The following is a 57,671-nucleotide window of genomic DNA, read 5'->3' as shown; positions in this document are numbered from 1 at the left end:
TTGGTCTGACCATGCGGATAAAATAACGATTGATACCAGCCGTTCTCCAATCTGGCGAACGAGAAGTTACGGAAATACGCCGCCTCTTCCGCCTCGGCCGGAGCTCCCGGATCACGCTTCAGAAGCACCTCACCGATTGCTGCAGCCGGTGTGGCTATGTTTTCTTGTTCGAAACGAGCATCATGCCAGACATCATTCAGCCAATACTGCGGCTTGCGCTCACTTGGGTGAAGCCTCGCCGGAATACCGATGCTGCGGCAAATTGCCACGAACAGAATGTCACGCGATATCCGATCACCTTTCGATAGACGATAACTGCCGGAAGGCATTGCGGATCCCTGATAGTACGTCATATCCTCGACAACTTCGAATTTCTCAAGCAGATCACTTACGAGCTTAGTCGGGTCCAGCCGATAGTCTGCGATTTCCTCGGCGAGTAGTGTTTCTTGAAAAAACTGCTTATAAGGACCGATCATCTCGAACAAAACACGCGGACGCAGCACATAACGCGAGAACAACTCTTCGTCAAATGAGTCTGCATAAGGCAGCGAGCTTACCAAATGATCGATCAGTGCGGGGCGGAACGTATCGGTCAAATCTTTATCGTTTAAGCTCTCAAGCAAACGCAGCGGCCATTCTCCATACGTTTCCGATTGCTCCTGCAAGAAAGCAGCGATTTCATGACTGTTCCCACGCGCCTTGCGAAGAACATCCCATACCCGTTCTACGGGCAGACCAAGCTCAACAGCAATCTCGCCCGACTGCACCTCACTAACGAACGTATCCTCGAAGCTTTTACGAATCGCTGCGCCTTGCTGCAAACGATTACGATGCTGTTGTAACACCTCTTCCGATACAGTTGATGACTCATCAGCCGGCAGCTCCGGCGGAGGAACCATATCGAACTCGACAATCCCGTCTTGCTGCTCATCTTCATCAATTGTAATCGTATAATATTCCTGCTCGGACACCGATAGTTTACTTTCGCCCCACCTGGCTCCATCCACGGCACGAACGAGAAGATCTCCATAACCAGTCGTAAGTGAAACTTCACCTTGGGCATCCGTCGTTAGTTTGGCGATCGGTGTAAATTCAGCGAAATTATAGACTTGGAACGATACGACAGCACCTCGTACCGGCTGACCTTCACTATCCTGTATACTTACAACAATACGGCGGCTTGGTGCATACCCATCCAGTAAATTGATTTCCGTGTACCATTCATGAGCGAGCGTTATCGATTCCGGCCCCGGATATTTCGAAGGTACGCGTGTATTAATGAGCATCGCCCTTCTAGCCGGTGCGCTGAACCATCCCTCATTAAGCCTCGGTTCAGGCTCACAGGCGCCGATAAAATGCCAGCTGCCATCCGCCCAAGCTTCAACCCAAGCATGGTTTGAATCCGAATGTGCCCAGCGCGGGGTATAGCACTGCCTCGCCGGAATACAAAGGCTGCGCAGCGCCGCAACAGCTAACGTAGACTCTTCCCCGCATCGCCCCAACGTGGTACGAATCAGTGTCAATGGCGAGACCGTGCGCGGATCATTGCCGACATACGTGGCCTTCTCATAGCACCAATGATTCGTTTCCAAGATCGCATCTTCCATGGATAGATGCTTCACGCGACTATACAGCTCATCTAGCAGAATGCCTCGACTATCCTCTATATTCTCATTGTTCACGCGATACGGAAGAACAAAATGAAGGAACAGATGGTCAGGCACTCGATGGCCCCAAGGCATCTGCCCCCGAATCTCCAATGTCTTGCGGACATGGCTCAGGAACAGGCTGCCCTCGTAATCAGCCAGGTCGTTCAGCGGCATATAGGCATACAGAAACTTCAGCGCTAAACGCTCTTCTTCGCTCAGTTCTTCCTCAAATACGCTAAACAGCTCACTCTTCCTTGCATTTGCCAGCTGCTGCTTCTCCTTGAACTTGCGCTCTATTGTGATTAGTGTTTCTTCATCCAACGAAAAACCTGCTGTTGTTAAGGACATGCCGACTCACTCCTTCCATAGCTTCCCATCTTCTCGAATATAGAAAGTCGAGCTGCCATCCATAGAAGGCGCCGCCATTTGAAAGAGCCGTGAAGTCACTTCGATTTGAGGCTGAATCATCCATGTGTCCTCACCCATAAGCATGGCCAGATCCTCGCTAAACACGCCGAATTCCGCAAAATGATTGCGCTGACGATAATACAGCTTGCGCAGCTGCCACTTTATCGTTTCGTCCTGCGGCAGTGTAAAATGTTCGTCGCTTCCTTCACCTGCAAATACAACATATCCCCATAATTCCGGGTAATGCATATTGACGATTCCCATCGGCGACCATACCCAATTGTCTTCGGGGTATGACTTGCCGGTTGCAGGATTAATCACTTTCTCATATCGTCCATCTTTCACCTCAGCCTGCCATTCCACACGAGAGAAATTGACACGCCAGAATTGTCCGGGTGTTGGACGACGCCCCTCGGAAGCGCATTCCAACAGGCTCTTCCATGGCATGGCGACTTCAATGCTCCAGCTGCGATTAGCGGCAAGTGGATTGCCCAGCTCCCCGTCAATGTGCACCGCGGTCTTCAGTCCGGCGATGTCCCATGCGTTGACTGCCGGTCCACCGTCACGGTATGGCTTCACTAACAGCAAATCCCACACTGTGTTCAGGGCATTGATTTCAAATTCATAGTATTGGTGCGAATCACCGTCGGGATCAATGAAAATCTCAAAATCGTTATCGTAGAAAATAACGGAGTCTCTCTCCGTCAGCGTAGCCCAAATTTGGTCTTCCACCAGTTCCGCTCCGAAATAGAAGTACTCATCGTCCCATAACATTTTGACTTTCGTCCGTTTGCTAGGCTTCGGTCTCAGGTCGCCTTCGATATCAACAAATTCAGCCGTCCACGGCGCATCAGCCCAAAATGGTTTATCCAGTCTGCCATCCAGTACGAGCGGCTCAGTCGCTCTTCGGCACATGTAATGCTCAGGTGCATACTTCTTCATGTGTGGTTCCGGTACTCCGCTGAAATGCATTGATCCTGCCTCCATTTATATTTATGTTATATCTTCTTCGAATATAGCTTCCATTTTCATACTTATTATACCGTTATTACACCGAATGTGTAAATATTAGATATATCATATGGCATATCCTTTTAACAAGAGTATAACTTAAACGCAAAAAAGCCTCCTTGCGAGTATGAAGCTCACAAGAAGGCGAATACCAAACCAACCCGGACTTAATCGGCCAGGTCCGGTCCAGGGCCGATGGACTGTCTTGATACCCACTTAATCGGAATAACAGACCGTTCCCGTTGTATAACATGGTTCTCCAATTGATCGATAATCATCATCGCTGCACGTTTTCCGATTTCCTCGTAATTCTGTTCGATGGTTGTGATCGGAATATCGCCTTGCTGCGACATCTCATTGTTATCGAATCCTACAATCGACAGCTCCTCCGGGATCTTGATTCCCAGATCAATAGCCGCCTTCATACAGTCGTAAGCGACCATATCATGTTCGGTTTGAATCGCCGTCACGCGCAGCTTCATCAATTTCCCCAGCAATTCCTTGTAGAATTCCCGCCGAGTCGCCGGAACGCCTTCTGCTTCACGCGGCAAGTCGCTCAAGATCAGCTCAATATCCACCGGTAGTCCGTTGTCGCTTAGTGCCTTACTATAACCGAAGAAGCGGTCACGTACCGTACTGCGATACTGAATTCCGATCGTGGAAATAAACGCAATACGTGAATGACCCAGTTCAATCAGCTTGGATGCCGCCTGATAACCACCTTCATAATTATCCGATACAGCGCTTCCCATTGTCAGCAAGCTGTAATATTGGTCGAGCGTTACAATCGGATATTCGCTGAGATGTAGCGCGTGGACTACATCCAAATTCTTTTGCGTGCTGACTGGGTACAGAATAATACCTGACGTCCCTCTCTTAGGCAGCGAATGCAGCAGCTCTCGCTCTCGTTCACTGCTCCAATCACTGTTATGGATACTTAGGTAATACCCTTTGGATTCTACATATTTGGCCGCACCCTGCATATGCTCAAGCGTATTGTGAGCGGTAACAAAAGGAAGGATCATGGAAACGATTCGGCTGGACGGAGAAGCCTCCCTCACTTCCGATTCAAGGCGAGCTTCATCTTGTTTCTTGACGAAACTGCCGCTGCCTCTTCTACGATAGATCAGGCCTTCTCTTTCGAGTTCTATCAAAGCACGTTTGGATGTAATGCGGCTAACGCCGAATTGCTCCGCTAGCTCAAGCTCCGTTGGAAGCTGCTGACCGGTAACATATTCCCCTTGAGAGATGCGTTCGCGCAAAACTCCGAGTATTTGACTGTATAACGGCTTATTATCGCTCAGCACAGAATTCACACCTCAGCCTAATTAGTTCTATTTTTTTCAGTATATCTATTATTGTCTTACTAATCCAACAGATTTTATACGAATTATGGACTAGCCCGTAATCCCCGTCCGCTCTACGCTTTCTACAAAGTACCGCTGTACAAACAGATACATGGCAATAAGAGGCGCGATCGTCAATAGTACTCCGGTATTAAGAAGCATGGACGTATAGACAGGGTCCGGTTCCTTGATGCCAACCCCCATATCCATGAGGCTCGTGGACAGCACTTTCACTTGTTTCAGGAACAAACTGACGTAATAGCTGTCATTCCATTGCCAGACGAATGAGAATAGAAGCACGGTTACGATGGCTGGAATGGCGTTAGGCAGCATGATGCGGGAGAACGTGCGAAGCACCCCTGCGCCGTCAACCAATGCAGCTTCCTCGACTTCCTTCGGAATCCCTCTAAAGAACTGCCGGAAAATATAAATATAGAGCCCGTTCTTGAGTCCCATTGCCGTACCGGCCGAAATAATAAACGGCCAGAAGGTATCGATTAGATTCAGTCCTTTCTTGCCTGTAAACAAGTGAATGAGACCAAATAGATCGAAGTACCGATACGTCAAGTAGAGCGGAATCATGATCGTTTGCGGCGGCACCACAATGGTGAAGATGACAAGCGCGAATAAGATCTCGCTGCCTTTAAACTTCAGTCGTGCAAACGCATAAGCAGCCAGCGTACAGGAAGCCATCTGGATGATGGTTGTGCTGGACGTGATGTAGAGCGTATTGAGGAATGAAGTCAAGTAATGCGCAGATTCCATGGCGATTTTGAAATTATCCAGCGTAAAATGCCTTGGAATCCAGAGCACCGTCGGATCGTAAATGTCGGCCTTGCTGCGAAATGCAATGGAAATTCGCAAGAATAACGGAAACAAGATGACGAAACAAAAGCCGAGTATGAGGACAGCTCGTATCAATCTCCATACGAATCCTTTCGTCTTCTCCACCGGATTGTAACGTCTTACGAACAAATCGGCGTAAGCTGTAGGCGATTTCATAGACTCACCTCCCCATTTAGTCATAGTAGAACACTTTGCGTGAGATTAGACCGACTGAGACGGCCAGAATCAAGCCGACGCATAGGAAGAACACCCACGACATCGCGGCGCTAAGACCGAAATCGAATACTTTGAAGGCCGTTTCCGATATTAACAAATTGATCTGGTTGCTGCTAAAGGTATCCGTTATGGAGTAGACCATGTTCGTTAGAATAAGCGGCGTAACCATCGGGAACGTAATTTTCCAGAAGCTCTCGTACCCTGTCGCGCCTTCAATCTTGGAGGCCTCGTACAAGGACGGAGAAATCGACTGCAAGCCTGCTAAGAAAATAAGAATTTGCACACCGGATGAGCTGATAATCTCATAAATCCGATCTACCGCCCCGGTAATATAATTCACGATGACCGGCGATAAGCCGGATTCGATCATCATTTTACTTAGCTCGAAGCTTTGCAGGGCATTCGATCCCCCTTCTGCTCCATTGCCTGCAGGAATCGCACCCCCGCCGACAAAACTGCTGATATCCAGATTCGCGATTGCGCTGGAAGCCAGAATAACCGGCAGGAAGAAGATCGCCCTGGCGAATGGACGGCCGACAAACTTCTGATTGAGCAGCACCGCTGCAAACAAACTAAAAATAAGAATGAGCGGAACGTTCACGACCATGTTCCCGAGCGATTCCGCCAAAGTTCGAGGGAAATCCGGATTGGACGTAAACAGGCTCGTATAATTATCAAAGCCTTCATACGTGACCTCAAAGCCGCCATCGACCATATCAAGAGAGCTTAAGCTGTAACGAAACGACTGAATCAGCGGCAAAATGAACAGCAGGATCATACCGAACATAAGCGGCGATGCAAACAGAACACCGAACCATGCATTTTTCTGTTTTAAAGTCATTGGTTTCTTAAACATCGTCATTCACCGCCTAACCGGTAGCTTTCGGCGCCGATCTCCATGCCGTTCACCTGTACTGCCGTTTGATTGTAATTCACTATAATGGACATGCCGTTCTCGAACGTAGTCTCCACGACTCGATTGGCAAGTGTCCGATGACCGGTAATAATCTGATTGCGCACCTGTTTCAATATCGGGTTAGCCTCGTTGTATAATTGGGCTGCTTCATCGAACCAATCCGCATAATGGAGCGCGTACAGATCGTTATATGCGGTATCTTTGACAACGGATGCTTCGTTATAGTACCAGGCGTAATAGATGTTCGAGCCGGTTTCCAGCGCTTTGAGCATCGAAACGCGCGGATTCTGAACCTCATCCATATTGAACGGCGCACCAGCCAGATCTACATAACCATGAAGAGCAATTTGATAGAACATGACATCCTCATCGGTAATGTTTAATCGATTGCTGGATGTAGGTGCATTTACGACGACATTGGCATATGGAAGCGTATAAGCATTGCCTCCGCTTACCATGAGCTGGCCGCTTTGCTGCTTCAGCTTGTCCGTTTCCTGCAGGATCGTATTCCGTGCAGCCTGACGGTCGACCGATGCATCCGGATCAAAATCAGAATTCACTTCATTTCCCATATCCCGCAAAGATAAGCCGCTTATACCAAGCTTCGCATAATCGTCCATAAAGGCATCCACCGTATTCGGAAGCTTGTTCGGGGACAACTTGTAATGCGAGAATGAAGCGCTATCCTTCACGTACATGACCGGATTGTAATTATAGACGGCTGCACTGCGGCGATCAAGCAAATCCGCGCTGTCGGTGGCTCCCTTATATTTCTCTAAGAATGCCACATCCGGATACAAATCGATCCCATTCTGTTTGGTGTAATCGACCAGACGTTGAAGCCCTTTCTTGCCTCCGAGAGCACCTTCGAGCTCGATATCTTTCGGAGAACTGTGACGGATGCCATCATTAAACCAGCCTATATAGCGCAGTGCAATATCATCGATTCCCTGCGTCTTCAGCAGCTTGAGCATGGAGCCAGCCTCGTCATACGCAGTTAACGATTCCGTTGCCGTATAAGGGATGCCAAGGAAAGATTTCTTCTTGCGGAACGCTCCTTCAACCTCAAGGATGAAAGGCGCATTGGCCTTCTCTTCGAGCTTCTTCAGCTTATACTTGTCGGTCAAGTAATTCCGATAGACACCCGCCATCCCTACGTAATCGGCAGCGCTGCCGGATAGGAAGCTGTATCGGATACGAAGATCACCTTGATAAGGCTGCTGTTGGAACATGGGAACAGAGCTGGTTTTGGTCCCTGAGCTGAGCGTATAATAGTCCATTGCGACAAATTGAAACTCGGAATTGACACTATTATAGCTATCATGTCTGCCGCTAATATCGGCGAGCACGCTGGATAACGCATCCCCATCCTCGATTATACCCAGCAAAGCATGATCATTCTGCTTTAAGCCAAACACAGGCAAGCGCACCGGCGAGCTGGTCACCACCCGTTCTTTCACATCAAATGTGCCATCCTCACCATAAACCGGCATGTTGAAAGGTTCTGCGCTTAACTTCTTATTGTTCAGTTGAATCAACGCACCTGAACCATCCGGAACGAAAATATAGCCTTGCTTCTTATGATCTGCCGCCCCGAAATGCTTAAGCACCTGAACGGAGGCAAGCGGAAAGTCCGGACTGTAGCGGACATCCTTCGCAGCGATGGCGACAACGAATTGATTCGCGTCCAAGGAGAATGTAACCGGAATCGTGAATGCAGCCTGTTCATCGGAAGCTTCCACTTCAGCGCCATTCTCTTGATTATCCTGAGCAGCATCTTTCTTCGTATATCCCGCCTGGGTCAGATAACCAGCAAGCTCCTGCTTCACGTTATCTTGCAAATTACGAACCTCGTAGACCTGCTTCTCCTGATTGAGACGGAACTTATACGTGACCTGCTTTCGTGCATCGTCATCCGGCAGCTTGTCCAAGATGAGCTTCTGGAACCGTTCTTTACTGATCACCGTCGGAATGTTATCGGTGCCGCCGGAAGCTTGGCCGAACCGGTAGACGATTGTTACGCCGTTCTTCGCAGCTGTAATCTCGAACTGTTTCTTAAGGACGCTGTCATCATAGCTGTTGAATTGATAGACTTGGCCCTTCTCGTTATAATACTTAAGCAGCAGCTGCGACGAAAGTTCCGATTGATAGAGTGGTGATGCAAGCGAATCCTTCTGATGACCGACTGGATTCGAGAACCATACATAGCCATCGCGCTTGTCCTTCACCGCAATCTCTGCTGTTTCTTTATTGATGAACAAAGCAAGTGTTTCCGTCTCCGATACCTGCTCCATCTGCTTAAGTGCAGCCAGCTCTTCCGGTGTATTAATCGTATGCACCACCGTATCTGAAGCTAGCTCCATAGAGGCAATCGAAACCTCGCCTTTAAGAGACTTGCCCCCACCGGAAGTTGCCGATGCCAATGCCGATGACGCGTCTCCCGCCAATCCGTTAGCCACTTTGTCCCCGTCGTCGTAATTGATAATGGCAGTGCCAGCTGCCAAGCATCCGCAGAGGGCAGCAATGACGACATGCTTTCTATTGATCACAACCGTTCCCCTCCAAATAAACAAGATTCCTCGGCAATCATCGTACTCTAAACGAAAGCTCGTGATAGAGTGACATAATGAAACTGATCATCTGCTGCAGCATGCTGAAGAACAGAACGCCTAGGAACAACATGATCCCGATGACAACGAGCGTGAGCAGCATCGTTAGTACCGTTTTACCAGCCGAGTATTGATGAATCGTCATCGTCCCAACGAACAGCAATGCGATGAACCAAACAATCGCAACGGTATCCAGCAAATAATAAAAGGAACTCTCATCAGACGTGATGAACCTGCTGTACAGCGTTTGCGGCAAATAAATAATGACAAGCGGCATCAAGGAGTACCCGGTAGCCATTATTATTTCTTTGAATTTCCCTTCGCCATCCATGAGCGTTGTGAGCGACCAGTTGGCTACACACCAGAGCAGGAACGGCAGTATGATGTATTTCAGTTCATTGATGCTGTTCAGCTCGGCGGGATTGTTGAAATTGACAACGAATCCGCTGTATTGCCGCTTCACGATGGTGAGCAACACGAGTAGAAACAAGATGATGGCTGCAATCTTGACTCTTCCCTGTTTCTCAAACTTCATCTCCCAGAAGCCGTTAAACGGATGCAGCATGGTGTAGAATGGGTTCTTGAGCGGGCCGACTTCTTTATAATAGCCGCTCGCAGCCCTTCTTCTCATAAGCTTGATCATGGCATAAATGATTCCGATTGCAGCTGCTATACTGACAACAATGGTGCCGAAACGATCCATGACGATCTCTTTTCGGTAGCGCTTGAAGGCTTCCGAATAGTTCTCCCGATTGTTGCCAAGCTCGAAATACGTCATCGCTTCTTTGTTATCGCCTTGCTTCAGCAGTGATTTACCGATACCGATGTACGCGACCTCGAAATTGCTGTTTAGCTTCAGCACTTGCTTCCACGCGGTAGTAGATTGTTCCACTTTGCCGTTATAGAGCGAAGTAACCGCATCCCGAATCAAACTTCCATAACGCGTCGGCTCAAAAACAGTTAATCGATTGTTATCCTTATCCAGTACGATGACGCGATCGCCCTGCAAGCCAATGGCCGAAGGGGTACGGAATTTCCCTTGCTCCGCGCCTAATCCGCCGAACATGTAGAGTAAATTCCCGTCTTTGTCATACGAGAAAATACGTCCGCGCTTCGAATCCAGCGCACTGTACATGCCGCCGGCATCCTGCGTGACATCGACGAAGATCGAGCTGCCCGGGAAGCTTCCCACTTCCATCGTGCCGATATCCCCTTTAGGCGGAAAATAACCTTTGCTCCGTAAAATATCGACACCGGACGGATTCAGCTTCTTAATCGGGCTGTTCGAGTTTTCTTCCACTGTTGTCGTATACATAAACCCGTCATCGTCAATGGCGATGTTGTTGAACTCCAGCGGTATAAACTGCTCCATCTGATCACGTTGTTTCTTAGTCGAGATACGCTTCCAGAACAGATCCATTGGACTGAATTTCACTCGATTCGTACCAATAAATCCACTGAATACACCATCCGAATCAAATTCCATGATCCCTTCATAAGAACCGCGGCTGATTAAGTACAGCCTTTCAGCTTTATCTACGACAAGTTTAATCGGAGTAAATTGAAACCCCTCACGAATCAACGACGACTTCGGCTCGTTAATCTCACGCACAAACTCGCCATCGGCTGAAAGCTCAATGATTCTCCGATTCTGCGTATCTGCCACGAAGAGATGCCCTTTCGCGTCCGCGAAAACCCCTTCGGGCTGATTGAATGTATCTTTCTTGCCTGCATGATCAAATTCGGTAATGACGCGCTCTACGCCCAGCTTCTTGCCCAGCACCAGAATACGGCTGTTGCCCGTATCTGCAATATAAATAGTGCCCGAACTCGAAATATACATATCCTGCGGCGAAACCATCGGTCCGATATTCAGATCCGGACCGTAAATGACTTCAGCAGCGCGGTATGGATCCGGCGCCGGCACCGCTTCTCCCCAGTAGGAGTAGTTATACCCATCCGATGAGGCAGCGGACGCAGGAGCGCATATACCGAGCATGAGCATAACCAGCATTAACGTTACGATCGTTCTTTTGGCTGTCAAAATCCGGCTCCCCCCTGCTTACTCTTTCAGCCCCGATGTAGACATCGTTTGAATGACTTTGCTTTGCGTGATGATGAATACCGCAATCGGAACAGACATCATGAGCAGCGTTACAGCTGCAACCGGACCTGTTCTTGCTATTCCCCCGCTCGCAATTTGTCCGAAGACGGCATCCACCGTACGAAGCTGTTCGCTGTAAATATATTTGTGGCTCGTTACGGATCCGTTCGTCCACAAGCTTTGTAGCGAGAAGATAATGAGCGTCATCCAAGCCGGTTTCACGATCGGCATGACGATTTGCCAGAATATCCGGTATTCCGTCGCGCCGTCGATCTTCGCAGCCTCAATTAAAGCATCCGGAATCTGTTCCATAAACTGCTTCATTAAGTAAAGACCCAGTGTGGAACCAAAGGCCGGGAGCAAGATCGCCCAATACGTATTGATCATCCCAAGCCATGAGATCGTCATATAGTTCGGCACCTGGGTCACGTAAGGCGTGAACATAAGCGACATCACGACAAGGCTGAACAGCGCATTGCGGAAAGGGAATTTCACTTTCGCAAGCGGATACGCAGCTGCCGAAGCGATAATGACGTGCCCCGTTGTTCCCGTTATCGCGATAAAGAAAGTATTAAATACATACCGCGAGAACGGAACCCAAGAGTCGGCGAAGATGCCGACTAAATCCGTGAAGTTCTTCATCTCCGGATGCCGAACGATAAACCTTGGCGGGAATGCGAAGATTTCGTCCAGCGGCATAAAGGCTCTGTTTATCGTATACACGAGCGGAACCGCCATAAATGCCGCGACACCGGCCAGCAGAATAAAGAGCAGAATATCGACTGACCAGGAGCGATTAAGCCGTTTTCTCAATAGGAACTTCAATGCCATCGAACTTACTCACCTACTTTTTTGAGAAGCTTCTGCGTAATTAAATTCGTTAACATCATAATCGCAAACAATATCGTCGCGATTGCCGATGCGTAGCCCATCTGGAAACGGATTGTTCCATAATCGACCAAATGCGTAACGATCGTATGAGCGGCGTAATCCACACTCGGGAATCCGATCATATAAATCGAAATTTCAGCTACCGCAAATGCCGATGTAATCTGAATGACGGCACCGAACATCAATTGCGGGCGCATAGCCGGAAGCGTAATAAACCACAGCTCCTGCCACCGATTACGGATTCCGTCGATCGCTCCCGCTTCATACAAGGTCCGATCCACGTTCTGCAAACCGGCGATAAAAGCAAGGAACGATGTGCCCAAGCTGAGCCACAATTGAACGGCCATCAGAATCGGAAGCATATACCGCGGATCCTGCAGCCATTGAATCGGCTCCAGAATGAAGCCCCACTTCATCAGAAACGAGTTCATGAAACCGTAAGAATCACTGGAGAACAGCGTTTGCCAAATCAAATAGGTATTGCCTGCAATGGATGGGGCGTACAGAATGAGCGTCAGCACTGCACGCAGCTTAGGCGGTAATTCATTAATCAGCCATGCGAATATGAAGCAGGCAACATAGCTGATCGGACCCGTAATAAAGGCGAATAAGAACGTGTTCTTGACTGCAATGAGAAACACATCATCCGCTACGAATAGCTGCGCATAATTGTCCCAGCCTACAAAACGCGGAAATTCAAGCATATTGAAATACGTAAAGCTGAGAATGACTGACATAAATACCGGTATGACGGTAAACACAGTGAAAATCAGAAAATAGGGGGCCATCAAGACAAGGGCATGTTTGTTCTTGAGTAATTCCGTCTTGATATGGCTTAGTTTCTTAAACGTCATCGTACTAATTGGGAATCCCCTCACTTCTCATAGGGAAGATTGAATTCTTTTCTTCTGGCGTTGATCTCTTCGTTCATGTATCGAACGTAGAAGTCCATCGTTTCACGCGGATCTTCGCCTTGCACTACGACGCGACGGAAGGCATTATCAATGTTCCGGCCGGTCAAATAACCCCCAGGCACTTCAGGAATTCCCCGAGTCCATTCCATTTGTTCGAGCAGCGTGTTTAAATCCTGGACAGGCCATGAAAGCATCTTCAGCGCTTCAATATTAGCGGTCGGATAACGAGCAGATGTCCCTAAACGAACCTCCATCTCGCGGCCAAACGCCAATTGGGTCTCTTTGCCGGTCCACCATTTCATAAAGGACCATGCTGACTCTTTGTCCTTCGTATGCTCGAACATGACAGCCGCTGTGCCTCCCGTACCGACATCGCGACGGATCGTTCCATCGAGCTTCTTCACTCCGGGAACGGGAGCAAATCCCCACAGTCCTTTAATTTCCGGCGCATATACAGAAAGCTTGTTATACATCGTATAGTCCACGATGCCGATTGGCATTTCTCCGGTACGGAATCGGTTCGCAAAATCAGTCTGGATCGGCAGCTTGTAATTCACGTACAGATCCGTCCATTTCTTGAACTGCTCGATAGCCGTTTCTTCGTCCAATCCCGTGGCCTTGTCATTGTTCTTATAGAACTGTCCATCATTCTGATAGAGCAGCATCGCAAACGTAGGACTTGGCGGGAGCGTAATGATATCCGTCGTGACGACATCATTGCCTTGCGCGTTTAGCCCTCTCTGCGGTAAACCGAATTGCAGGTTATGCTTCTGCAGCTCCGGAATAAGAGCATACACATCGTCCCATGTTTGCGGCACCTTCAGATGCAATTCATCTTCAATGATGTCTTTCCGGTAGAACAAGACAGGGAACGTCTGCTGCTCAGGCAGCCCATAATACTTCTCGTTATACGCGTACGGCACCATGACACTGCTCTTAAACCGTTCGGTTACCTCTTGGAAGTCAGAGAATACGGACAAATCCTGGAGTGCATTACGTGTTGCAAAATTGACCGGGACTTCGTTCCCGACCTGCAGCGCAACATCAGGACCTTTACCCGCAACCGTGGATGGAAGCAAAATATCCGCGGAAACCAGCTTCAGGTTCACTTTAATTCCCGTGTCATGCGTAAAGTTGTCATCAACCAGTCGTTTCAGGATTTGCGCTTGGTCGCGTCCGGATGTCACCCAAACGGTGATGACTTTATCACCTGCGTCATTACTGCTGAAATCATCATAGTTCTCGTAGAACGAAGCAGCGAACGATGCAAGGCTTGATTTGAACTTCGCAAAGGTTGTCGCTTCCGGACTCGGGAGCTTCACGCCGGGTTCCGAAACGATTAAATAATCGATCGCAACCGGCTGTTCATTAATCATCAGCATCCAGGTACCCAATGCCCCGACATTGCTTTTGAAAGCATCAATTCGGCTAGGTACTGTATCCGGTCGATCTGCCATGTCTTTCAACTGATAGGCCAATGTATTCAATAGGGCTGAACGGTCGTTGCCTCCATCGTCAGGACCTTGAATCATGCGGGCAATCGCATAGAGACGATCGCTTTCCTCGCGGAATACTTTAGACATCTCAGGAATACGCTTGTCCAGCGCATAATCGCGGAACTGATCCGGCACAACACCTGTAAAGCTGATCACCTTTCGATACATTGCATTTAAGTTCAACACACTATTCTCTACGGTCCGCAGTACAGGCGCTAATTCGCCTAGTGTTACTTCAAGCCGGATGGTGTGTTTGCCCGCAGTCATATAGAATCGGTAAGGTTTATCGCTCTGCTTGCCCAGCACCTTCATCTGCCAATTACGGTCGTATGCGAAACCGATTCTTTGGGCTTCCTTAAACGGAAGTACACCGTCAATCGTAAGCGTACGCAGTGCCGACATCGCAGTTAAATAGTTCTGCCGGTTCTTAAAGGCGATTTGATATAACCCATCCTTCTGAACTTCGACTTCCCATTCTATCCACTGTCCCGGCATGCGCCAGGTCCAGCCACCCATCGCATTGTTACGCAGCTTCGATGCGTGGAAAGGCTCGACTGCCGGGCTTGAGCGGTCATTGTAAGGGAGGAGCATTGGCGTTGATTTCAGCGAAGAGGCTTCCCCTTGAATTTTCATAAATGAGCCTTCGACGGGTTTGTAGCCATTCTGCTTGTACAGTATCTCTAGTTCATCGTAGGCAATGGTCTTACTCGGCTTGGTTAATTTCAGATAATCGATGACCAGCGGTTCTTTACTGGAGGTCAGCGTCAGCTCATGTTTCCCTTTGCTCAAATAAAACTGATACGGCTGCTCATAATACCCGCTTGCATCTTCAAACAGCGATTCTTGCCACGTCGGCACCTCGATCTGCTTCGGCGCCAAATCATTGCCATTATCATCGCGGTCAAATACGGCCTTCTCATCTTTCCAGATTCGACTGAAGACAAGACTTCTCGCTTCATTAAATGGCGTTTCCCCGTCAATCCTCAGACCTCTCTCGATGTCCGAATCTTTGCCCTTCACGGTGAAATATTTCATATCGATCTGGTACAAACCACTTTGCTGGATATCTACGGACCATGAAATCGATCCTGTTTCTTCCGTTAGAACCATCTTCCCTTGTTCACCTTCGTAGTTCTCGACAATAGAAGCGTTCATCTCCGAAAACTTGCTAAAGCTCTCAGCTTCAATCAGGATGTCTGACGCTGGATCAGGCGTGTCTTTGTACTTGGACAAATACTCATCGTAGCTGCCCTTCTTGAAGGAAGATGACAGCTTCATTAAGCTTGCGCTGTCAAGCGGGCGATCTTCGGCGGAAGCCGTTCGATCGGAGCTGCCCCCTATCGTTGTTGATGCTAAATAGATGACAGCAGATAAGATAACGAGTATCGAAATCATTTTGATATAGGATCGCCTCATAGTTCCCCTCACAAAAACGGACCCCCAAATCGCCTTACTGTTAAAAGCAAAGCCGATTTGAGGGTGTCCCGTTCAAATTACATGAAATATGCTAATTGGAGCTGGTTACTTCGAATCTGCTTGCAGCTTCTGGATACCGGCATCAAACTGATTTTTGATTTTCTCTACAGCCGTAGCAGGTGCTACTTTGCCTTCTGTAATATCCTTCAGCACGCCGTCAACCAGCTTGTCTGCATCCGGAATGGCGATGTAGCTGCCGCTGTAATCGATCTTATCGTACATTTGCGTGCGAGTATCAAGTCCATCCGGCGTATATTGGTTTTTCCAGCTTTCTACCGCAAGCTCTTTGTTTTTACCGTGCAAGCTGATTTCGTCCATGATTTTCATAGCGATTTCAGGGTTCTTGGAGTATTTGGAAACCATGTACATGTTGCCGTAAGGTGTGAAGGACGTGTAATCAGAAGCGTTAGGCGCTTTCGGGAAGAAGACATAACCAAGCTCTGTATCCTTCATGTTGTCCTTCAAGCCGCCGAGTTCCCAGCTAAAGCCGCCATACATCACGCTTTTACCAGCGATAAACGCTTTGTCATTGCCGTCCTTCGGAGCTGGCTGCAGGATCGACTTATCCACGTTGTACATATCCGCTACTAGTTGAAGGCCTTGGATCGAGTTTGCGCTGTCCATCGAGAACTTCATGTTGCCGCTCTCGTCTTTATCGAAGGAGCCTTTATTGCCATAGACGAATTGCTCCGTACTTACCTTCATGTCCCCGATGTAACCGAACACGTCTGTTTTGCCATCGCCGTCTTGGTCCTTCGTAGCAGCTTTAGCTAGCTCGCGGAATTTATCCCATGTCCAAGCGCCGCTCTTCTGCAATTCGTATGGATCTTCAACGCCGAGCTGTTGAACCAGCTTCTTATTATAGAAAATACCGTATGGAGAAGGAGGAGAATCAATGAATCCGTATTGTTTGCCTTGGTAGCTGCCGCCGTTCTTCATCCAAGCAATGTACTTGGAGTCGCTCATATCCAGCATGTCGTCGATCGGCAGGATGAAGTTCTTGTTTACGAGTCCCGGGAATGACCAGAACAGCTCAAGTACGACTACATCTGCGAACGGATCGCCTGCAAGCGAAGTCGTTGTCAGGTTCTCTACATATTTGCCGTAATCGCCGAACTTCACGAATTCGATCTTGCCGTTATATTTCTTCTCAGCTGCTTCGATTAACGCGATTTGCTCGTCGTCTGCCGGAACACGGTCTTTCTCTTCCTTCAGACGCGGGTCAGCGCCGTCCCACCATAGACCAATCTTGATTGTTGCGCCTTTAAGATCGCCTGCACTCTCTACAGGAGCAGTTTCAGCTGTGTTCGTGGCATTGGTTTCGTTCGTCGTTGCCGCCGTGTCTGTATTTGCTGCCCCTTCAGAAGCAGTGTTATTCGTTGTGTTATTCGTATTGTTGTTAGCGCCACATCCTGCTACCGAAAAAGCTACCATCAATGCTGCTGCCGAGACCATCAAACTACGTTTGTTTCCATTACGCATTTTGTTTTGTCCTCCCCTTGGTTAGAAAAATGAATTTGCATCTAAACCCTTGCCAAGCTGCTGCTAAAGTATGGATTGCCTCCTCCCCGGATGCTCTACTTGAAGGTATACCTTGATTATATTAAATAGGTATAACCTGACATTTGGTTGCGTTTTCATTTTATGTCTAATTTACAGAAATGTAAATAGTGAATATATCTTTTTATCAAATTTTTAATAGATTTTACATTTTAGAACTAAAAAGTGGCATAAATATACAGGTTTCGCCGATAAAGATATACTCCATTTACAAAAGGTTCAATTGGATATGGTATATAAGTCGTATGTGCAAATTGATTATCTGATGGATTTCGAACTAGTAAAAGAGGAAAAAGCATATCTTCCATTCTGTTTGCGGCAACAAAAAAAGGGCTCAGTAAGCTCAACTGAGCTTACCGAAACCCTTGTTCGTTAAAAGTTGGTGCGGTCGAGAGGACTCGAACCTCCACGGCTGTTACACCACTAGAACCTGAATCTAGCGCGTCTGCCAATTCCGCCACGACCGCATCTGGCAGTTGTCGCTTCATATATCCGAAGCGGCGTTTATAAAAATACCATATTAGCTAATACGAAGTCAATATAATCTTAACAATAGAATCAATGTTCGAGCAGCGCAAGCACTCGAAGCCATGTCCCGGTGCTTCGTTCATCCTTCTGAGCTGCATTACGCACCGTAATCCTCATCGATTCCGCCTCCGAACGCAGCACCAATTGCACAGGTACTGGCCGCCAAAACATCGGGCACCACTCATCAAACGGATTCACGAGCTGGAACGGACCGCCATTGACCGCAAATTCCAGCATGCCGGAATCCGGCCCGCATATGAGCAGCAAACCTGCTCCACGTCCGTTCACGTCGAAGCTGAACGCCGCCTCCGGAGCATCTGATGCCAGATGATCGGCAGCATATCGCCAGTTGACCATGTTATCCGGTCTCCCTTGCGGCTGGAACAGTTTCTTATCGTAGACGGCGGACAAGTCCCGCATCCCAGCGTGCTCATATGAGCCGACAAGCAAAGGCGCCGGAAGTCCGGAAGAAATCTCAGTCAAAGTCTCAGTCAAAGCCTCAGCCATATCCGTCTCAATAGCATCCTCCAGAAATGCCAGCAATAAATCCGCATAGAAAGCATACCCGTTATCATTCGGATGCGTACGATCCGGTGCAAGCTCCTCCCATATCCCTCCGCCTGCCCACAGCCAATCACGTACCCTCGCGAAGAACGACACGGATGGCAGACCGTAATGAGCGGCAACCTCTTCATGTGCCGCAATAACGTACGGATCCTGCTCTCTCAGATTGTTCTCGTCTGCCGAATAGAGAAACACAATATCGGTCTGCGGCGACAATCGGCGACATTGAAGCACAATGCCCTCCATGCCCCGGATCGTCTCCGCTTTTCCTTCGAGAGTTTGTTCCCTGTGCTGGCTGTCATTCACTGCGAACTCGATGAACAGCAGGTCAATGTCATGCTCCAGCATGACATGGGATTGCAATCGATGTGCGCCAAGAGTGGAATTCGTTCCCCCAACCCCGGCATTGACGAAAGTCCAATCCGTAGAAGGATAGGCAGTTTGCAAATATTGCTCCGTTAGCGCTCGCCAGCTGGAACGATCGGGATCGGTAGCTCCATAGCCTTCCGTTATCGAACCGCCGAGAAAAGCAACCGTAACGGGTTCTTGCAACGCCAGTTTCTTCCTGAAACGCGGCAAGCCCCCGCGAGCTGTGCAGTATTGATTTCCGTTTACCTGAATCACATCATTCATTCCTTTTGCATAATTAGCATAACAAAACCGGGCGCTTATGCATGGATAATGCGCCCGGTTGTCTTGCTATGCTTATTTCTTGAACGTGGAGGAATCATACGCCTTTTGCAAAATTTCCAGGTAGCGATTGAGCTTCAAATCTTCAAGCCCTTTCACGTAGCTGTCCCAATCCTTGTCAAGGCTCTTGTGACCCGTGATGAATTGCAGCGCGTTCTCATCAATGTACGTTTTGATGTTCGTTTGCAGCATCGTAGCTTCGTCTACTTCAGTCGGATCAAGCCAGATTGCCCACAGCGGGAACAATTCCTTCGGCTCATGACCTTGGTATTGAAGTGTCGCTTGATACAGACGACGCTCGTAGTTCGCGGAATCGTAGATGTCTGTGCCTTGTACGTAGCTGTCACGGTATTCTTTAGGCATGTAGAAGTGAGCCATACCGCTCCAACCTGCGTTACGAGGAGCTTCGCCTTCCGCTTTCGGAATCGGAGCAACCATCGGTTGTACACCTTCGCCAAGTGCAACCTCGCCGTCTTTCGGATCTCTCCAGTCAATGTCTTTCATACCGGATGCGCCGTTTGTTTGTCCTTCAGGGGAGAACATGTAATCAACAAGCTGAATCAGAGCGACTTGAGCTTCTTTGCTTGCTTTGCTGGTGATTGCGAATTTAGCACCAGGGGAAACACCGCCGCCGTCATGTGTAGACAGCGAAACGCCGTTCGGTCCTGTAAGCGGCGGAACCGGGTTGTAGTCTTTGGAGTTTTTGTTGCCGTGATCGATGTTTACGAAAATAGCCGGGTGCATGCCTGCGCCTGCGCCGAGAATTTGCGCATCGCCGTTTTCGCCGATCTTCTTGAATGCTTCCGCATTTTGCGTGAATGCACCCGGATCGATCAAACCTTCATCGAACAACGACTTAATGTAAGTCAACCCTTGTTTCCATTCGTTTGTTACTGCAGCAGAGCCGACTTTACCGTCTTGCATCAACAAGTGGTTGCGATCGTCGTCATAAACGAATGCATCCATCAAGTAAGGAACGACGCGAACACCGAAATCCTCTGTCGAGCCGCTAAGCGGTACTTCGTCTTTTTTGCCGTTGCCGTTAGGATCTTGATTTTTAAACGCTTCCAAAACCTTCTTGAAATCTTCCGTTGTTTTCGGCATTTCAAGCTTCAGCTTCTCCAGCCAGCTCGTATTCAGCCACATTTTGTTCGGGTACGAACAGTGGAAACATTGGGAATAAGCAGGAAGACCATAGATGTTGCCGTCCGGTGCGACGCTGAATGCTTTGAAATCCGCGTTGGTGTCCAGAGCTGCTTTAATGTTCGGGGCATATTGATCGATCAGATCGTTCAGCGGAATCAATACGCCTTGTTTACCGTATTTGATCAGATCCGCTTGTGAGAATTGATCGATATACGCAGTCAGCATGTAAGCATCCGGGAAGTCCCCGCTCGCAAGGGAAATTTGACGTTTCTCTTTAGCGCCATCACCTGGTATGGCTTCGAAGGTGAAGTTGATCTTGAATTTATCTTCTACGAATTTCGTGAACTTGTTCGTTTCCAGGTTAATGTCCTGCTCCTGTACAGCGAACAGCTTGATGTCGACCGGTTCTGCAGGTGTAGTCGTGTTTGTTTCAGCAGGCTCGTTCGTATTCGTCGATGCGGCATTTGTCGGTTCGGTGTTTGAAGCCGTATTACTGTTTCCGTTGTCTTTGGAGCAAGCCGACATAACCATCGTGGTCATCATGACCACTGCAAGCAAGCTTACCATTCTCTTTTTAAACACGTGTAATCGCTCCCTTTTTAATTGTTCTGCTTGGATTATTTCACCTTCACCACTATCATCAGGATCAAGCACAGCCTTGTAACAGTTGCGCTTTACACCGGCATCCCCCCTTTCAATACCTTCATCTGATTTAGCCCTTAACCGACCCGACCAGCATCCCCTGCACAAAATAACGCTGCACGAACGGATAAATAATGAGCACCGGAAGCGTGGCTACTACAATCAGTGAATATTTCAGAAGCTCAGCCAACTGCTGCCGCTCCACCTGCTTCATAGCGTCCATGTTGGAGCTGCCGCTGTTGTTCTGAATGATGATACTCCGCAGAATCAGCTGCAGCGGGTACTTACTTGAAGTTTTGAGATAAATAAGGGCATCAAAGTACGCATTCCATTGACCGACCGCGTACATGATGACGAGAACGGCAATAATGGGCTTGGACAGGGACAGCACCACACTGCGAATGAAGCGGATGTCCGTGCAGCCGTCGATTTCGCTTGCTTCCACCAGCTCAGCCGGTATGGACTGCTGGAAGAACGACCTCGCAATGATGACTTGCCACACCCAGACCGCGTTGGGAATGATGAGTGCCCATCTCGTGTCGATCAAGCCCATGCTCTTCACGACCAGATAAGTCGGAATCAGTCCTCCGCTGAACAGCATCGTGAATGTTATGAGCATCATGATGACGTTGCGGCCGAAGAACGTTGACCGCGAAAGCGGATAGGCCAGCATGACCGTCAGTGTGACACTGATAAATGTGCCTGCCGCGGTGTACAGCAAGGAGTTACCGTAGCCTGTCAGCACTTGCGGATTCTTGAACAGCGCTTCGTAGCCCTTAAGCGATATGTCGACTGGCCATAACCAGACACGTCCCGCCGACACAGCAGCCGGGCTGCTGAAGGAACTGCTGAAGATGTAGATTAAAGGATAGAGCACCGCCACCAGCACGAGGGCCAGGATGATGTAAACGACGGTTAGAAACACCTTATCGCCGGATGATTCTTTGATTTTATTGGTTACCTTAGCCACGAAAACACCTCTTCATTACCAGATGCTGGATTTCAAAAACCGTCTTGCCATTGCGTTTACTGCAAACAACAGGACTAGATTGATGACAGAATTAAATAGACCTACTGCCGTTGCAAAGCTGTAATTCGCATTCAGCAAACCGATTTGATACACGTATGTCGCGATGATCTCTGAGCTGGCGATATTCAGTTTATTTTGCAACAAATACACTTTCTCGAAGCCGATTGCCATGACGTTGCCGACATTCAGGATCAAGATAATCGAGATGGTGGGCAGAATGCCCGGCAGATCAACGTTCCAGATTTTCTGGAAGCGTGATGCGCCGTCCACTTTGGCAGCTTCGTATAACGTTGGATCTACCCCTGCGAGCGCCGCCAAGTAAATGACGGCGGAATAACCGGCTGTCTGCCAAATATCCGACCACACATAAATGGATGTGAACATGTTCGGGTTACCAAGGAAGTTAACCGATTCCAGCCCAAAGTGATTCATGAATACGTTTACAAATCCGAGCCTAGGTGCTAAGAAAAGCATAATAATCGAGACCATGACGACTGTGGAAATAAAGTACGGTGCAAAGGTGACGAGCTGCACGAATCGCTTAAACTTCTGAGCGCGTATTTCATTTAGCATCAGCGCCAGCACAATCGGAACCGGAAATCCGGCAAGCAGCAGATAGAAGCTGAGCGTAAGCGTATTCTTCACGATCGTACCGAACACCGGGTTCTCAAAGAACATTCTAAAATTGTGAAAACCCACCCAAGGGCTTCCCCAGATGCCCTTCGTTACGTAGTAGTCTTTGAAGGCTAATACAGCGTTCAGCATCGGATAGTATTTGAAAATAATAAAGAATAAAAGCGGCGGTGTGACGACGAGATACAATTGCCAATGTCTTGCGAAACTCCTTCTTGCGCCGAGACGTTTGCCAGCGGCCTCCAAAACAATCCCCTCCTATGAATCGAACCTTGATGTGTGACAGCGCTTTCTACAGGATCGATCATAGGTGATTTTCGGCATCTCTAGGAAGGTACAATTTCGTCTTTTACCGTACAGATCTCCCGAATTCAGGGGGACATTTCCCCATAAAACGGCCATCTGAGCTGCCGCACCTTGCAAATAGGCGCAAAAAAAACCGACCGCATCAGTCGCGGCCGGATAAAGTACTTATTTCGTATTTTCTTGTGCAATCCATCTATTGTACGCCTGCTGCAAAATCGTAACGTACCGGCTTGCGCCAAGTGCTTGTAGTCCGTTCACGTAGGCATCCCAGTCCTTCTCGAGGTCTAATTGGCCTGTTATGAACGCCATTGCGCTTTCATCAATCTCGTGTTTCATATTGGATTGCAGAAGACTCTCTTCATCTGCATTCGAGGAGTCGATCCAAATCGACCACATCGGAAAAACTTCCTTAGGTTCATGTCCTGTATACAATTCCGTTGCTTGATAAAGCCTTCTCTCGTAGCCGTTTGGCGAATAAATGTCCATATCCTGCACCCAGCTGTTTCTGTAGGACTTCGGCATATAGAAATGGCCCATCCCGCTCCATCTCGTATTATGGTGAGCATCAGACTCCTTCACTACTATGCTAGCGAACTGTGCCGGAATATTAGGGTCAAGCGCTTGTTCGCCATCGAACGGCCGTCGCCAATCAAGGCCTTCCTTGCCTATTTCCGCATCAGCCTGTCCTTCAGGCGTATACAGATAATCAGCGATTCGAATGAGCGCGATGCGTTCTTCGGGGCTCGCTTTATCTGTAATTGCAAATTTAGCTCCCGGCGTGCTGCCGGACTGATAATAGACGGCGTAAGAAGCATAGGGCCCTTGAAGCGGCGGAACGGGCACATAATCGCTGCCGCGTTTGTTGCCAAGCCCCGTGTCAACGAATATAGCCGGATGCATGGCCGTCCCCGCTCCCAATATCTGCGCCCCGGCATTCTCGCCGAGCTGCTTATAGGCATCCGCATTTTGTGTAAAAGCACCTAAATCAATTAAGCCTTCATCATATAAGGATTTGACGTATTTCAGACCCTCCCTCCACTCAGGCTTATCCGCTGCCAGACTGACTTTCCCATCGGCAACTTCTACATAGGTGCGATCATCGTCATAAATAAACCCGTTCATGAAGTAGGGAAGCACGCGCACACCGAAATCCTCTGTTGATCCGCTGAGCGGAATTTCGTCGGCCAATCCATTCCCGTTCGGGTCGCCGTTCTTGAACGCCCTAAGCACCACGCGGAATTCTTCGGTCGTCTTCGGCATCTTCAGATTCAACTTCTTCAGCCATTTATCGTTTAGCCATAGCTTGTAGGGATAGGAGCAATGAAAACAGTCGCTGAATGCGGCCAACCCATAAATATTTCCGTCCGGCGCCGTATTGAGCGCGCGAAGGCCAGGCTCATGGTCGAAGGCTGCTTTAATATTCGGTGCATAGTGATCGATCAAATCATTCAACGGATAGAAAAGCCCCTGTTTGCCGTATCGGAGTACATCAGCCTGCGTGAATTGATCGATATAGCTCGTCAATATATAAGCATCAGGATAATTCCCGCTCGCCAGCGATATTTGTCTCTTCTCCTTGGCGCCTTCATAGCGAATCGTTCTCCAGTCGAAGGAGACGTTAAACCTTTGTTCCAGTGACCGCGAGAAATCATTCGTTTTCAAATTCTGATCCGAATCCTGCTGCGCAAAGATACTGATTCGGAGCGGTTTATCTGCGGACTTGCCCTGCTGCTTCACATAATCACAGGCAGGAAGTGCTAAGAGGAGTGCGCATAGTGAAATAGCGGCACAAGCTGACTGAGCAAACGTCTTCAAAGCAAATCCTCCTTTCATCCCTCGGCTGTCTGCCGGTACGAGCTTGGTGACACACCTGTAACGCGTTTGAAAGCTCTGCGGAATGAATGAGAGCTGTTATAGCCAACACGGGAAGAAATTTCATCAACCGTATACCGATTCTCACGCAGTAAGGTCACGGCATGCTCCATCCGAACCTGCTCCAAATAATCGGATAGATTGGAGCCTGTTACTTCCTTAAACAGCTGCGAAATGTATTTCTCCGGCCGTTCCACTTGCTCCGCTATGCGGTATAATGTCAGCTCGGCATCCGAGAAATGTTCGCCAATGTAAGCTTTAATACTTTCAACCGTTCTTGTATGACTATCATTCTTGCGGCTGACGACTACTGCGCACATCGCATCGGCAATATCCTCGATTTCCGTCTGGAAGGTACGTTTATCGTGTGCTTGAATGGCAATAATCCGATCCTTCAGCTGCTCGAATATGCCGGATTCCATGAATGTCTTCTGATCGAGCAGCTTTAGAAGCGTCCCCTTTACTTCTCCGACCAGCTGCTGCCACATCTCAACCGACAGCTCGCGCTGCTCGGTATTGAGTGAGAGCACGGAGCGGACGATACGCCGTGCTTCTTCGGTTTCCCCTGCCCGGATCGTCCCGATCAAACGAAGCTCGAGTTCAAGCGGATAATAGTAAGTTGCACTCTCCATGCTCGTTTCGTCATACCACACGACACCTTTGCGATCGGCGTGCAGCGCATGCTCCAAGGTCTGTTTAGCCTGTTCATAGGAAACGCTGACTTCCGTTTCCGAGCCGAATTGATCACCGAGTGCAGCTGCAAATGTAATGCGGTATTCAGCAAAGGCCTGCCGAGACAGCTGTTCCAGCAGAGAGGCGATCTCGCTGCGTCCTAATGCATTACCGGTCTCGGCTTCCTTGGAAGCGAACACGATAACGATTCTGTCTGAGCCCCAATCCGTTGTCAGCATAAAGCCGGCAATATCAAGAAGCGCTTGCTTTAAGATGAGTCTCGCAGCATGCAGCTCATTCAGTACCTCAACACTGTCCATCCCGCTGTAGCCTTGTACGTGAAGGATGCACACATATCCGGAATGACCATAAATCCCGGTATTCGCTTGTGAAGCAGCGGCGAAAATCTCCTCCCGCGTCTGCAGCTCCCCGGAAATTAACCGTTTCAAGAAGGCATCTCGAATGAGGGGAAGCTGCCGATGCAGCTCAGACTCCAGCTGATTGCTGCTGCGGATCATTTCTGCGATATTCCCGTGCAGAAAATCGTATTCATTCCGCTCGGCCGTCTCAACCTTCCCGAACTGTTCCTTCACAACCGACACCAGTTTATGAATCGGCACGCTGTTGCGGTAAGCCAGCAATAATCCGACCAGCAATCCTACGGCTAATGCAATGCCGGTAATCGTCCATGTCATGAACTTGATCTGATTCGCGTTCTCTAATAAGACATGTCTCGGGATGCCCGAACGATAAACCCAGCCGTTCGTCTCCGAGTGAATCGTAATGACGAGATCATCCTCATAGAATTGACTCGTTTGATTCGGATCGAATTTAGCGTCCTTGGACAACGCGTTCATGTCTGGCAAACCGGTGCCCGTCGAAGCAATCGTTTGGCCGTTGGCATCGCTGATTTGCGTCCATCCGCCGTATTTGTCTGTAATACCCGTTAATAGATTCGCGATCGTTTTCTCGTCGATAATGACGACGGCAACGGCAGGCGAGGAGCCGCTGAAGCTATCGAGCGGGAAAGACTGCATGTACGTAACAACAGCAGTCGGCGTACCTTTATTATTAAATTTGCGAAGGGGCATGATTTCGCTGCGATGCGTTTTCCCGAGCACAGTTTGCTTCCATTCTGCAAGCGTTTGATCTGTATAACGGAAATTATCATAATAATGCTCCGGACGGAAATAGGCAGAACCCGGCGTCAGGATGACATTGTAGTTGCCCAAGTAGATATAAAACTGCTGGAGAAAATCATTGGTTTGCCCGAACGTCAGCACACTGCGCAGCATTTTCCATATCCCGTATACATTCGTTTGGTCCCCTGCGCTCTTCTCGTTCATCAAGATACTTAAGTCCGGATTGATGGCGAGCTGTCTCGTGAAGCCTTCAACCTCGGCCATCCGCCGCTCCAACAACTCTTTGCTCTTCTGGAGCTGTATCACATTATTCTGGATAGACAGTTTCTCCGTAACTGAGATGGAGGTGCGATAAGAAATGAATCCAGCGATGCTGGGAATAATTAATATGACGATATAAGAAATTAGGAAGCTTCGAAACACGCTTGAAAACTTCTTCATCCAACCTCCCCCTCCCCTTTTTATGTTAGCGCTACCACGCCTTTTCATTCTATTATCGTATAAATTACAGCTCACCGCACGACATTTATATTAAAGTAAAGCAAACAAAAAGATAGTTCCACACTCTCATCTTCCTCGATTTCCCATATATTCTTGTCGCTTCCTAGTAACTTACAATTTGAACCAATACCTTGCTAGAATTTCCTATCAAAAATAACCACTTCCTTCAACGGTTATTTCTACCGGAAGAAAGTGGTCTTACGAAATCAAAAAAGGGTCTGGTCAGCCTAATCATTGCTAGGCATCCCAAACCCTTACGATTTAAATAATTGGTGCGGTCGAGAGGACTCGAACCTCCACGGCTGTTACACCACTAGAACCTGAATCTAGCGCGTCTGCCAATTCCGCCACGACCGCATCTGGCAGATGTTCCTGCGGTACAAACCGCAATCACGTTTGTAATTATGGCATCCGGATCAGCCGAAGTCAAGATGAAGGATTAATGTTGAAAATTTCTAACTATAGTTTATTCGAACAGGTCTCCGAAAACATCAAGCATTGTTTTCTTCTTGCGTGGCTTGCCGTATTTATCATAACCATGTTTATCATACCCATGCGAGTCATAACCGTTCTGACTGTAGCCTTTGCCGGTGTTATAATTGTGATCCTGCCCTTGACTGCGATGCCGATCACGATCTTGATCGTAATGGGACTCATTCGGCGGATAAGCAGGGTTGACTTGAACGTTGCGCTCCAGGCGGTCGTAGTCATCGCGAACTTCTTTGACACCGCGTACAAGCTTGTCCAGCTCCCCGCGATCCAGCCAAACCCCTTTACAGTCCGGGCAAACGTCGATTAGAACGCCGTCCTTCTCTATCTCGCGCATACGAACATCTGAACATACAGGACATTTCATTCGAATAACCTCCAGTAACGTTTGCTACACCAATACGGATGATCCTGCATTTCGTTTCAACTTTTTCTCATTTACAGCTCTGTTCGAGGCGCCGTCACCGGTTCATAGACATAGCTTCTGCTTAGTTTGACCACTCTGCGGCTGCGCTTGCGAATGACGACGGAATCGGCATCCCATGCGACGACAATACCGAGTACATCATTAGCTTCTATCCCATCTCTTACTACGCGCAACGGTGTTCCGTCTACACGAAATTGATCCAGCTGTGCTTCTGTTATCATTCTCATTCTCTCCATTTCTATAAAAAAACCTCAATACGGCAAGGAATGCCAGCATTGAGGTCTCTCCATTCACTTGTTTCGTTTCTACGCTCAGCTAACATGTTCCTTCGAATCATTCGTTTCGTACCATTCATCAAGAACCCGAGACGACATTACGCGGCTAGTGATATACTCCGCTTGTTTCTCTGTGAACTGTTCTTTCCAATCCATCTCAAGCTCGGTAGAGAGCTTCACAATCGTAAGGAGTTCGGACCATGCAACATACCGTTTATACCAGAAAAACTGCGGATGCTCAATCATATAAGGATACAAGTCATCAAAATCCGTATGCTTGCAATCAAGAGCACGTTCGAAATGGTTCTTCGCTTCCGACAACTTGGTTACTAAATAATCAGCAGATAATTGTCCCATATGTTGTGCCTCCAATCCGTCACTTACGATCATTATAAGCCAATTCATTCAACTCGAAAAGATGATGATCATGGAATTTATCTGGAACCTATTCGAAACGAATTTTTCCGCCATCCAGCGAAGCGATACGCACCAGCGATTCAACACGAATGCCTTGTTCACGAATCGTACGTGCTCCCGCTTGGAATGATTTCTCCACTACGATGCCAAGTCCTGCCAAGGTTGCACCGGAACGCTCGATAATTTTGATGAGACCACGGGCTGCATCGCCGTTAGCGATGATATCGTCGATGAATAGTACGGTATCGTCCGGCGTCAGAAATTGACGGGAAACCATAATGTCCGTTACAATGCCTTTCGTGAATGACGGGACACGTTCGCAGTAGGCATCCGGATCAGCGATGAGCGTTTTCTTCCGACGAGCAAATACGAGCGGCACCCCAAGTGCCAGGGCTGTCGTAAAAGCAACCGGTATGCCGGATGATTCCACCGTGATGACTTTCGTAATCGGCGTTTCCGCATATAAGCGCGCAAATTCTTTACCCATCTCTTGGGTAAGGATCGGGTCGACCTGATGATTTAACAGGGCATCCAGCTTGAGTACATCTTGATTTAGAATAGAGGCTTCACGCAGTATGCGTTCTTTTAGCAGTTCCATTCGCTTTCCCTCCACCAGAAAAAATCTTTTCCGTTAAAGGTATCATATGGAACACCAACAGCGCAACTAATCGGCAAAAAATATAACGAAACAGCAGCTTATCATTGCAACTTTTTTCCATTATCGACGTCTAACTGTTTAACAACGATACGGATCGGATACCAGACGTACATCTAGGAGGTGTGACACGCATGACACGAACGATAACGAGTTTAACAACCAAACAAATCGCCTATGCCGCCGCTGCCTGCACGATGCTTCTTCTGCTCTCAAGCTGCTCGCTTGGCGTCGCAGGGCTTGAAACTACAAATACAGGCCGGTTAACGGCTGAACAATCCGGGTCACTCATTGACGACCATTCCGACAGCCCTCAGAAGGCCTATGTTTCAAAAGGCGACGGTCAAGAGACTCTATTCGAAGAGACCCCTTCTCAAGACACAACAATCGCGGATGCGCAGACAGAATCCTCCACAGGTAAAGCCGGAACGAAGCAGGCTGCCGTGAAGGAAGAGCCGAAGTGGGATCCCAAAGCCCCTAAGCTCCACGGCATCTCGATTGGTGATGCAAAGACAGTTCTGGATCTACGACTGGGCAAACAAACGGACAGCTATACGATTAAGGATGAGAAAGAGACGATTACCGTTATTGAATATCCCGGGTTCTCCGTCGGATATGGTTCGGATAAGAAAGTTCGGTTCGTAGAAGTTTTCGAGAAGAATGTCTCGAGCAGCTTGAGCGGTCTTCGTGTAGGTGACAGCGAGAGCGCTGTGACTACAGCTTTAGGAAAACCGACGACGCATACCGCAAGCGTGCTCGCTTATCAGGCTACAGGGGCATTGCTGAAACTGGACCTTGATCCTCAAACGAAAAAGGTACTTTCAATGAAGCTTTTCTTACTACCAGATAAGCCATAAGGTTAGAAGTGCACTCAACAATATCGGTACGGTCAGTAGCAGTCCGTATTTGGCGTATTCCCGCCAAGACATATCGATGCCGCCTTTGCGCAGCAGCTGCAGCCACAGAAGCGTTGCGAGAGAACCAATCGGTGTCAGCTTGGCGCCGACGGAAGTACCGAGTAAGCTGGCGTAGGGCAAATAATGCGGCCCTGCCATCTGTTCGATGGCAAGTGACGATACGAGCACAGCCGGCAAATTATTAACTGCCGCGCTGAGCAAGGAGAACAGCGCACCAGAGCCGAGGATGCCGATCAATGGTCCTTGTTCCGTCAACGATTCGATTGCGTGAGGGAACCAGCTCACTGCACCATGAAGATACATACTGTAGACGATAAGATTCATCGACAAGGCGAATACGACGATTAGCCAGGGCGCTCCGCGGAGCGTCTTTTTCACGTCTCCTTGTCCGACAGCCATACTTGCAAGCCACTGTACTGCAGCTCCCGTCAAGGCAATCGCCGCAACCGGAACTCCGATTTTGTCCGCTACCAGATAGCCGCCCATGATGGCCGCAATGATGACCCAAGATAAGTAGAACAGCCCTTTATGGCCGATCGCTGAAGTTGGATCAGGAAAGGATTCAGGCGCGTGCGGCCTCTCTTCTTCTGCTCGAATGCTGCGTCCGAAGTAGCCTGCCGTAACCGCAATCGTCACCACGATCGCGACGATTCCCGGAAGAATCATCGTTCTGGCATATTCCCCAAAGGACAGATCAAAGAAATCCGCGGTCAGTATATTCGTTAAATTGCTCATCATAAGCGGCGCGCTTGCTGTGTCTGCCATTAAACCTACACCAAGCAGGAAGGCGATACTGCTCCTGCGAGACAGTTGAAGCAATGCCGTTACTTCCAGCACAATCGGAATCATAATCAGGATCGTGCCGTCATTGTTGAAGAACACGGTGATTGCCGCAGCAAGCGCGCATAATCCGATTAACAGGCGCAGCTGCTTATGATGAAAGGTTCGAACGATATGGAGTGCTGCCCAACGAAAAAATCCATTCGCGTCCAGAAGCGCCGTAAACAGCATAATGCCGATTAAGGAGAAGGTCGCATTCCAGACAAAGCCCCATATGTAAGCCGCATCCTCCGGCGTAAGCAGCCTGGCTACGAATAACAATGCGGCGCCGAGAAGGGCGACGATTGCTTCGTGAATTCCTTTTGGCTTCCATACAATCAGTACGAGGGATACAGAGAAAACACTAATGGCAACTACCATAGCCATAACAGTAAATCCACCGCTTTCTCTTATAAGAAGGATAATAGTCATGCCTGTCCCTGATTGGACATACCTTTACTAGTAGGTATTGTATGAAAGGCAGGTTATGTGTACGTATGAAAAGAGCGAGTAAAATCATGCAAATCGCGTTTACGTATATGGGTACGGTAGTCGGCGCAGGTTTTGCAACCGGACAAGAGATTTTGCAATTTTTTACTCGATTTGGTGTTCTGGGTGCCGTTACCATTCTAATGGCCACGATCATGTTTGTGTGGCTCGGTGCCAAAATGATGCTGATTGCAAGCGACGTCAGGGCAAAATCCTATGAGGACGTCAATAAGGTGCTGTTCGGCGATCGTTTCGGCCGCTGGATCAGCCATTTCATGCTCATCGTATTATTCGGCGTTTGTGCCGTTATGCTTGCCGGTGCCGGTGCGATATTCTCGGAAAACTGGAATTTCTCCTATCAAACCGGCCTGCTGATTACGATGGTCGGCTGCTTCTTCCTGCTGCGCAAAGGGATGAATGCGATCTTGACCGTGAACGCGATTGTCGTGCCGGTCATGCTGCTCTTCACGGTGCTCATCATCATCGATACGGTCAAAACGCCGGGCTCGGATCGGTGGCTGCTTCTGACAAGCGATCATTCGCCCATCTCCATCTGGGCCTCTCCATTCCTCTACGCCGCTTTCAATTTATCTATGGCTCAAGCCGTGCTTGTCCCGCTTGGCGCAGAAATGCGAGATCGCAAAACGATCGTTTACGGCTCATGGATCGGCGGCATCGGGATCGGCTTCATGCTGCTTGCCGGCCACATCGCATTATCGGTGTATATGCCTGGTATCCAGCAATTCGCAATTCCGATGGGCGGTATCGCGCGTCAGCTTGGCCATGGCATTCAGTGGATCTATATCTTCTTGATTTTCGCCGAAATCTTCACGACTCTGATAGCCGATGTGTACGGGTTAACGCTGCAAATGCAGGAACGACTCAAACTCTCCCGTACCCTGCTCACGATTCTGACGTTAGCCTCCTGTTATGTAGCGAGCCAAATCGGATTTGGCCCGCTCCTCTCCACGCTCTACCCGCTGTTTGGGTTGATCAGCCTTGGCTGGCTGGTGCTGCTGATTAAGCAGCGGCCTCCTGCTGGGGAGTAGCCGCGTTCAGAGCAAGCGGAGAGCAACGAGCCCTTTCATTGATTAAGATAAGTGAATTAGTTGGGCTTGCGGCGGGAGGGTAACACAATCTATATCTACTAAGATAAATGAATTAGTTCGGCTTGCGGCAGAATGGTACGTACTAAGTCTCTCATGTGATCATGGCAGGTAAACAGCACAATTTGGCGTCGTTCTGCCAGCTCGCCGAGCACTTCGACGGCCGCTGTCTGCCTGATCAGATCAAAATTAACGAGTGGATCGTCAAGCAATAGTGGCAGTTCCATTGAGGCTGCCGCCTCATCGGCGAGCGCTAGTCGCATCGCCAGATATAACTGCTCAGCAGTTCCTCTGCTGAGCAGTTTGCTTTCAACCAGCCTTCCGTCTTTCGTTTCCAGTGAGATCGTTTGCTCTCCTTCCGGAATCGAAATCCGTTTGTAGCTTCCTTGCGATAGCCTTGACATAATCCGCGACGCTTCGCGAAGTACGCCCGGCTGTCGCTGCTCCTCCATGACTCGTTTGGTTCGGCGAATCATCGTCATGCTAATCGCCCCTACCGCATATCGCTCTATCAACTGTTCCAGCGCAGCCGTTGCCTGCTCCCGCTCCATAATCAGCCGCGATCTGCCGCTGCTTTGCAGCAGCTGCTCCAGCTGCTGGCGCTTGCGTCCGCTCTGCTCGAGCAGCTCGCTTCTGCGCCGCTCCAGCTGCTCAAGCTCGCGCTTCGCTTCCTCTTGCATCTGCGCCAGCTGATTGCCATCGCTAGCGGAATACCAAGTCTCCAGCTGTTCGCGCTGTCCACTTGTCAAACCCGCCGTAAGCTCCGCATCGAGCCGATAGCGCTCCGCTTCGATTTCCGCCAGTCGCTCAGAACGCTGCAACGCTTCCAGCCATTCCAGTTCATTGCTCACGCGCGCGGCAGCGAACCACTGCCGCTGCTTCGCTTCCAAGTCGAGCGTGAGCTTGGCCAGCTGCGCAGCCTGCTGCTCCAGCTCCGCGAGCCGCGCTTGCAGCTCCTCGGCGCGGCTGCTTGCCGCCGCATGCCGGCTCGCTTCCGCGTGCAGCATCCGGACGGCCGCGGCCGCGTCGCCATGCGCGCGATTGACCGCCGCGGGGAATGCCGCGCTAAGCTGCAAGACCGCGTCTTCGAAGGCGGCCACCTCCGCCTGCAGCCGCGCAGCCTTGCCTGCTGCGCGGTCATACGATTGCAGCCGCAGCAGCGCCTGCTCGGCAAGATCGAAGGTTTCCGCGGCCGCTTCCGGCGTGAGCGAAGCCGGCAGGTCGCACGCGGTCAGCCATTCGCGCCATCTGGCCGCGATGGCTGCTGCCGCTTCGGCCGCGTGGTCCACCGCGGCGAGGGCGGCGTCCTCTTGCGCGCGCAGACGCGCATGGCGGCGCGCAAGTTCTCCGCGGCGCTCAGCGGTGCCGGCGCGCAGGCGGAGCTCGTCCTGCCGCGCGTCGATCGCAGCGCGCAGCCGCGCGAGCACTGGCGCAGCCGCGCCTGCTGCGCCACCGGCAGCGTCCAAGACGCGGCCGTCTCTTGCAGCGGCGGTCTGCCGCCATGCCGCGGACAGCTCTGCCTGCTGCATCGCAGGAGCTTCGTGCTGCTCCCGTGCCAGCAGCGCTGCCAGAATACCCGCAGGCTCGCGGACAAGCTGCTGCACCGCAGCAACAACGCGCTTCTCCGCTTCGGCACGCAGCGCGTCAGAAGCATCCCTCCTCCCGAAGGAGGACTCCTCCTGCACGCGCCTGCGTCCTGCTCGGCTGCGTCCGCCGTCTCTACCTTGCGATACGCTGCCTGACGGCCTACCAAACCTCATCAATCCCGGCGCCGCGAGCGCCACTGCGGCAACACCAGCGACAGCTGCCGCTACCGGCTCGCCGACAACGACAAGCACGGCTGCGCCGGCCGCCGTAACCGCTACGGCTGCCCAATAAGCGCCGCTTCCAACCCGCAGCTGCGAGGAGTGCCCCTCTCTCGACCGCTGCTGCAGCTCATCTTCGGAACGCTGCAACGTCGTTGCAGCGTCATGCGCAGCGCGAAGCTTCGCCAATTCCAGTTCATGCCACGCTTCCTCAAACTGTCGTGCAGCAAGCCGAAGAGTCTCCGGAGAATCCGGCAGCAGCTCGATTGCTGCCGAATTCCCACGAGCCCGCACGCCAATATCCCCATCCACCTCAGAAAGCTGCGCGGCCGCTTCCTTAGCCAGCTGCGAGGCTGCGCGCAGCTCCGCTTCCGCATGCCCGTGAACTTTCGAGCTGTCCTGAAGCGCAGCTCGGAACACCCTCGCCTGTTCCCGATCTGCGACTCCATTTGGGAAGGAGCGCAGCTCCGTTTCGGTCCAGTTCGGAGAGATACGATGAATCAGTCGGCTAGCCGTCTCCTCGTGTTCGCGCATTTCTGCGGAAAGCTCAGCAGCACTCTGCCTGGAAGCCGCAATATGCTCTGCTGACAGCAGCAAGGCTTCAATCTCATGTTCACTTGCGATCAACTGATCGTCGTAAGACAATAACGCCAATTGCTGCGATTGCCTCTGCGCTAGTTCCTTATTGTGCTGTCTTTCCCCATGCAAACGAATAAGCTCTGCCGCTATTGCCTCTGTCTTCGCGCGCGCATCTGCTACAAGCCTTGGCGCATCGCCATAAGCCTCTTGCTCTTTCAGCAGCGCAAGCCGATCGATCCACCTCTGACGCAAGTGAACCGCTCTTGTCAACAACGCTTCCTTCTCCCTCACAGAAGGGAGCAGCTCTTCCACATAAGACTGATCACCTTCAATCTCGGCAAGCGATGAACTCAGCTCATTAAATACGGCAATACTATCCTCCGATTGACGGAGCTGCGCATCGAGTTCGTCGAGCGTCTTCATCAGCTTATTCATTTGCTGCGTGCTTCCACGCGGACGATACAATTGATCCAGCTGTGTATTTAACAGCTTCTCCGTCTTCGCGATCGCACTGCCGCCATTCCAGCCTGCATGATACAGCTGCTTACCCAGTTCATCGCCTTCCAGCATTCCGATCGCCTGCAGCTCTGATAATGAGATCGCAAACAGCTCTCGGAACAATCGCTCGTTGACGCCGCCCAGAAACAAACGCTCCCACATCGACTGCGTGAGTGTCTCAATTCCACCATTCCCGCTGCTTCCCACCGGGTCAAGCCGGCGAAGGTTCACTTTCCCCGCAGCACTGCTGTAACGCTCCAGCACAAAAGGTTGTCCTGCATGATTGTCGAAGAACAATCGGCCGCCATGTCTGCCGCCATTAACCGGCTCCTGTCGTTCAGCCGGATTGCCTTTATTCGCAAAACCGAACAGCATCGCGCGAACGAATCCGAGCATCGTGCTTTTGCCTGCCTCGTTATGTCCGTAAACTATGGTTACGGGTGCATCAAATTTGCAGTGAAGGTCGCTCAGCTTCCCGAAGCCTTCTACATGAAGTCCTTGAAGCTTCAATTACGCCCGCCTCCTTGTCCTGCTTCTTGCTCGGGTAACGACTCTATCTGTCCATCTGTTTCCTCAGTCAACATCCCGGCCGCAAGCTCCCTAGCTTGCTCGAACCATCCTGCAGCTCGTTCTGTTTGCATGGCTCGTACCATCTTACGAATTCTGGCATTGCTCGATAAAGATTGAAGCGCTTCTTCGAGCAGCTGCCGCATCGCTTGCTCGTCCACTTGCGCGGCGTTGCTGCTTCGAATCAGTTCACCTGTAAAACTATCTTCTACGGACAGAGCATCCAGATCCAATTCTGCTCCTGTTGCAGCTTCTAGACTATGGAGCCAGCTCCACTGCATGCCGGCCACGGCGTTCAAACTCTCATCAAACTCTCCGATTCGTTCTCTTAGTGCGCCCAGCAGTTCCGTGATTACGACTGCATCCGTTAATAAGCGATGCATTGGGCCTCGGCCCTCAAGGTGCAGCTTGATCATAAGCGACCTGCCTTCACCATTCGCCACTGCCGAAGCGACAGCTTGTTCCAATGCATGAAGCAATGCCTGCTCGGACTGAATACCTGCGATGGATACACGCAAAGTCTCCCACCTTATCGTGTCTAAGGGAAGAAATCGCAGCTTCGTCTCCAAGGTATCGCTGACGTCTACGAGATAACAGCCCTTCGCACCAGTCTCGTTGGCATGTCTGCCCTGCGTATTGCCGGCATATACGACATGCGGATAACTATGTAGCACAGCACGCTGATGAATATGTCCGAGCGCCCAATAGTGGAAGCCCGCACCAATCAGCTCCGCCAAGCTGCAAGGCGCATAGGGATCATGCCCGGCATGTCCGTCCACCGTGCCATGCAGCAGCGCGATTTGATACGAACCATCGGCTATAGGCTTGTAACGTGATGCCAAATTCGCAGTTACAACCCGTGTCCCATAGGAGATCCCATGCACATGAGCAGCCAATTCGCCTTCCTTGGTATATACGGGTACAGCTTCCACCGTATCCGATCCGAAGAAATGAACCGAAGATGGCCATTCCAAATTAGCCTGCGTGCCTGATAACGAATCATGATTGCCATGAATAACAAATAGCCGCACGCCTTGGGCATGCAGCTTCTGCCACTCCCGCTGCAACGATAGTTGCGCTCGGAGCGATCTGTCGGCCATATCATAGAGATCGCCGGAAATGACTACAAAATCAACTGCTTCGCGCAGTGCCGCCTCGACCAAATGGCGAACAGCCTGAAAGGTCGAGGATCCAAGTCCTTCCCTTACATGGGAAGGTACCTCCGTCAATCCGCGAAAAGGACTATCGACATGCAAATCCGCAGCATGAATAAATCGAAATGAGACTCCCATGTCCTAACTCCCTATTCTGCCCTGTCCGCTTCCGGATTTATTTCCGTATACACTTGCTTCAATTGAGCGATTACCCGCTGTAAGGAGTACACGCGTTTCGCTTTATTCCACGCCGCCCGGGCCATATTGTAGCGGAAATCCTGATCGGATACGACCTTCTCAAGCGCGTTCGCGAGCGCTGTCGGATTCTCCGGCTCCACCAAGAGACCGTTGATTCCATCGTCGATCTGCTCGGCAATACCGCCTACATTCGTACCGACCAAAGCCAACCAGCATAACGCTGCCTCAGCGAATACGGAGCCGAATGCTTCCGCTCGTGATGGCAGTACGAAGACATCGAAGAAAGGCATAAACTCTTCCGGGTGCAGCATGTAGCCATAGAAGATAATATCATCATACAAGTTTAACTTCTGTGCAAGCTGCTCCAGCTCAAGTCTGCTTGGTCCATCGCCGATAATATGAAGGACGAAGTTCTGTCCGCGCGCTTTCAGCTGGGCACAGGCATGAAGCAGAATATCCAGCCCTTTTGCAGGAACAAGGCGACATACCGTAATCAGTTGTACGACCTCGTTCTCATGGGAAATCGGTTTAAACCGTTTCTCATCAAACCCGTTCGGAATGACCTGAATGCGATCGGCATCGTTCACATAAGGCCGCATATAGCTGCGGAATGCTTCGGAAGGCGTCAGAATCCGATCCGCTTTCAGCTCAAGCTCCCTGTAGATCGAGGTTAAGAAACGATGCTCCATGCCGCCTTCAATGATTTTGCCATTCAGAATCAGCTCACGTTCGTAACTGGAATGAATCGTCATGACTAGCGGCGTATCCGGGTAAAGCTGTTTCATCACCAGCGCCGGAATAGGATGATGAGCATGAATGAGATCATACGATTTCTGAATGCGCAGCTTCGTCCACCAAACGTAATCGCGGTAGGTTTGCAAATATTTATCGATAATGGGATTACCCTCGTAGTTGCTAATATCGAATGTTTCGAACGTAACTGGCTCTTGGCCTTTGCCCCTAACCCGTTTCGGAAGGGAGAATAACTCCATCGGCCAGCCGATTTTATTAAATCGTTCTTGAATGTAAGGAACCATTGAGGACACGCCGCCCGGTTGCTCCGGAGGGAAAAACAATGCCTGCAAAATGTTCATGTGCAAAGCCTCCTCAATCAAAACTTGCATGATTACGACCTATCGTAAAAGGCCAATTATCCACGTTCATTGGGCCTCTCTACTTTACCATATTTCATTGTATGCTTCCATGTACGACAACGTTGCATGAGCACAAATGTCAGCATACCCTCTCGGAGGCAATATGTAAATCTATTCATACAAAGATGCCAAATAACCCACTTCTTAGTTGGGAAGTAGGATCCGAGTTGAGGCGGTTATAATAAAAAGCCTTGAATTGCATGGCTCTTTTACTTAGAATATAGAGTATAACAGAACATACGTTTCTGTAGTGCAGTGTTAGGTTCCCTTCACGCCGTACATACTTCCTGCGTTTACACTCTTCTTAGGTGGTCTTAACATGACGATTCTTCAGTGGCTTGCCGGTACGACCGGACAAATTTTTGCATCTGCTTGTGTAATGACCATACTCGTTCTCATGCTGTTTATGGCAGTCAAGCTTTATAAGAGTTACAGACGCAACCGTACCTACTTCATTCTAATAATCGTGCTTCCGATTGTGATTATCCAGAACGGCGCACTCATTGGCCTGTCTTTCCCTGGTCAAATGAGCTCCTATTACTCAGACTTAGCGCAATCATTTGTCAGCCTGCTCTCCTTTATTATTATTAACTTTGTTTTCATGAAATTGTATACCGGACCTAGCACAAGATTGAAAGGCATGCCTTTCCTGCTCATGTTTATCGGGCTGATCCTTGTAACCGGTGCCCAGATTTCGCTCTCACCTGAAACCAGTACCGCGCAAGCACAGCTGCTGGCGGTTGACTTTTATGGACTCATTCTTAACTTCATCATTTTGCTAAATTTAAGAGGCATCGATCAACGCTTCAACTATTCAGCCAGCCTGATCGTTTACTTCATCTATCAGCTGTCTGATTTGGCAGACGGCTATGTATTTCACGGGAAAGTCCCGATGCTTGTCATTCTGAGCCACTTGCTCCCTGTCATCTATTATTCGCTTCTTTTCCTGCTCTTGTTCGAATGGGTGCTGGAACGGTTGTTGATGACCTTCCAATCTTCGATTACGGACGGCTTAACGAGCTTGTACAATCGTCGCCATTTCACTAAGAAAGCCGAGCAGCTGCTTCGGGATACGAAACGGATCGCGATTATTTTCTGTGATATCGACAACTTCAAGAAACTTAATGATACCCAAGGACATCATAAAGCCGACGGCGTCCTTAAACAGGTCGCAGAAATAGTAAGGGACGAAACAGCAAGCATCGGTACGGCCGGCCGCTATGGCGGTGAAGAACTGCTCGGTCTGGTCGCTGCGCCTAACGTGAAGCCGGAGGTCGTGGCCGAAACCATTCGCAGCCGGGTAGAGAAAGAGACGATGGTCACAATCAGCATCGGCGTAAGCGCAAGTCGAGAAGGCGCATCCATTGCAGAGATTGTAAGTCAAGCCGATGAAGCGATGTACCAATCGAAGACGACCGGTAAGAACAAAGTGACCCTCCACTCCTCCATGCGTCAACGGACACGGAGTTCGGATGATACCGCCAAACGAAGCTCACAGCAGGCTTAACCTTGTTCAGCTCGGAATATTCGCATAATAAAAGAAGACAGTTCACGCGGTAGGATTCTCCCTGCTCGCATGAACTGTCTTTTTATTAGGATTTATAAGGAATTGGATCTGTTGTTCCGGCTTCAGCAAAACCCTTCAAACGCAGTCGGCAGCTGTCGCACTCGCCACATGCCTCTGGTTCTCCGTTATAGCATGACGTTGTCAGGTTATAAGGAACGCCCATACGCATACCTTCTGCTACGATGCCGGCTTTCGTTAGATGTATAAGAGGCGTCTCGATTGAGATCGGCTTGCCTTCCACACCTACTTTAGTTGCGATTGCAATAACCTCTTCCACCTTCGCGATGAATTCTGGCCGGCAATCCGGGTATCCGCTGTAATCCAGCGCATTTACGCCAATATAGATCGCCTCAGCTCCAACGCTCTCTGCGAACGACGTAGCAATCGACAAGAACAACAAGTTACGTCCCGGTACATATGTAACCGGAATTTCGCCGACTTCATCGGGTACCGGATCTGCTCCCATCTTCGGCACTTCGATCGAATCATCCGTCAGTGCGCTTCCGCCAAAATCACGCAAGAAGCCTAACTCAATGATTTTGAAGCGTTCGCTTACATCGTAAAACTCAGCAACCGCGCGCGCATTGTTCAGCTCCATAATATGGCGCTGTCCGTAGTTAAACGTGATCGGGTATAGTTCGTAACCTGCTTCTTTGGCATAACCCATGCAAGTCGTACTATCCAGACCGCCGCTCAAAATAATAACCGCTTTCTTCATAACCCTTACACACCTCTCTTAGCCGGATCCCAAATGATCTTGTGCAGCTGTAAGTTCAGCTTCACCCCTGTTAGTCCGCTAGCGAGCAGCTTCTCCACCAGCTTAGCCGGAGGCATGCTCTCCCACACGGGACTAAAGAGCGCAAGCGCAGCTGTCGGATATTCCTTCAGCGTTTGCACAGCAGCATCAAAGTCACGATCCGTTGCAATGACAAATTTCACTTCATCCTGCTCCCGCAGCAATGCGAAGTTATCATGCAGCATCGCCGCATTCTCCCCCGAATCCGGAAGCTTATAATCCATAATGTATCTAGCCTTCGAAGAATGGATATCCCGGAGGAACGGTGCAAGATCAATTGCCCCGTTTGTTTCCACATGTACGTCTTTAATCCGCTCGATATCACATAACGCCTGCAGCAGCGCTGCTGAACGACTGCCGTACAGAAGCGGCTCGCCCCCGGTCATGCAAATATATTCGGCTTTATATTGCTGCTCCACTTGGGACACAATATCTTCAATCGTCATTGTAAATTCTGCCTCTGCCGGTGGATAGCTGTACTTCGTATCGCACCAAACACAGCGCAAATTACAGCCAAACAGACGTACAAAAACGGTCGGAAACCCGGCACGTGTGCCTTCGCCTTCGACCGTTTCGAAAATTTCCACCATCGGAAGCCGAATGGAGCGCCCCTCAGTCGGCGCTGTATCCTTATCCGGCATTCTCGTCCGCCTCCATCATGTCGCGTGTTACAGCCGCATAGCTCGTCGGTGTTTCCCATAAGCGAATCTCTTCGATGCGGATATTCGGGTAATGCCCTTCCTCCAGAAGCGCATCGTGGATTTGCTCATAAATCCAAACGACCATATTCTCTGCCGTCGTATTCATCGGAGGCAGCACTTCGTTCAAATAGCGATGATCGAGCTTATCGATTACCCGCTCTTTGGCAATCCGTTTCATATCGGCAAAATCGATGGTCAGTCCGCGATGATCGGTCTTCCCGGACATAATCGTTTGAAGCTTATAAGTATGGCCGTGCAGGCTTTTGCACTTGCCTTCATATAAATGCAAATGATGCGCACTATCAAATGTAAATTCCTTGGAAACGATCACCCGTCGGTTATGATATCGGAGCTGATTCTCCTGAATATCTTCGCCGAACTGCTCGATATGTTTCGGAATCTCGTAAGTCACGTTCCACACCTTCCCCTTTATGCAATTGCAATATGCAATTATAGCACAAGTTGCGGCTTGTATCTAGATAGGGATTTCTACCTACTGACCTGTAAGCTGCCCCTTCACTACGGTTACCGCCTGACCGGACAACAGAACTCGATCATTCTCGAGCTCGATGTACAGCTCGCCTCCTCTTGGAGATGCCTGATAAGCCATGAAAGCAGACTGACGCAAGCGTCGCTGCCAATAAGGTGCAAGCGCGCAATGAGCCGAACCGGTAACAGGATCCTCATTGCATCCGGATGCCGGATAGAAACAGCGTGATACGAAATCATAATCGCCCGGCTTCCCCGTTCCTTTGCTCGTCACGATAATCCCTCTTGCTTCTACCTTTGCCAGCATTGCATAATCAGGCTTTAATGTCTGCACGGTTTGGACGCTGTCGACCTCCACCAAATAATCCATGCGGTTCTTCCCGACATACCTTGGAATTAAACCTAACCCTTGTATGAGTTCTTCCGGCGCTTTCATCGGCTCTGCGGGCTCTGATGGGAGATTCAGCCTAATACCATCCTCTGTCCGTTCCGCGGTGAGCAGACCGCTGCGTGTATGGAAGGAGGCTGTACAATCTAGTAGGAGATGATTATTCTCCCATAAGAAATGAGCGCTGGCCATCGTGGCGTGACCGCACAGATCCACTTCTACCGTCGGTGTAAACCAACGGAGATCGTAGCTTCCATCCTCTCTCTGCTGCAAGAACGCAGTCTCGGACAAATTCATCTCCGCAGCCACGTCTTGCATCCACTGCTCATCACGTGCCTCAGCAAGCAGGCAAACGGCAGCCGGGTTGCCACGGAATGGTACGGATGTAAAAGCATCTATAATCGAAATCGGAATGGACATCGTAATAATCACCTCTTCGCCATAATGTTCGAGTCATCACACATTAAACCTATTCAAGCTTGATCCGCCTTCACTACGCGTTTACGCCGGTTCACGATGACAATCCCTGCGGAAACGAGCGCCAAAGCGCCTATTACTGCAGCGGACAGCGGTTCGCTAAGGAACATGGCAGATTGCAGCACGCCGAATACCGGAATGAGGAATAGGTACATCGAGACGCTGCCAACACTGTTGTATTTCATAACATTATTCCAGAGCATGAATGCCAGCGCAGATACGAGTGCCAGATGAAGAAGCATGAGCAGTGCGATTCCATCAAAACGAAAAGGTGCCAAGCCCGACTGCCATGCTCCGATGACGGTAAGCACAATCCCTCCGACGAGCATTTGATACCCGTTAATGTACGGGATGCTATATGAAGCCGCAGCGCGTTTGGAAAGTAAATTCGCAATCGCATTAAACAGTGTTGCCGCAATTAGCAGCACTTCACCTAACGAGAAGTGCAGCCCGCCGTTTCCGTCATGCTTGGATAAGCCCAGCACAAGAAGTCCCAAGAAGCCGACTAGAAGCCCAAGGCCTTTGGTTCCGTTGATACGGTCATTTTTATATAGGAAATGCGCTAATGCAATTTGGAAGAATGAAATCGTCCCGGCAATGACTGCACCTACGACGCCTGCGCTCTTCGATAATCCCGCATAGAAGAAAATGTACTGCAGAACCGTTTGGAACAACGCAATCGACGCGACCATGCCGCCGCTGCCCCGCTGATAACGAAGCGTCTCCTTCCGTATCAGCATGTAAGCCAGAATAAGCAGACCTGCCAATGTGAAGCGGTAGCCTGCGAATAAAATTTGTTCCAGCGTGTCATGCGATTCGATGCCTAGCCTTGCGTAACTCAGTTTAATAAACGGATAAGAGCTTCCCCAGAGCAAAGTTGCGCTGACGGAAGCTCCAATTATGCCTAACGGGTGGGTGAAAAATTTGGCTGCTGTCATGATTGATTCTAGTTCTCCTTTATACGGTGCAGGCAGCCAGTTGAACGAAGCTTTATTGTTCTACAATGGGAATCAGCAGTTCGACCTGCTCCTCCTCCAAGTGTTCATCAATATAAAAGATTTCAAGGGATACGGCATTTTCCCTCTTCAACAGCTTCTCCTCGTTCATCCAAGCCGATAGCTGCTCGTAGCCTTCACCGATGCGTTTATTTGTACATGCTGCCATGGCGTAGGTGCGCTGCGGGATTGTAAACTGCACCATGCCGTCCGGCACTTGACTCAGATGGGGGACTTCAAAACATGCCCAATACGTCGCAAATACTTCGTTGCCGAAATATGGACTGTACAGCACGGTTGTCTTTACTTCGCCTTCGATTTCATGCTTTCTGGAGAGAAACTCGCTTTGCAGATGAATCGCTTCATCCGGAAACGATGAATATGGACCGCAGTAGCTGATTCCGACCATGTTTAAGGCAGGTTTCGTAACTAAAGTGCAATTATGCATCGCGAATGACCTCCCACAAAGTGTAGTGACGCTTTTAGGTTGACCCGTAATCAGTTTACCATGTCCACGGGTTTGTTTGGTAACTATTTATTGCCTTTCTTACGGATATATGACAAGAAAAAAGCAAACTTTCCTAAGCGGAATAGTTTGCTTTACACTTTCGTAACCGATTAGTTCTGTTGGACGATATGGGTAAGCTCATGGCTGAGAAGTTGGAGCCCGCTTGCCGTACCCGGTTTGTACTCGCCTTGACGGAAGAAGATGTCATTGCCGGTTGTAAAAGCTCTGGCGCCGACCTTCTTCGCAAGATCATCCGCCGCATTATCGGTGTGAATCGAAACCTTGCTGAAATCAGCTCCGAAAGAATCCTCAAGCTGCTGGCGCAGACGATCCGGCAATGGCTGTCCCTTACCGCGAAGATCGTTGATCGTTTCCTCAACTCCCGGACTGGCTTCCGCAGGAGCGCCATCCTCTGCTCGCTGAATCACCGAGAACGGATCACGCTTCAGCTGCAGCTCTTCTTCCTCCGACTCGCCTTGCTCCTCGCGCTGAATCGCTCCGGCGCTGTCAGCCTTCAGCTGCAGCTCTTCCTCCTCCGACTCGCCTTGCTCCTCGCGCTGAATCGCCCCGGCGCTATCCGCCTTCAGCTGCAGCTCTTCTTCCTCCGACTCGCCTTGCTCCTCGCGCTGAATCGCCCCGGCACTGTCCGCCTTCAGCTGCAGCTCTTCCTCCTCCGACTCGCCTTGCTCCTCGCGCTGAATCGCCCCGGCGCTGTCCGCCTTCAGCTGAAGCTCTTCCTCCTCCGACTCGCCTTGCTCCTCTGTCCGCTGTGCAGTGGAATCGCTATCCTTCGAATCGGACTGTAAGTCGCTGGCCACGCGAAACGCGACTTGATCCGCTTCCAGCTCGTACGCATCGGTTGGCTGATTGATCGTCATTTTGGCCATGATTGGCTTCCCGCTGCCTGCGGTCAGCTGCTTAGCAGCCGAGTTCCCGATCGACCGCTGCAGCGTATGCATGTCTGATGCCTGAAGCGGCGCTCCACTAGCCAGCGCACGCTGCACAGAAGCCACCGAATTGGATTTGGCTCGTTGGGCCGGAGCTTGCTCGTACGTGCTTTTGTCCATTTTACGAATCGATTTGCCTGAACCGAAAGTTCTCACTGAAAGATTGCCTCCCCGAATCCGCTAACAAGCCGCTTTTCTCTTAATATACCATAATCTATGAAAATTTTCGTCATGATTCACTAGATTCTGCAGGCCATCACTACTCTCACGCTCGCATCCCTTCCATGCAAAACAAAAAGCTGCCTCAAAAGTCACAATCAACTCCTGAGGCAGCTTATTCAATTTCGATTAACGACGGACAGAGCCGTGCGGATCGATAACAAACTTCTTGGAAGCACCTTGATCGAATGCCGTGTAAGCGTCCGGAGCTTGATCGAGCGAGATCAATGTCGCGTTAACCGCTTTCGCGATTTGTGCTCTGCCGCTAAGAATCGCTGTCATCAGATCGCGGTTATATTGCATAACCGGCGTTTGACCTGTAACGAATGTATGGGATTTCGCCCAGCCTAGACCGAAACGGATTTTGAGCGTGCCGATTTTAGCATCCTCATCCACCGCGCCTGGGTCGCCAGTTACATACAAACCCGGAATACCCAGTCTACCGCCGGCACGCGTAACTTCCATGATGGAGTTCAGTACGGTTGCCGGTGCTTCACCATGCGATTTACCGTGGCCGTGCGCTTCGAAGCCTACGCAGTCAACGGCGCAATCCACTTCAGGTGAACCAAGAATTTGATCGATTTGTTCAGCCAAATTCGCATGCTCACGCAAATTGACCGTTTCGCAGCCGAAGCTTCTCGCTTGAGCAAGACGCTCACTGTTCAGATCGCCCACGATAACAACAGCTGCGCCAAGCAATTGTGCGGAGTGAGCCGCTGCAAGGCCGACAGGACCAGCGCCTGCGATATAAACCGTGGAGCCCGGCTTCACGCCTGCACTGACAGCACCGTGGTATCCAGTTGGGAAGATGTCAGAGAGCATTGTCAGATCAAGGATTTTCTCCATAGCGCGCTCTTTGTCCGGGAATTTCAGCAATTGGAAGTCCGCATAAGGCACCATAACGTATTCCGATTGGCCGCCAACCCAGCCGCCCATATCTACGTAGCCGTAAGCCGAGCCCGGACGATCCGGATTCACGTTCGAACATACGTTAGTGTTGCGTTCTTTACAGTTGCGGCAGCGTCCGCAGGCAATATTGAAAGGCACGGATACGAGATCGCCCTTCTTGATAAACTCTACGTCGCGGCCGACTTCAATTACTTCACCCGTAATTTCATGACCCAGCACGAGACCGCTCGGTGCTGTTGTACGACCGCGCACCATGTGCTGGTCACTTCCGCATATGTTAGTAGTAATTACTTTAAGGATGACGCCGTGCTCACATTTTCTGCCGACATTAAGCGGATTAACACCGGGGCCGTCACGCAAAACCAGATCAGGATACGAAATATCCCGTACTTCAACTTTACCGGATTCTACATACACTACTGCACGATTTCCTGCCATTCGTCAGCCTCTCCTCTTATACTGGAATAAATAATCAGAAAATTATCACCCTACCATTGTAATCGCTTGCAGATTGAAAAGCTATGCTTATTCTCCTGTCTTTTACAATCCGCTTCTAGTGTCCAATTTCTACAATCCCATTTCATAGGATATACTGTTCCTGAAGGCAGCTTTCATAGTGAAGGAGTTTGGATATGACCGAAATTTGGGAATCAAGTTTTGTACAAAATCAACTAATGTGGGGATTTGAGTCTGCAGATTCAGCAATCGTAACCAAAGACTTTTTCCTTGCGAACAAGGTAAAAGATATATTAATACCCGGCATCGGTTATGGTAGAAACGCCAAGGTTTTTATAGACAACGGGATTCATGTAACAGGAATTGAAATCTCCCAAACTGCGATTGATCTGGCACGACAGGAAGGGCTCGATATTGCTATTTTTCATGGATCCGTAACCGAGATGCCGTTTGATAACAAGCGCTATGACGGAATATTCAGCTATGCATTGATTCACCTATTGAATAAACAGGAGAGAGCCAAGTTTATTCAAGACTGCTATAATCAGCTAAAGCCCGGCGGTTATATGATCTTTACTGCGATTTCGAAGGACGCCCCCATGTTCGGAAAAGGCAAACAGCTGGATAAAGACTATTACGAAATCGTCGAAGGCATGAAAATGTTTTTTTATGATGCGGACTCCATTCAACAAGAATTCGGACATGTCGGACGGTTAGAAATCTCCGAAATCGTAGAGCCGCATAAGAACATGGAAGGTAAACCACCTTTCTCGTTCCTCATGATCAAATGTCATAAATAACGAACAAAAAGGGAACTTCAGCAAGTTCCCTTCACGTTCCGTTCTATATCCTGCTCAATCAGCCTGATCGAGCGATCATATTCTCAAGCATTCGCACGCGAGCGAGCGAGGCTTTCAGCAAGCCCATTCCAATTTCCGGATGAAGCCGAATGAGCTTGGCCATTTCATCGCCCAGCAATGTCAGGATGCGAACTTCTCCTGCAGATCGAGCCGTCGTTGTAGCTGTCGTTGCATCGATGGCCGAGGTTTCGCCGAAAACATCCTTTGGACCAAGCTCGGCAATGATGCCGTTCTTCCTGCCTGATGCGAGCAGCTGTACCGAACCGTCTACGATTACGCCCAGCTTGTTGTTGACCTCCCCGCTTGCTACCAAACGAGTACCGCTCGGATGTTGTTCTTCCACCGCAATGCCGGCAATATAACCAAGCTCCTCCAATGAAAGATCACTAAAGAACGGGACTTGCTTCAGAAATACGACTTTGTCCAGCATCCCCATTAACGCCAGTTGTCCACTCAATGATCCGTTCTCCTCTCGTTGCAGCGCATCGGAAGCGAGCAGCTGCAGCCACATATCCTGTAAACCGGCCGCTGCCCGCAGCACCTGAACGGCTTGTTCATAAGGCAAGTCAGCATGTGGAGCGCTCCAGCCTTCGAACAAAGCGAGCAGTGCGACGGTCAACCGCTTGTCCGCCGATCCTTCCGCCAACGCTTCAAGCCCGCTCTCTCTGACTTCCTCGTCTTCATCTTCAATCGCTCTGCGAACCGCATTCACTACGTCACCTTCAGCGGTACGTTCCATGACGGCCCATACGCCATCCAGCAGGAACGCCTTGTGTTCAGTCAATCGCATCCGTGCCAACTCAGCTCTCGTGCTCAGCTCCATCGTGTACAAGGCCGCCTCAATATCGCGACTCTTCCAAAGTTCATCCAGTTTCACCAGAGCAGCGCCTAACAAGACGGACTTCGATTCTGCTTCTTCCAGAAGGGCAGCAAGCGCGCGGATTGCAGCACTCCATACCTTCGGCTGTGCTTGCTGCAAGACATTCTTGAGCGGCACTACAGCCCCGCTTCCCATAGCGATGAAAGCTTCTATCGTCACTTCGTATAAAGCCGGCTCTGCCCACTCCAACTGCTCAAGCAGCCACGGAATAGCGTCGACATGCCGCAGCTTCCCCATACAAGCAATGGCTTCAGCCCGGACAGCAGGGTCGGTATGGCCAAGCAGCTGCTCGACATCCGGAAGAAAACTGTACATTTCCAGCTCGGCAATAACCCGGCAGATATAGACGGTCTGTTCCCCGCCTTCTTTCAAGTACCGTTGAATGACCTCATAACAGGCTTCGAAACTTTGCTCATTTTGCAAATAATAGAGTGCTTTGACCGCTTCCGCTACAACCTTCGGGCTCGAATCCAGCAGCTTCAGCCTGACAAAATATACGGCTTGATGCCGCATATGATCGGCTCTGCCTAGTAAACGGACGCCGGCAGCCCTTACCTCAAAGTCGGGATCCTCCAGGAAAGAGGCTACCTTGACAAGCGCTTGGAGCTCTGCCCGCTCGAGGTTCATCGCCCTTAGCGAAGCAATACGAATACGAGCGCTGCGATCATCTACAAGTGCCAGCAGCTTCGGAAGATACGTATCGTCGCCCGTTCGGCCTATCATCCCAAGTGCGACCTCGCGGGCATAGTCGTTGCTGTTCGCCAGCAATTGATCCAGCATAAGCGGCGATTTGTTCTCACGCATATACTCATCGAAGGCGAGCGCGAGATCCTGCCTCGTATCCGACATCGTCTGAACACTGCGAATCAGTTCGCGTATATATAAGGATTTGCCGATGTAGGTTAGCAGCACAAGCAGTACAGCCCCGCCTCCTCCAACCCAGGCAAGCAGCCTTAAACTAAACCCAAGCTCAGCATGCAGCGACTGCAGGAGTGCACCAATCAGAATACCCAGTGAAGCCGCAACACCTTGCGCGATATAGCGGTATCCATCTCGTTGAAGCATCGGCAGCAGCTTGAAGAACAGCTGATTGGCAGGCTCCGCGAAATAATAGAGTAACAGGTAAAGGAACATATACCCGATCGACAACGAGTAGAGAATGAACGATGTGCCGAAGGTAGCCGCCGCTGCCACGAAACCACAAGTAAATATAATGGCGATCGCAGGCAGCATATTGCTTTGTCCAAGCCATGCCATTAAGCGATTCGAGACCAGCTGGAGCAGCAAGGCAATCGTAAACAGCAGCGTTGTAACTAGTCCAAAGAAAGACGCAAACTCCGATTCCGTCTTATAGATCGTACGAGTGACATTCAGAAATATATATTCCATTAAGAAATACAAGGCTGGCATCAGCGTCATAATGCCGATAGCTACCAGCAAATAAGGCGTGGTGAAGGAGCGTCTGAAATAATCTCCGGACGACAATCCGCCTTCTGCAGCACCTGATGCGACACTCCGCTCTTGCTTCAGCGTCAGCGGCACAAGATAGTGTGCAATAGATTTCCAGTAGTTCACTCCGCCAGCAAGAAGAAACAGCGGTGCTAACATATAGACAGCGTCTGCTCCAAGCCATTTACTCACAACCTGTGCAAGCACCCCTGCAGCAATACCGCCAAGCGCGGCAGAGGAAACAAATACGGGCATCAGCCGTTTCGCTTGCTGCGTCGGACACAGATCTACCGCGAGACTCCAGAGCAGAATCGTTTGTTGCCTTACAACGAAGCTAGAACTAAGGAAGAGAAATGGATAGTACGCCCTCGGACTGATATCTAAGCCGTTAAACAGCAGCAATGCGACAGCATTAACGCATATAATGACGCCCATGATGGCAAAGAGCGCGCGCATGAGCTGCGGTTTGGTAAGACGATTCGTCAGCCAGGACATAAACCAAGCCTCAAGCGGCATGATAACCGCTTCCGCTCCGTACACATATGGCAAATATTCACTTCCGAAGCGCTGGTTAAACAAGGTCATATATCCGTTATAGTTCAGCAGTTCCGAAATCCCGCACAGAAAAAAAACAGGCGCCATCATGGCCAGCTTTCGCCGATCCTCGAATTTGACGCCGATCCATCGTAGTATCATTGCATTCATCGTTTAAGCACCATTTTACTTCTGGATTTGTTTGTGATCATGATCCGATAATTTCTTCATAACGTACGCTGCTCAGCTTTAAGCTGTAGATTAACCGGTCTTCGCCTTCAAAATAATAATCAGGACAGCGGCCGGCAAGCATAAACCCTTGACGCTCAAACAATCTGCGCACCGGCTTGTAGGCATCCGTATCGCATGTATACGTCAATACGTAACGAGCTGCCCTGGAACGCAGCACCTCGATCATGTCGGTCAGCAGGAGAGACGCGATGCCATGATTGCGGTACTTCTTATGGACAACGAGATAATCCAAGTAGTACCCGCCGGTCTGTTGTTCATTTTGCAAATACCCGATAACGCCAATGATGTCGTTCTGCTCATTTTGAACAAAACGGTATTCATAATCCGATGTCAGCGCATTGAGCGGGTTGGTCAGATAATGCTGGATTTCACCGGGCGTGTGGTTGTCATCGTCGAATGAGTCATCCGACAGAAAGAACGAGCTGATTCCCCTTGCTTCTGCTTCCAGCTTGAGCGGTCGCACCTGAAAGATCGTTTGTCGCATCATTCGTTAATCCTCCCTTTGCCTTATGAAACGGCTAACGTGCCGTTCCAATCGACAGCAGTGCCCCTTTGGAAATACTCATCGCATAGATAGAAGTACAGCTTCGCAGTTTTGTCGAGTCGGTTCCACTTGATTACTTCAACGAAGGTTTCCCGTGCGTCGAAGAAGCGGCCTTCTTGGTAAAGCTGAATGCCTCGCTCGAACAGCTTCTTTGTCTTGTCCTTACCAGAGCGCAGTGCCTCCGTATCGCCTTCATAAACATCGTAAAGCTCGATCGGTTCTTGATTGCCTTCGATATGAACGCGTCCCAGCCAGCGGAATTGGAACCGTTCCGGCGCTTCCATCGACTCCAAGGCGGATCGCGTCACAAGAATGGAAACACCAAGCGTCTCGGAAAGCTCCTCCAAACGCGAGGTCAGCGTCACATCGTCCGAAATGACATTGCTCTCCATCTTCGTCTCTTCGCCGATGATCCCGAGCATGAGCGGCCCTTTATGAATCGCAATCCCAATTTCGACCGGAATATAATTCACTTTGGCTCTGTGACCGTTATAGACGAGTAATTCTTTACGAATGGCAATCGCCGCTTTAATAGCATCTTCTGTTCGACTCGGGAACAAGGTCATGAAACCGGCACCCAGATAGTTACTGATTAGACCGTTCTCCTTGCGTACCAGTGGTCCAAATCGACTTAAGAAAGAGTTCATGAAATTGAAATTCTCTTTGGGCGTGAGCCCCTTCGACATTTCATAGAATTGTCTAAGCTTGGTCACCATGACAACCATGTTCTGTTGAACCTGATCACCGAGATGCACATCGAGAATGCCTCTTTTACCCAAATACTTAAATACCTGCTGTGGCACGAAGCGGAAAGATGCCTCGCTGAATGCGGTAATGTCGCTGATATATTGACGAATATGGCGTACCATGAGATTAAACTGCTCACCGAGGTCAGCCACCTCATCGCGTGAGCGAATATGGACTTCTGCGTCCCAATTGCCATTCGTGATATCTGTAACACTCTTGCGCAGCTTCCTTAAGGACGCTAGCAGGAAGTAGGACGATAGCATGAACACGAATAGGATGAGCACCGTGATGATCGTGATATTTTTGAAAATCGTTTGGTTAATCGTCGCATTCTCCGCTCGCAGGACGTTCAGATCGCGGCCTGTCTCATAAATACCGACAATCTCGCCCTTCGAGTTGTACACGGGAGCGATCGCATAGGTCCATTGCCCATTCGCATCTACCCAGCTGCCGCTTATTACCTGTCCCTGCTCTACGACCGGAAGGTTGTCCTCCGATAACGGAAAAGGCTTAAACATATTAACGCCATCGTCATCATCCGCAATGATATAGAGCTTGCCATTCTCGTATTTGTATACCGTGCTGTATAAGCCTCTGCGGTCAATGCTGTTATCATGCTGGAAAAGCACATTCATCCGCTCTTTAATCTCTTGATAGTCAGCGTTCATGAAATCATTCGGTGAGGTCAGCTTCTCTAATCGGTCGCCATCAATGATGTACTTGCCGCTCTGCGCGAGCACGGACAGCTCCCGCTTCATTTCCTCTTCCATTTTGCCGGAGAAGCCGTCGTAGATCGAATTGGACAGCAGCACCATCGAGATCGTAACAAGGGGTACAAAAGCTACCATTTGCTTGAGGAAGAACGAAATGCGACGACGCATGATATGGATGTATACGAGACGTGCCGATGCTACAAGCAGGAGAATGCCCGCTGCTGCAGCCCCCCAGACAAGCCATTGCTGGGTTCGTTCTTGATTGCTGTAATGAAGCTGAGCAAAGGACGGCGTTACTGCCCCGTTGCTGCTCTGTTTCATCATACGGTCTGCCAGCAGCAGCTCACTGCTCCCATCCGCGTGCAGCGTATAATCTGCGATTTCCAAACTCTCGGCTTCCGGAGCTGCGGCGGCTAGTGCTGGTTCTTCCAGCAGCAACGTGATCGGATTCGCTGTGTTTGGCGTAAGCTTCGTCAGCGCGTTAATGGAACGATCGATGAAGAGGATATTCCCATTGCCGTCCAGCTTCAGACGCTCCGGGAAGTTCTTGCGTGTCTTCTCCATGCCTGCAACCGGGTAGAGCGACTTGCTCGTTCCATCCGCTGCTACTTGGTAGATTGCGCCTCGCTTGGTGGTGAAGTAAATCGAGCCTGGTTCCGTTCCATACACCTCGGAGAGGAAACGGTTCGGCGGCAGCTTAAAAGCAAAAGGCTGTGTCCATTTCCCGTTATCAAGTGAAAGCTGCTTCTGCTGAACTTCATTCGATTTGCTTATGTAAAAGGTTAATAGATTGGCTTTAATTTGGAGTGCTCTAAGCTGTCCGATTCGTTTGCTTGTCTGATCGCCCTTCCACACGAAGAGCTGTTTATCGAACTTGCCCTCTGCGGTATAGCGCACGATTTCCTCTGATTCTACATACAAGCCGTATTGATCGAGTACCGTATTGATGGTATAAACTCGGCCCTGATCGTCGACTGCCAATTCGCTGAAGTTACTGCGATTATTACTCGATTGTTTAATTCGGTACTTAAGCTTTCCGTCACGATCAATGGCTTGAATTTGCTGCTTCGCGTCACTAATGACATAGACATCGCCACCGGTTCCCGCCGCAATCGCCGACAAATTCGAAAGTGCAGTCGCATCCTTCGTTGGATTCTGAGTGAGCTCGTTTCGGTGCAGAAACAAGTAAACCGATAATCCTATCAAACAGCATAAAAGTATAGTCAACCATAAACGGGGATAGCTTTTTCTGTTCGAGGATTTACTTGGCCTTTGCAGGTTCATCTGTGGGACGCTCCCTTTCAGAGAGAAAAATAGCGATTTATTACCATACTACTACAAAGTGCGTTCGGAGACATCAAAAAACTGCATATTTTCGCCAAAAACCGACATCTATTATTGAAGCTTTGAAATGCTTTATAGTACTATTAACTAGAGAGAATATAGTGCGGAAGACATGATTGAAAGTCTATCAGACAAAGGGGAACGTTTATGGGTCAGCTTGTTTGTCAAGGCGCTATGCTGCAGTGCTCATTTGGTGTAGCACCTAGCGCACTCAATGTCTTGCCCGCGAATCGGGTTATGACGGCGATGCCGATTGCCAACATTATGGACAATAAGCCAATGGTCAATATTATGCCTTTCGGAATGTGCAGCTCGCTGGCGAATCCGCAGGTCGCGACAGCTACTGCTGCGGCGCTTGGCGCGTTGACGCCTATGCCCTGCATCCCGGTCACGGCAGCCCCTTGGGCGCCTGGCTCTCCGACTGTCTTAATCGCGAATATGCCGGCATTGAACAATTCATCCAAATGTCTGTGCAACTGGGGCGGCATGATTCAAATTACAGTGCCCGGTCAGTTCACAATCCAGGTGCCCTAATGAAGATGCTGGAGCAATTCCTCAAACCTTTTATTAAACCATTCAAGAAACTGTTCATGATCCCCATGAAGTATGCGAAGCAGCTGCCTAAGTTTCTGCTCGTATTCCTAGGTAAATGGGTCAAATCCATCCTCAATCCGGCGGAACAATCGGTCAAAAATTATATTCCGTTCGGCCGCTTCTACATCGCGAAGAAGCTTGTAGTCATCCTTGTTCTTGTCGGACTGGTAATATTCTATTTCGGCTTCATCAAGCCTCCGAAAATACTGAACAAGCTGCTTGCACGCACGCCTAAGATCGAAGCGACAGCAGCAAGCTTGGCCTCCTTCACAGGCACGGCCAAGATCGTTAATGCCGATGGTTCGCTGCTCTACGAGGGCGGCATCGCTGCCGGATTATATGAAGGTACCGGCAAGCTGTATAGCAAGGACGGCAAGCTGCTCTATCAAGGCGACTTTGCCAAAGGGCTCAAGAACGGTATGGGTGAACTGTTCGATCAAGACGGCAAACTGCTCTACCGTGGAACATTTGCACTTGACCAATATGGCGGTCCCGGGACTCTGTTCTTCGGCGATGGAAAGACGCATTATGAAGGTGACTTTGTCGGCGGTAAGTTCGAGGGCAACGGTACACTCTACAACGAGCTTGGCGGCATGCTGTATGCGGGCGGGTTCCTGCAGGGGGCTTATGGAGGCGTTGGCAAATCGTACGATACCGAAGGCGCTGTCGTCTATGACGGCAATTGGGCTAACAATGTATACGAAGGAGCCGGGAAACTGATGCGTCCGGACCAAACCGTGCAGGTTGAAGGCGAATTTAAGAACGGCGCACTATCCGGAGAAGGCACTGAATATTATCCGAATGGGGTCGTGAAATATAAAGGGTCCTTCCAGCTCGGCTTATACAATGGAATTGGGTCCTTGTTCACCGAGAAAGGAACGGTCGCTTACACCGGCGGTTTCAGCAGCGGCGTGAAGCATGGAGACGGACAATCATTCGATATTGCAACGGGAACCGTGCTCTATGCCGGTAAATATAAGAACGGTCGTTATGACGGCGTTGGTGCGCTCAATGATACTGATGGCAATACGGTATACAAGGGATTCTTCCAAGGCGGCCAAATCAACCTAGCCGGTTTCATCAGCCTCACACGTAAGAAGCTGCAGGATGTACTCGGCGAAGCTGATGCTCCGCCGGAAGCAGCTGTTAGTGAAGTCGCTGAAGATGCATTGTTGGAACCTCCTGTAGAAGAAGAAACCCCAGCTGAGGACGGTGCCGGTGCGGCTGAAGGCGAGCTTAGCGGAAGCGCAGTTGGCGGTGATTCTGGTGCAGGTAGTGCTGATGGATCAGATGCTGGTGCTGGCGCTGATTCGAAGGCAAGCGACAATAAAGAAGCAACAGGTACCCCTTCTGCAAGTGATGCTAAAGACGCAGTTGGCACCGGCGATACGAAGAAGAATGATGAGAGCGCGAAGGCTGCTGCTGAGGACGATAAATCGAAGCCGGTGAAGACAGCATCCGCCGCGAAGTCGACGACCACGGAGAAAACTACCGCAGAAAAAGCTTCTAATGTAGAGCCTCCTGCTGACGAGCAGCCGACCGTGGATGAAGCGCTTCCTGCCGGCGATGCTGCTGTACCTGCAGGTCCTTCGTTAATGACCTATGCCGCTTACCAGCTGTCGTTCATGCTCGAGCCGGACGAAGCGAATCCCGAAGAGGCCTATGTAGCCGAAGTTAACCTCTGGAACAAGTTCATTATTGCCGAACTTCTAAAACAGGTCCAAGCGTTGAAGATTGCAGGCTCTAAAGAAACCATCGATGCCGACAAATCCATCGTCGTTTATCCGCTTGGCGACTTCTACCTCACCTTTACTTATTTTAAAACAGAGAAAGTACCTGTTCGACTTAGTGTCACGAAATCGATGCTTGTAACCGAATAGAAAAAGGCGGCGCAGCGTTTAATCTCTGCACCGCCTTTTTTCTTTTACCGAAGATTATTAAGTAATGCAGCTAAATCCAGATGGTATCAGCAGGCCAACCTATTTATCCGTCGATGCTGCCGCTTCTTTCATCCCCGATTGAATCACCTTCGCAGCAGTTGTCGCTGCCGATTCGACTACAACAGCCGATTCCGTTCCCGGCAGCTTCTTGAACGCCCACCAGCGCAGCTTGATCGCCGAAGCTTCTGTTGCTTGACCCAGCTTCATCCCGATGCGGAACGTCCCTTTGCTCGGATACACTACTGTTCCGAATGTAACGTTAGGCAGCTGCGACTCGAATTCGCTTCCTTTGAACACATCGGAAGATCCATAGTACACTTGGTCGCTTGCTTGCAGCAGATCAGATGTAATATTAACATCCTTATCCTCGAGGCCGACCATCACATAGAGCTGACCTTCGCCGAGCCCGCTCTCGATCTCGCCTGTAACATAGTTCTTCTGTCCGCGAGAGAAGAAATACAGACCGCTCTTGGCGTTCGGCTCCAGTTCCACCGTTACCGTACCGGTAGCCATCTCATCTTGCAAATGCTGCGGCTGTGGAACGCCAAGCTTGAAGGAGAACTCGCTCCGCTCCGGATTATAGTCCACATCCAGCCGTGGTTCTTGTCCGAACGGCACGGTGAACGCTTCCGAAGAAGTGAAGAA

At 49.9% G+C, this 57,671-nt stretch carries 43 protein-coding genes and 2 tRNA genes (2 of these 45 only partly in view); 6 read left to right on the top strand and 39 right to left on the bottom strand.

Translation table 11 applies throughout. The features are described from left to right. From AC0YN4_RS14400 to AC0YN4_RS14290, 23 genes are all read right to left on the bottom strand, one after another. A protein-coding gene (locus AC0YN4_RS14400; protein ID WP_475836058.1) for a transglutaminase domain-containing protein crosses the window boundary here: on the bottom strand, positions 1 to 1,997 show its 5' portion. 622 nt of this gene lie to the left of the window's left edge; only the first 1,997 of its 2,619 coding nucleotides appear in the window; its start codon is at positions 1,995 to 1,997; the stop codon falls past the left edge of the window. Between the two features lie 6 nt (positions 1,998 to 2,003). Continuing rightward, complete coding sequence (locus AC0YN4_RS14395; RefSeq protein WP_475836104.1) at positions 2,004 to 3,029, bottom strand: carbohydrate-binding family 9-like protein; 1,026 nt, start codon at positions 3,027 to 3,029, stop codon at positions 2,004 to 2,006. Between the two features lie 206 nt (positions 3,030 to 3,235). Further along, positions 3,236 to 4,375, bottom strand: coding sequence for a GntR family transcriptional regulator (locus tag AC0YN4_RS14390; RefSeq protein WP_475780372.1), 1,140 nt, complete (start codon positions 4,373 to 4,375; stop codon positions 3,236 to 3,238). Between the two features lie 90 nt (positions 4,376 to 4,465). Beyond that, entirely contained in the window at positions 4,466 to 5,416 is a 951-nt protein-coding gene (locus AC0YN4_RS14385; protein WP_090978036.1) for a carbohydrate ABC transporter permease, read from the bottom strand. A 16-nt stretch (positions 5,417 to 5,432) separates the two neighbouring features. Further along, positions 5,433 to 6,332 (bottom strand): carbohydrate ABC transporter permease, encoded by a 900-nt coding sequence (locus AC0YN4_RS14380; RefSeq protein WP_475780371.1) that lies wholly within the window; start codon positions 6,330 to 6,332, stop codon positions 5,433 to 5,435. A gap of 2 nt (positions 6,333 to 6,334) precedes the next feature. Further along, entirely contained in the window at positions 6,335 to 8,941 is a 2,607-nt protein-coding gene (locus AC0YN4_RS14375) for a DUF5696 domain-containing protein (RefSeq protein WP_475780370.1), read from the bottom strand. Positions 8,942 to 8,978: 37 nt separating this feature from the next. Beyond that, complete coding sequence (locus tag AC0YN4_RS14370) at positions 8,979 to 11,045, bottom strand: YIP1 family protein (protein WP_475836057.1); 2,067 nt, start codon at positions 11,043 to 11,045, stop codon at positions 8,979 to 8,981. 18 nt (positions 11,046 to 11,063) lie between these two features. Beyond that, positions 11,064 to 11,936 (bottom strand): carbohydrate ABC transporter permease, encoded by an 873-nt coding sequence (locus AC0YN4_RS14365; RefSeq protein ID WP_091215166.1) that lies wholly within the window; start codon positions 11,934 to 11,936, stop codon positions 11,064 to 11,066. Positions 11,937 to 11,941: 5 nt separating this feature from the next. Next, the gene (locus tag AC0YN4_RS14360; protein ID WP_475780368.1) at positions 11,942 to 12,850 is read right to left on the bottom strand and encodes a carbohydrate ABC transporter permease; all 909 of its coding nucleotides are present in this window, start codon (positions 12,848 to 12,850) and stop codon (positions 11,942 to 11,944) included. 20 nt (positions 12,851 to 12,870) lie between these two features. Further along, the gene (locus AC0YN4_RS14355) at positions 12,871 to 15,822 is read right to left on the bottom strand and encodes an extracellular solute-binding protein (protein WP_475836056.1); all 2,952 of its coding nucleotides are present in this window, start codon (positions 15,820 to 15,822) and stop codon (positions 12,871 to 12,873) included. A gap of 105 nt (positions 15,823 to 15,927) precedes the next feature. After that, on the bottom strand, positions 15,928 to 17,364 hold the full coding sequence (locus tag AC0YN4_RS14350) for an ABC transporter substrate-binding protein (RefSeq protein WP_475780366.1): 1,437 nt from the start codon (positions 17,362 to 17,364) through the stop codon (positions 15,928 to 15,930). Positions 17,365 to 17,822: 458 nt separating this feature from the next. Next, positions 17,823 to 17,909 (bottom strand) — tRNA-Leu (locus tag AC0YN4_RS14345). 91 nt (positions 17,910 to 18,000) lie between these two features. Beyond that, a complete protein-coding gene (locus tag AC0YN4_RS14340; protein WP_475836055.1) occupies positions 18,001 to 19,086 on the bottom strand; it encodes an SGNH/GDSL hydrolase family protein in 1,086 nt (361 codons plus the stop codon). Positions 19,087 to 19,239: 153 nt separating this feature from the next. Continuing rightward, positions 19,240 to 20,937 carry an extracellular solute-binding protein gene (locus tag AC0YN4_RS14335; protein ID WP_475780997.1) on the bottom strand — a complete coding sequence of 566 codons (1,698 nt, stop codon included), beginning with the start codon at positions 20,935 to 20,937 and terminating at the stop codon, positions 19,240 to 19,242. Positions 20,938 to 21,082: 145 nt separating this feature from the next. Next, complete coding sequence (locus tag AC0YN4_RS14330) at positions 21,083 to 21,982, bottom strand: carbohydrate ABC transporter permease (protein ID WP_475780364.1); 900 nt, start codon at positions 21,980 to 21,982, stop codon at positions 21,083 to 21,085. Positions 21,983 to 21,997: 15 nt separating this feature from the next. Further along, positions 21,998 to 22,921 carry an ABC transporter permease gene (locus AC0YN4_RS14325; RefSeq protein WP_475780363.1) on the bottom strand — a complete coding sequence of 308 codons (924 nt, stop codon included), beginning with the start codon at positions 22,919 to 22,921 and terminating at the stop codon, positions 21,998 to 22,000. Positions 22,922 to 23,146: 225 nt separating this feature from the next. Next, entirely contained in the window at positions 23,147 to 24,796 is a 1,650-nt protein-coding gene (locus tag AC0YN4_RS14320) for an extracellular solute-binding protein (RefSeq protein ID WP_475836054.1), read from the bottom strand. Between the two features lie 14 nt (positions 24,797 to 24,810). After that, on the bottom strand, positions 24,811 to 27,108 hold the full coding sequence (locus AC0YN4_RS14315) for a helix-turn-helix domain-containing protein (protein WP_475780361.1): 2,298 nt from the start codon (positions 27,106 to 27,108) through the stop codon (positions 24,811 to 24,813). 330 nt (positions 27,109 to 27,438) lie between these two features. Next, positions 27,439 to 27,525, bottom strand: a tRNA-Leu gene (locus AC0YN4_RS14310). Between the two features lie 109 nt (positions 27,526 to 27,634). Continuing rightward, entirely contained in the window at positions 27,635 to 28,024 is a 390-nt protein-coding gene (locus AC0YN4_RS14305; RefSeq protein ID WP_475780360.1) for a TFIIB-type zinc ribbon-containing protein, read from the bottom strand. A 71-nt stretch (positions 28,025 to 28,095) separates the two neighbouring features. After that, positions 28,096 to 28,305 (bottom strand): hypothetical protein, encoded by a 210-nt coding sequence (locus tag AC0YN4_RS14300; protein ID WP_475780359.1) that lies wholly within the window; start codon positions 28,303 to 28,305, stop codon positions 28,096 to 28,098. Positions 28,306 to 28,395: 90 nt separating this feature from the next. Beyond that, positions 28,396 to 28,716, bottom strand: a complete 321-nt coding sequence (locus AC0YN4_RS14295; protein ID WP_090978009.1) for a hypothetical protein — start codon at positions 28,714 to 28,716, stop codon at positions 28,396 to 28,398. A gap of 88 nt (positions 28,717 to 28,804) precedes the next feature. Beyond that, positions 28,805 to 29,374, bottom strand: a complete 570-nt coding sequence (locus AC0YN4_RS14290) for a xanthine phosphoribosyltransferase (protein ID WP_090978007.1) — start codon at positions 29,372 to 29,374, stop codon at positions 28,805 to 28,807. A 191-nt stretch (positions 29,375 to 29,565) separates the two neighbouring features. On the opposite strand from AC0YN4_RS14290, the gene AC0YN4_RS14285 reads away from it, so the two are divergent. Beyond that, the gene (locus AC0YN4_RS14285) at positions 29,566 to 30,288 is read left to right on the top strand and encodes a hypothetical protein (protein ID WP_475836053.1); all 723 of its coding nucleotides are present in this window, start codon (positions 29,566 to 29,568) and stop codon (positions 30,286 to 30,288) included. Here the strand turns inward: AC0YN4_RS14285 and AC0YN4_RS14280 are convergent. Continuing rightward, complete coding sequence (locus tag AC0YN4_RS14280) at positions 30,271 to 31,554, bottom strand: ArsB/NhaD family transporter (RefSeq protein WP_475836052.1); 1,284 nt, start codon at positions 31,552 to 31,554, stop codon at positions 30,271 to 30,273. The two genes, AC0YN4_RS14285 and AC0YN4_RS14280, sit on opposite strands and share 18 nt — an antisense overlap. Before the next feature lie 110 nt (positions 31,555 to 31,664). Here AC0YN4_RS14280 and AC0YN4_RS14275 point away from each other — a divergent pair, with 110 nt between their 5' ends. Continuing rightward, positions 31,665 to 32,705, top strand: a complete 1,041-nt coding sequence (locus AC0YN4_RS14275; RefSeq protein WP_475836051.1) for a YkvI family membrane protein — start codon at positions 31,665 to 31,667, stop codon at positions 32,703 to 32,705. Between the two features lie 98 nt (positions 32,706 to 32,803). Here AC0YN4_RS14275 and AC0YN4_RS14270 read toward each other — a convergent pair whose 3' ends face one another. Genes AC0YN4_RS14270 through AC0YN4_RS14260 form a run of 3 tightly spaced genes read right to left on the bottom strand, consistent with a single transcriptional unit; the run spans position 32,804 to position 38,657 of the window. Then, positions 32,804 to 36,154: an AAA family ATPase gene (locus AC0YN4_RS14270; protein WP_475836050.1), complete on the bottom strand. Its 3,351-nt coding sequence runs from the start codon at positions 36,152 to 36,154 to the stop codon at positions 32,804 to 32,806. Further along, positions 36,151 to 37,503 (bottom strand): metallophosphoesterase family protein, encoded by a 1,353-nt coding sequence (locus AC0YN4_RS14265; RefSeq protein ID WP_475836049.1) that lies wholly within the window; start codon positions 37,501 to 37,503, stop codon positions 36,151 to 36,153. Before AC0YN4_RS14265 ends, AC0YN4_RS14270 begins: the two co-directional genes overlap by 4 nt. Positions 37,504 to 37,514: 11 nt before the next feature. Then, positions 37,515 to 38,657 carry a glycosyltransferase family 4 protein gene (locus AC0YN4_RS14260; RefSeq protein ID WP_475780353.1) on the bottom strand — a complete coding sequence of 381 codons (1,143 nt, stop codon included), beginning with the start codon at positions 38,655 to 38,657 and terminating at the stop codon, positions 37,515 to 37,517. Positions 38,658 to 39,036: 379 nt separating this feature from the next. Between AC0YN4_RS14260 and AC0YN4_RS14255 the strand changes: the two genes are divergently transcribed. Then, positions 39,037 to 40,224 carry a GGDEF domain-containing protein gene (locus tag AC0YN4_RS14255; protein WP_475836048.1) on the top strand — a complete coding sequence of 396 codons (1,188 nt, stop codon included), beginning with the start codon at positions 39,037 to 39,039 and terminating at the stop codon, positions 40,222 to 40,224. A gap of 85 nt (positions 40,225 to 40,309) precedes the next feature. Here AC0YN4_RS14255 and queC read toward each other — a convergent pair whose 3' ends face one another. The 8 genes from queC to fdhA form a co-directional block, all read right to left on the bottom strand. After that, complete coding sequence (gene queC, locus AC0YN4_RS14250) at positions 40,310 to 41,002, bottom strand: 7-cyano-7-deazaguanine synthase QueC (RefSeq protein ID WP_475780351.1); 693 nt, start codon at positions 41,000 to 41,002, stop codon at positions 40,310 to 40,312. A gap of 5 nt (positions 41,003 to 41,007) precedes the next feature. Beyond that, positions 41,008 to 41,721 carry a 7-carboxy-7-deazaguanine synthase QueE gene (locus AC0YN4_RS14245; RefSeq protein WP_475780350.1) on the bottom strand — a complete coding sequence of 238 codons (714 nt, stop codon included), beginning with the start codon at positions 41,719 to 41,721 and terminating at the stop codon, positions 41,008 to 41,010. Continuing rightward, entirely contained in the window at positions 41,711 to 42,193 is a 483-nt protein-coding gene (queD, locus tag AC0YN4_RS14240) for a 6-carboxytetrahydropterin synthase QueD (protein WP_475780349.1), read from the bottom strand. Before queD ends, AC0YN4_RS14245 begins: the two co-directional genes overlap by 11 nt. Positions 42,194 to 42,274: 81 nt before the next feature. Beyond that, positions 42,275 to 43,078: a PhzF family phenazine biosynthesis protein gene (locus AC0YN4_RS14235; protein WP_475836047.1), complete on the bottom strand. Its 804-nt coding sequence runs from the start codon at positions 43,076 to 43,078 to the stop codon at positions 42,275 to 42,277. Between the two features lie 53 nt (positions 43,079 to 43,131). Next, positions 43,132 to 44,073, bottom strand: a complete 942-nt coding sequence (locus AC0YN4_RS14230; protein WP_475780347.1) for a DMT family transporter — start codon at positions 44,071 to 44,073, stop codon at positions 43,132 to 43,134. 52 nt (positions 44,074 to 44,125) lie between these two features. Continuing rightward, positions 44,126 to 44,578, bottom strand: coding sequence for a GyrI-like domain-containing protein (locus AC0YN4_RS14225; RefSeq protein WP_090977979.1), 453 nt, complete (start codon positions 44,576 to 44,578; stop codon positions 44,126 to 44,128). A gap of 170 nt (positions 44,579 to 44,748) precedes the next feature. Beyond that, entirely contained in the window at positions 44,749 to 45,741 is a 993-nt protein-coding gene (locus tag AC0YN4_RS14220) for an eCIS core domain-containing protein (RefSeq protein ID WP_475780346.1), read from the bottom strand. A 192-nt stretch (positions 45,742 to 45,933) separates the two neighbouring features. Then, a complete protein-coding gene (fdhA, locus tag AC0YN4_RS14215; protein ID WP_475780345.1) occupies positions 45,934 to 47,151 on the bottom strand; it encodes a formaldehyde dehydrogenase, glutathione-independent in 1,218 nt (405 codons plus the stop codon). A gap of 194 nt (positions 47,152 to 47,345) precedes the next feature. Here fdhA and AC0YN4_RS14210 point away from each other — a divergent pair, with 194 nt between their 5' ends. After that, positions 47,346 to 47,969, top strand: coding sequence for a class I SAM-dependent methyltransferase (locus AC0YN4_RS14210; protein WP_475836046.1), 624 nt, complete (start codon positions 47,346 to 47,348; stop codon positions 47,967 to 47,969). Between the two features lie 58 nt (positions 47,970 to 48,027). Here the strand turns inward: AC0YN4_RS14210 and AC0YN4_RS14205 are convergent, their stop codons facing one another. The 3 genes from AC0YN4_RS14205 to AC0YN4_RS14195 are packed head-to-tail and all read right to left on the bottom strand — an operon-like array spanning position 48,028 to position 54,333. After that, a complete protein-coding gene (locus tag AC0YN4_RS14205; RefSeq protein ID WP_475836045.1) occupies positions 48,028 to 51,063 on the bottom strand; it encodes a HEAT repeat domain-containing protein in 3,036 nt (1,011 codons plus the stop codon). A gap of 37 nt (positions 51,064 to 51,100) precedes the next feature. After that, positions 51,101 to 51,631, bottom strand: coding sequence for a GNAT family N-acetyltransferase (locus AC0YN4_RS14200; RefSeq protein WP_475836044.1), 531 nt, complete (start codon positions 51,629 to 51,631; stop codon positions 51,101 to 51,103). Positions 51,632 to 51,651: 20 nt separating this feature from the next. Further along, complete coding sequence (locus tag AC0YN4_RS14195) at positions 51,652 to 54,333, bottom strand: adenylate/guanylate cyclase domain-containing protein (RefSeq protein ID WP_475836043.1); 2,682 nt, start codon at positions 54,331 to 54,333, stop codon at positions 51,652 to 51,654. A gap of 306 nt (positions 54,334 to 54,639) precedes the next feature. On the opposite strand from AC0YN4_RS14195, the gene AC0YN4_RS14190 reads away from it, so the two are divergent. Together AC0YN4_RS14190 and AC0YN4_RS14185 are read left to right on the top strand one after the other, a co-directional pair. Beyond that, positions 54,640 to 55,026, top strand: a complete 387-nt coding sequence (locus tag AC0YN4_RS14190) for a DUF4280 domain-containing protein (RefSeq protein WP_475780340.1) — start codon at positions 54,640 to 54,642, stop codon at positions 55,024 to 55,026. Between the two features lie 5 nt (positions 55,027 to 55,031). Beyond that, complete coding sequence (locus tag AC0YN4_RS14185) at positions 55,032 to 56,966, top strand: MORN repeat-containing protein (RefSeq protein WP_475836042.1); 1,935 nt, start codon at positions 55,032 to 55,034, stop codon at positions 56,964 to 56,966. A 99-nt stretch (positions 56,967 to 57,065) separates the two neighbouring features. Here the strand turns inward: AC0YN4_RS14185 and AC0YN4_RS14180 are convergent, their stop codons facing one another. After that, on the bottom strand, positions 57,066 to 57,671 hold the 3' end of the coding sequence (locus tag AC0YN4_RS14180) for a hypothetical protein (protein ID WP_475836041.1). Its footprint extends 1,083 nt past the window's final position; the window shows 606 of its 1,689 coding nt (coding positions 1,084-1,689); its start codon lies off the right edge, out of view; its stop codon occupies positions 57,066 to 57,068.

It is taken from the genome of Paenibacillus sp. J22R3 (assembly GCF_056269305.1).
This window is presented reverse-complemented; position numbering and strand designations above follow the sequence as displayed.

Coding starts and splice junctions, on each gene's coding strand:
- AC0YN4_RS14395 (WP_475836104.1), bottom strand. CDS start 3,029: ATGCATTTCAGCGGAGTACCGGAACCACACATGAAGAAGTATGCACCT.
- AC0YN4_RS14385 (WP_090978036.1), bottom strand. CDS start 5,416: ATGAAATCGCCTACAGCTTACGCCGATTTGTTCGTAAGACGTTACAAT.
- AC0YN4_RS14380 (WP_475780371.1), bottom strand. CDS start 6,332: ATGTTTAAGAAACCAATGACTTTAAAACAGAAAAATGCATGGTTCGGT.
- AC0YN4_RS14365 (WP_091215166.1), bottom strand. CDS start 11,936: ATGGCATTGAAGTTCCTATTGAGAAAACGGCTTAATCGCTCCTGGTCA.
- AC0YN4_RS14360 (WP_475780368.1), bottom strand. CDS start 12,850: ATGACGTTTAAGAAACTAAGCCATATCAAGACGGAATTACTCAAGAAC.
- AC0YN4_RS14355 (WP_475836056.1), bottom strand. CDS start 15,822: ATGAGGCGATCCTATATCAAAATGATTTCGATACTCGTTATCTTATCT.
- AC0YN4_RS14350 (WP_475780366.1), bottom strand. CDS start 17,364: ATGCGTAATGGAAACAAACGTAGTTTGATGGTCTCGGCAGCAGCATTG.
- AC0YN4_RS14335 (WP_475780997.1), bottom strand. CDS start 20,937: ATGGTAAGCTTGCTTGCAGTGGTCATGATGACCACGATGGTTATGTCG.
- AC0YN4_RS14315 (WP_475780361.1), bottom strand. CDS start 27,108: ATGAAGAAGTTTTCAAGCGTGTTTCGAAGCTTCCTAATTTCTTATATC.
- AC0YN4_RS14305 (WP_475780360.1), bottom strand. CDS start 28,024: ATGAAATGTCCTGTATGTTCAGATGTTCGTATGCGCGAGATAGAGAAG.
- AC0YN4_RS14300 (WP_475780359.1), bottom strand. CDS start 28,305: ATGATAACAGAAGCACAGCTGGATCAATTTCGTGTAGACGGAACACCG.
- AC0YN4_RS14295 (WP_090978009.1), bottom strand. CDS start 28,716: ATGGGACAATTATCTGCTGATTATTTAGTAACCAAGTTGTCGGAAGCG.
- AC0YN4_RS14290 (WP_090978007.1), bottom strand. CDS start 29,374: ATGGAACTGCTAAAAGAACGCATACTGCGTGAAGCCTCTATTCTAAAT.
- AC0YN4_RS14285 (WP_475836053.1), top strand. CDS start 29,566: ATGACACGAACGATAACGAGTTTAACAACCAAACAAATCGCCTATGCC.
- AC0YN4_RS14280 (WP_475836052.1), bottom strand. CDS start 31,554: ATGGCTATGGTAGTTGCCATTAGTGTTTTCTCTGTATCCCTCGTACTG.
- AC0YN4_RS14275 (WP_475836051.1), top strand. CDS start 31,665: ATGAAAAGAGCGAGTAAAATCATGCAAATCGCGTTTACGTATATGGGT.
- AC0YN4_RS14265 (WP_475836049.1), bottom strand. CDS start 37,503: ATGGGAGTCTCATTTCGATTTATTCATGCTGCGGATTTGCATGTCGAT.
- AC0YN4_RS14260 (WP_475780353.1), bottom strand. CDS start 38,657: ATGAACATTTTGCAGGCATTGTTTTTCCCTCCGGAGCAACCGGGCGGC.
- AC0YN4_RS14255 (WP_475836048.1), top strand. CDS start 39,037: ATGACGATTCTTCAGTGGCTTGCCGGTACGACCGGACAAATTTTTGCA.
- queC (WP_475780351.1), bottom strand. CDS start 41,002: ATGAAGAAAGCGGTTATTATTTTGAGCGGCGGTCTGGATAGTACGACT.
- AC0YN4_RS14245 (WP_475780350.1), bottom strand. CDS start 41,721: ATGCCGGATAAGGATACAGCGCCGACTGAGGGGCGCTCCATTCGGCTT.
- AC0YN4_RS14235 (WP_475836047.1), bottom strand. CDS start 43,078: ATGTCCATTCCGATTTCGATTATAGATGCTTTTACATCCGTACCATTC.
- AC0YN4_RS14230 (WP_475780347.1), bottom strand. CDS start 44,073: ATGACAGCAGCCAAATTTTTCACCCACCCGTTAGGCATAATTGGAGCT.
- AC0YN4_RS14225 (WP_090977979.1), bottom strand. CDS start 44,578: ATGCATAATTGCACTTTAGTTACGAAACCTGCCTTAAACATGGTCGGA.
- fdhA (WP_475780345.1), bottom strand. CDS start 47,151: ATGGCAGGAAATCGTGCAGTAGTGTATGTAGAATCCGGTAAAGTTGAA.
- AC0YN4_RS14210 (WP_475836046.1), top strand. CDS start 47,346: ATGACCGAAATTTGGGAATCAAGTTTTGTACAAAATCAACTAATGTGG.
- AC0YN4_RS14205 (WP_475836045.1), bottom strand. CDS start 51,063: ATGAATGCAATGATACTACGATGGATCGGCGTCAAATTCGAGGATCGG.
- AC0YN4_RS14200 (WP_475836044.1), bottom strand. CDS start 51,631: ATGATGCGACAAACGATCTTTCAGGTGCGACCGCTCAAGCTGGAAGCA.
- AC0YN4_RS14190 (WP_475780340.1), top strand. CDS start 54,640: ATGGGTCAGCTTGTTTGTCAAGGCGCTATGCTGCAGTGCTCATTTGGT.
- AC0YN4_RS14185 (WP_475836042.1), top strand. CDS start 55,032: ATGCTGGAGCAATTCCTCAAACCTTTTATTAAACCATTCAAGAAACTG.